Raw genomic sequence first — 46,313 nt, forward strand, 5'->3', positions numbered from 1 at the left:
TCCCGAAGGGCTTCTTCCCCCAGCAGGACGTCGGCCTGATCACCGCGACCTCGGAGGCCAGCCAGGACATTTCGTTCGCTGAAATGAAAGGGAAGCAGGAGGAGCTCAGCAAGATCGTCATGCAGGATCCCGGCGTGGCGACGGTGGCAATGGCGATCGGCGGCAGCGGCCGGGCCGGCAACAACGGCAACATGTTCATCACGCTCAAGCCGCTGAACGAGCGCGATGCCAACGCGCAGCAGATCATCACCCGCCTGCGGCCGAAGCTGGAGAAGGTGCTCGGCGCCCGGCTGTTCATGCAGGCCGCGCAGGACGTCCGCCTCGGCGGCCGCCCGACCCGCACCCAGTTCGAATTCACGCTGCAGGACGCCAACCTCGCCGAGCTGAACGAATGGGCGCCGAAGATTCTCGGCAAGATGCAGACGCTGCCGCAGCTGCGCGACGTCGCCACCGACCAGCAGACCAACGGCACCACGGTCGAGCTGAAGATCAACCGCGACACCGCCTCGCGCTATGGCATTCAGCCGCAGCTGATCGACGACACGCTCTATGACGCGTTCGGCCAGCGCCAGGTGACGCAGTACTTCACCCAGCTCAACAGCTACCACGTCATCCTCGAGGTGCTGCCGGAGCTGCAGGGTTCGATCGACACGCTGAACAACATCTACATCAAGTCGCCGCTCACCGGCGAACAGGTGCCGCTGTCGACCTTTGCGAAGTGGACCACCGTTCCGGTGCGGCCGCTGTCGATCAGCCACCAGGGCCAGTTCCCGGCGATCACCATCTCGTTCAACCTCGCGCAGGGTGTCGCGCTCGGCCAGGCGACGGAGGCGGTGCAGAAGGCGATGATCGACCTTGGCGCGCCGCCGACCCTGAGCTCAAGCTTCCAGGGCACCGCGCAGGCGTTCCAGCAATCGCTGTCCACCGTGCCGCTGTTGATCCTGGCGGCGCTTGTGGTCGTCTACCTGATCCTCGGCATTCTCTACGAGAGCTACATCCACCCGATCACCATTCTGTCGACGCTGCCCTCGGCCGGCGTCGGCGCGCTGGCGATCCTGATGGCCGCCGGCTTCGACTTCTCGCTGATCGCGCTGATCGGCATCATCCTCCTGATCGGCATCGTGAAGAAGAACGGCATCATGATGGTCGACTTCGCGATCGCCGCCGAGCGCGATCAGCACATGGAGCCGGTGGCGGCGATCCGCCAGGCCGCCCTGCTCCGCTTCCGCCCGATCATGATGACGACGATGGCCGCGATGCTCGGCGGCGTGCCGCTGATGTTAGGGACCGGCACCGGCTCCGAAATCCGCCAGCCGCTCGGCTACGCGATGGTCGGCGGTCTGATCGTCAGCCAGGCGCTGACATTGTTCACGACGCCCGTGGTCTATCTCTATCTCGACAGGCTCTCCAACGCGTTTGCGAATTGGGGCCGCTCGCCGCGCGCCGACCACGATGCCGACGATGGCGAGGATGGGTCGGTCAAGCAGGCCGCCGAGTGACTTGACTTTTGCCCGCATACCGGCACACCCGAAAGATGTTCATTTCGGAGCCGGTATCGTGAAGATTGTCGCAAAGTCGCTCTTCGTCCTGTTCACCGTGTCCGGCATGGCCGGCCTTGGCCACGCCCAGGTCCCCAAGGGCAAGAATGCGCCGGCAGCGGCGCCCGCTCCGCAAGGCGATGCCGCATCCCCCAACAATACCGGCTGGGTCGCGCGCTGCACCAGCGCGAGCCGCGACGCGCCGCTCGAATGCGCGATGGAGCAGACCGCTGTTCTCACCAAGACCGGCCAGCTGATCGTGCTGGTCAATATCCGCGTTCCCGGCGATACCCGCGCGCCGGTTGCGCTGATCCAGCTTCCGCTCGGGCTGAACCTGCCCGTCGGCGCCAAGCTGCAGGTCGACGACGGCAAGGCCGTCGATGTGCCGATCCAGACCTGCGAGGCGCGCGGTTGCTACATCAATGCGCCGATCGCGGCCGACGTCCTGGCCCAGCTGAAATCGGGCAAGCAGCTCAAGGTGTCGTTCCAGAATCTCGGCAAGGAGACCATCAGCATCCCGATGCCGCTCGCAGACTTCGCGACGGTGTACGACAAGATCAAGTAGGCCGGCGCAGGCAGCCCTAGCGCTATCGCTCGCGCTTATAGAGAAACGCGTTGTCCGGCTGTGGCATGCCGATGGTCTTGTAGAACCCGATCGAGTCGGGCGCCGACAGCAACAGGCACATCGATTCAGGTCCGGCGTGGCGCCGCGTTTCCGCGATCAGGCGCTTGCCGATGCCGTGCCCCTGAAACGCCCGATCGACCGCAAGGTCCGACAAATAGCAGCAATAGGCGAAATCGGTCAGCGCGCGCGAGACGCCGACGAGCCGGTGCGCCTTGCGTGCCGTCACGATCAGGTTCGCATTGGCGATCATCCGCGCCATCCGATCGGTATCCGCCAGCGGCCGCCGCTCGCCGAGACCCGACTGGCGCAGCACCTCGATGAACTCGTCGACGCCGATCGACGGCTCGCGGGCATAAAGAATTTCGTCCATCACCTTAAACCTCTGTCGCAACAAGCCGTACTACAGGCGCGAGACCATGATTGATCACGCCGGGCTAATCCACCCTCGATGCTGTGATGGCACGCCATCGTCGGCACCACGATTTTCGCGCTGATCCCGCCATCAATGCTTGCCAAGCCCGGGACCAAGCGGGTAGAAGGTCGCACTCGCGCGGACGCCGATTTGGCAGGCGAACCCGCTGCACCGAGATGTCCAGACATCCAGCTAAGCTGTTGATATCTTGGATGGTTCTTGGGGAATGGTGTAACGGTAGCACAACAGACTCTGACTCTGTTTGTCTTGGTTCGAATCCAGGTTCCCCAGCCAATTCGCTCTTGTGGCGCGTCCACCCCATGAATCCCGGCGAGATCATCCCGGCCGGTGCCCCTCAGGCAGCATCGGCTGCACTTAGGCCGGATGGAGGTGTGCCCACAAACGCAAACCGCCGCGTTGCCACGGCGGTACCAGAGGCTGAACGACTTCAGTTCGCGGATACCTTGGCGGCGGGCGTCAGTACAACCCACCCGTCCCTGACCGCATGACGGCACGATCCGCGTCCGGCGGGATTGCCTGCTGGGTCCCGTCGATCACATCGGTGCCGGCGACCAGCGTCGGATCGTAGAATGGCGGCGCCTGGCCCGGCTTGAAGGCCTCGAGCACCACGCCCCGGTTCTGACCGGACGAGGCGCGCAGGCCGGTCTTGGCATCGACCAGCACCAGCCGGATGCCGACCGGCTGCTTGAACGGGGTGGCGGGCTTGTCGGCCAACGCGAGCTTGAGGAAGTCGCGCGCGATCGGCGCCGCGGTGTGGCCGGCCTGCGCGTTGCGGCCGAGCGAGCGCGGCTTGTCGTAGCCGACATAGAGACCGACCACGAGGTCGGGCGAGAAGCCGACGAACCAGAGGTCCTTGGCCTCGTTCGAGGTGCCGGTCTTGCCGGCGAGCGGCTTGCCGACGTCCTTCAGCGCGGTGCCGGTACCGGCCTGAATCACGCCCTCCATCAGCGAGGTGATCTGGTAGGCCGTCATCGCGTCGAGCACCCGCTCGCGGCGGTCGACGAGCTGCGGCTCGGGCTGGTTCTTCCAGCCCTCCGGCGCGTCGCAGCCGCGGCATTCGCGCTGGTCGTGCCTGAAGATGGTGTGGCCGTAGCGGTCCTGGATGCGGTCGATCAGGGTCGGCTTCACGCGGACGCCGCCATTGGCGATCATCGAATAGGCCGTGGCCATCCGCATCACCGTGGTCTCGCCGGCGCCGAGCGCATAGGCGAGATAGTTCGGCAATTCGTCATAGACGCCGAAGCGCTTGGCATACTCGCCGATCACAGGCATGCCGATTTCCTGCGCCAGCCGCACGGTTACGGTGTTGAGCGACAGGCGGAGCGCGTTGCGCAGCGTAACCTGGCCCTGATACTTGCCGGTGGAGAAGTTTTCCGGCCGCCAGATGTTGCCCTGCCCCTGGTCGATTTCGATCGGGCCGTCGATCATCACCGTCGATCCGGTGTAGCCATTGTCGAGCGCCGTCGAATAGACGATCGGCTTGAAGGTCGAACCAGGCTGCCGATAGGCCTGCGTCGCGCGATTGAACTGGCTCTGGTCGAACGAGAAGCCGCCGACCATCGCGAGCACGCGGCCGGTGTGCGGATCCATCGCCACCATCGCGCCCGACAATTCGGGAATCTGGCGCAGCCGGTACTGGCCTTCGACGGCCTTGCCGTCCTTGAACAGCGGATCGGCGTAGATCACGTCGCCAGGCTGCAGCACCTGCGCCACCGATGTCGGCGTCTTGCCCCTGTACGGGCCCGACAACGCCCGCGCCCACCGCACGCCTTCCAGCGTGACGATGCCGGTCTCGCGCTGCTTGCTGATGGCGCCGCCGAGTTCGCGGCCGGGCTGGAAGCCGATCCGCGCCGACTGGTCGTTGCTCTCCAGCACAACCGCCATCCGCCACGGCGAGATGTCCGAGAGCGACTTGATTTCGGCGAGCGGCACGCCCCAGTCGCTGGTGAGGTCGAGCTTCTGGATCGCGCCGCGATAGCCCTGCTGCTCGTCATAGTTCACGAGCCCCGCCACCATGGCCTTGCGCGCCATCACCTGGACCTTGGGGTCGAGCGTGGTGCGCACCGACAGGCCGCCCTCATAGAGCTTCTTCTCGCCGTAGCGCTCGAAGATGTCGCGGCGGACTTCCTCGGAGAAATATTCGCCGGCGAAGGTGTGCGCGCCATTGCTGCGGTTGGTGACGGTCAGCGGATCCTTGCGCGCCTTGTCGGCGTCGGCAGCGGTGATCCAGCCGTTCTCCTGCAGGCGGTCGATCACATAGTTGCGCCGCTCGATGGCGCGCGCACGGTTGCGCACCGGATGCAGGCTGGCCGGCATTTTCGGCAACGCCGCGAGATAGGCCGCTTCCGAGATCGTCAGTTCATTGACGGACTTGTCGAAATAGACCAGCGAGGCCGCCGCGATGCCGTAGGCACCGAGGCCGAGGTAGATTTCGTTGAGATAGAGCTCAAGGATCTTGTCCTTGGAATAGGCCCGCTCGATTCGCATCGCCAGCAGGGCTTCCTTGATCTTGCGGGTGAACGACACCTCGTTGGTCAACAGGAAGTTCTTGGCGACCTGCTGGGTGATCGTGGAAGCACCCTGCGGACGGCGGTTGGAACCGAAGTTCTGGATGTAGGAGACGCCCGCGCGCGCCATGCCGGTATAGTCGATGCCGCCGTGCTCGTAGAAATTCTTGTCCTCGGCTGCGAGGAAGGCGTTGATCACGAGCTTCGGCACCGCCTGGATCGGCAGATAGAGCCGGCGCTCCTTGGCGAATTCGCCCAGCAGCGATCCGTCAGCTGCGTGCACGCGGGTCATCACCGGCGGCTCGTAGTTCTGGAGCTGCGAATAGTCGGGCAGGTCCTTGGAAAAATGCCAGAACAGCCCTGCGACCGCGGCGAGACCAGCCAGGAACAGGATGGTTCCTGCGGTGAACAGGAACCCGAAGAACCGCAACAGAAATTTCATCGACCAGATTTTCCGTGGCGAATACGTCGCTCGTTCTGAGTGCGCTGCGTGCCACTTAGGCCGCCCGGTATATCGGTCGCACCATGGACCTGCAATTCAACACAGGAGAATTAAAGCGCGCCAGGCGTCAAACTTATGCCATAGAGCCCGGCTCGCGCGCGCGGCCAAATCAGCCCTCCCCGACTTTGGGACGCTCTGGAAGATTGCATCGACCTCCAGCCCTCCGCTGGCCGGCGCGCCCGGCAGAGGGCACGCCGGCCTCCAATCGCCGCGCTTGCGCGGCGAGCCGGTTGCGAAACAAAAGCGCAGGCCGGACCGAGCGCTTTCACTACCCGGCTGCCGTTCCAAGCGCCGTGCCGTCAGAAACCGGTGGACAGTGCCGCCGGGCCGACGGGATTAATGGTCTATCATAACTACCGCAAGTTGTTGTCATACTCGCGACTCGCGAGGGCTGGTTTGCATGGCACTGCGCGGATTCAGACGGCCTTTTGCGGCCGACCCGAATGTCCTCGGATTTCCGAGACCTCCCACATCGGCGATGGGCACCGAAGCCTTGGACCTCGTCTATCAGGCGGCGGACCTGTTCCGCAGCATGGAGGACCGAGCCCGCGCTGGCGAGGCGCGCGCCGAGGCCGCCGAACAGGCGCAGCTCGAAATCATCGCCGCCACCGAGCGCAAGCTGAGGGACGCGTCCCGGGCACTCGAAGAAGCCCGACGGCGCATCGAGTCCCAGCAGGAGCAGCTCGATGCCGCCGAATTCCGGGCCCAGGCCGCCGAAGCCGAGGCGCGTGAAGCCAGGCAATCGCTGGCCCTGGTCGAGGATGCGATCCGCCGGCGCCTGCTGCTGACGAGCGGGCACGACGACGGCAGGTCGACGGCCGTCGCCTGACGCGAGATCGATCGCGCAGGCGCTAGGCCCGCGCACGGCGCTACCACGCCATCGCACAACGCCGATCAATAGCCGCCAGCGAGCCCCGAATTGCGGCGCGGATCGTTCGCCCCATAGAAGCGGTTGTTGCCGACCGGCTTGCCGTCCAACGACGGCGCCCCGATGATGATGACCGCGAGGTGATTGGCCGGCTGCGGCGGCCCGAACTTTTGGCCCATGCCCTCCAAAATCTTCCGCGTGTCCGGCGATAGCGTGAAGTCCTCGAGGTTAGTCGCCTCTGGAAGCCATTGCTGGTGGAAGCGCGGCATGTCCACGGCCTCCTGTGCGTCCATGCCGTAATCGATGGCGTTGATCATCGTCAGCAGCACGGCCGTGATGATGCGGCTGCCGCCCGGTGTCCCCACCACCATGACCGGCTTGCCGTCCCTGGTCACGATGGTCGGGCTCATCGAGGACAGGGGACGCTTGCCGGGGACGATGGAATTGGCCTCCCCCTGCACCAGGCCGTAGAGGTTCGGCACGCCGACCTTGGCGGTGAAGTCGTCCATCTCGTCGTTCAGCAGCACGCCGGTCTTGGCCGCTGTCACCTTGGCGCCGAACCAGTCGTTGAGCGTGTAGGTGACCGACACCGCGTTGCCGTCCTTGTCGGCGATCGAATAGTGCGTGGTGTTACTGCCCTCGTGCGGCGGAACGCCCGGCTTGATGTCCTTGGACACGCCGGCCTTGGCCGGGTCGATCACGGCGCGGATTTTCGCGGCGTAATTCTTGTCGAGCAACCGCTCGAGCGGATTCTTCACGAAGTCGGGGTCGCCGAGATAGCTGTTGCGATCGACATAGGCGTGGCGCATCGCCTCGATCTGGTAGTGCACCGCCTGCGCGGAATGGTAGCCGAGCTCCTTCAGCGGATAACCCTCGAGGATGTTGAGGATCTCGCAGACCAACACGCCACCCGAGCTTGGCGGCGGCGCCGAAACCACGTGGTAGCCGCGATAGTCGCATTCGACCGGTGCGAGCTCGCGAACCCGGTAGTTGTCGAGATCCTCCTGCGTGAGCAGGCCCCTGCCGGCCTGGCTCGAGGCGACGATCGCCGCCCCCACCCAGCCCTTGTAGAAGCCGTCGGTGCCGCGCTTGCTGATCTCGCGCAGTGTTTCGGCGAGCTCGTGCTGGGTCAGCCGCTCGCCGACCTGGAACGGCTTGCCGTTGTTGAGGAAGATCGCGCCCGAGGCCGGATCGTCCTGAAAATCCTTGGTCGAGGTCTCCAGCATGCTGACGTCGCCCTGGTCCAGCACGAAGCCGTCCTCGGCGAGTTGCAGCGCCGGCGCGATGACGTCGGCGCGTTTCATCGTGCCGTATTTCTCGCGCGCATATTCCATGCCGGCCACCGAGCCCGGCACGCCGACGGCGAGATGCCCCTTGGTCGACAGGCCGGCGATGACGTTGCCGTCCTTGTCGAGATACATGTTGGCGGTGGCGCCCTTCGGCGCGGTCTCGCGGAAATCCAGGAAGGTCTTGCGGCCGTCGGCAAGCTGAATGGTCATGAACCCACCGCCACCGAGATTGCCGGCGGCGGGATAGGCGACCGCGAGCGCGTAACCGACCGCAACCGCCGCGTCGATCGCGTTGCCGCCCCGCTTCAACACCTCGATGCCGACCTGCGTCGCAAGATGCTGCGCGGATACCACCATGCCGTTCTCGGCGGCGACCGGCGCAACCGACGCGGCGTGGCCAGGAGCTGACGCCGCGACGCCGATCGCGACAATAGCCGCGACCATCCATCGCGCGCCCGTTCGTGGATTTCGCATTGGAGTTCCCCCCGATTTACGCCGTCTGGGTGCGGCGTATGTTGCTTCTATCGGAGCGAGCAAGTGTAGCAGGCCGCGTGCCCGCGCACTATAGGGTCGGCACGGTTGCCGCGCGCGGCATCACCCCCGCCCTGCTTCCCGTCAGCCCGACGCGCGCGCGACGGCGCGGCCGGCGTGCGCGGTCCCGAATGCGCTAGGCGATGCCACGACGATGACGGCATCCTGATCCGCGCCGCCGCCGATACATTGATGATCTCACCGCCCCTGATCATCACCGAAGACCAGATCGAGGCGATCTTCGCAGCGATCCGCCGCGCGTTGCTCGCGATCGAGTGACGGCCGCGGACGTCTGACCTTCAATGTCACAACAAATTCGGTGTCGTCCCTGCGAAAGCAGGAACCCATAACCACAAACGTTGATTGGTTTGCTGCGCTGGAATGACGAATCCCATCGACAACGCCCGCCGCGGAGTATGGGTCCCTGCTTTCGCAGGGACGACGGTCTCTTGGCGGAGACGGGCTCGCAACATAGCGAACAAGAAGCATCCTCGCCGCGCTTGATCTACACCGCATCCCTCGCCCGCAGCCGGCTGTGGCGTCGGCCATAGGCGACATAGATCACGAGCCCGATCACGAGCCACACCGCGAGCCTGATCCAGGTGTCGAGCGGCAGGCCGAACATCAGGAACAGCGAGGTTCCTGCGGCAGCCGGCGCCACCAGCCAGATCGCCGGCGCCCTGAACGGGCGCGGCAGATCCGGATCGCGCAGACGCAGCACCAGCGTTCCGATCGAGACCACCGTGAATGCGAACAGCGTGCCGATCGAGACGAGTTCTCCGACCAGCCCGATCGGCAGCAGCCCGCCGAGAATTGCAGCGACGCTGCCGGCGAAGATGGTCGAGACATAGGGCGTCTGGAACCGCGGATGGATCTTGGCGGCGATACCCGGCAGCAGCCCGTCATGCGCCATGGCGCGGAAGATCCGCGGCTGCGCGAGCAGCATGATGAGGATCACCGACGTCAGCCCGAACAGGATGCCAAGCTTGATGAAGGGGCCGAGCCAGCCGATGCCGACGGCATCGATGCCGACGGCGATCGGATCAGGCACGCTGAGCTTGTCGTACGGCACGATGCCGGTCAGCACGAAGCCGACCGCAACATAGAGCGCGGCGCAGATCACCAGCGAGCCGAGAATGCCAATCGGCATGTCGCGCTCCGGCGTCTTCGCCTCCTGCGCCGCGGTCGAGATCGCGTCGAAGCCGATATAGGCAAAGAACACCACGGCCGCGCCGCGGACCACGCCGGACCAGCCGAATATGCCGGGACCGGCATTCGGCGGGATCAGCGCGCCCTCCGGATTGCTCGCCGTCACCCAGTTCGCCAGCGATACCGACGAAGCCGCGGTGGCGAGAAACAATGCGATGACGACGAGCTTCACCACGACGACGAAGCCGGTGAAGCGCGCAGACTCGCGAATGCCGACCACGAGCAGCGCGGTGACGAAAGCGATGATCGCCATCGCCGGAATGTTGATCACCGCGCCGGTCGACGACCACGCACCGATGTTGGCGTCGTAGGCGAGCGGCGCCGAGGTGAATTGCTGCGGCAGGTTGACGCCGAAATCGCGCATCAGGCTGACGAAATACCCGGACCATCCGACCGAGACCGCGATCGCGCCGACCGCGTATTCGAGGATCAGGTCCCAGCCGATGATCCAGGCGATCAGTTCGCCAAGCGTGGCATAGGCGTACGTGTAGGCGCTGCCGCAGATCGGCACGGTCGACGCCATCTCGGCGTAGCACAGGCCGGCGAAGGCGCAGGCGACGGCGCCAAGCATGAAGGAGAGCGTGACGGCGGGTCCGGCATTGGCGGCGGCTGCATGGCCCGTCAGCACGAAGATGCCGGCGCCGATGATGCCGCCGATGCCGAGCGTGACGAGTTGCAACGCCGAAAGCGAGCGCTTGAAGATCGGCGTCTCCGCGTCGCCGTCGGCGCGCGCCGCTTCCCGCAACAGCTCCGCGGTCGACTTTCGGTCCCAGAAACCGGCCAAGGTGTCTGTCACGCCAGCTGCCCTCCGCCGCTCGGGCCCGGCGGGACCCGACACGATCAGCGGACTATAACGCGCCGGGCGTCCAGGCGTTCGGGCACCGGGCGACAGCCCGCGCGCTTATCCACCGCCAAGAACGACGGCCAAGCGCGGATACGGGGCCCTATTGGCAGGGATGGCGGCGGCCGTCGCGGCCAAGGAAGGTGCCGGACGCAGGATCGAACGAACGATAGCGCGCGCAAGAGGACGATGGCGCCGCCGGCATGGCGCCAAAGGCATTCGCCGGGTTGCCGCCGCGTTGCGCCGCCTGCTGGGCCTCACCCCATGGCGTCAGGGCGCCGCCGTTGATCGCGCTCCGCCCCGGATTCTGCGCGTCGAAAAGTGCCGGCTCCGACATCTGGGCCGCGACTGGCGTGAACGTCATTCCCACGAGCAGCACAGCGGCTGCGACGGCCTTGAGTCCGGCCATAGGACCTCTCCGATGCATCAATTGAAATTCGCCCAAGAATTCGCCGAAGAAACTGCGCACGGGCGGCAGCGCCGTCCCTGTGCGTGGATCCGATGTGGTGACGGCCGAACTCCCGATGCAGGGGCCATCAGGTCACAATGCCGCGAGGCAGCCGCAGTCGCCGCACGACGACCGCGACGCGCGACGGCCGCCCCGCCCGCGCTTCACCGATTATGCACGTCGGGCCGCGGGTCGGAGACGAACCCGTCGCGGTTCGGCATCTTGACGGCGGCGAGCGACTTCGCGTCGAGCACCGCGTTGGCGGGGACGACGCCGTTGAGGCTGAGGATGTAGGCGGACACCGCGTAGACGTCCTCATTGCTCAGCGACTGCGGCGCGTTCTGCGGCATCGCGCGGCGGATGTAGTCGAACAAGGTCGGAGCATAGGGCCAATAGCTGCCGACGGTACGGATCGGCTTAGGGCTCGCCAGCGTGCCCTGCCCGCCGACCAAGCGGTCGCCGACGCCGCCCTGCCCGCTGTCGCCATGGCACGCCACGCATTGCTCGCTGAACACGATGCGGCCGCGTTCGACGTTGCCGCTGCCCGGCGGCAGGTTGGAGCCGTCACGGCCGATATCGATGTTCCAGCCGGCGATCTCCGCAGGCGTCGCGACGCGGCCGATGCCGTAGCGCTCCTCGGCATGAACAGCTGCGCCGAGCATCGCGATCGCGCCGGCCAGCAGTGCGGGTTTGAGCTTACGCCTGGGCATTGGTCACCTCGCCATTCGCATCGATGCGCCAGGGCCAGATCGCGTTGTTATGGTAGAAGGAGTTGAGACCGCGCACCGCCACCAATTCCGCCAACGTCGGCTGCACGTAGCCAGTTTCGTCGATGGCGCGGCTCTGGATCACGGCGGGAGTGCCGTCCCAGTGCCAGGGCAAGCGGAAGCGCGTGAGCGCGCGCGTCAGCACCGGCTCCTGAAGCTCCGCCTGCTGCCAGCTCTTGCCCTCGTCGAGCGAGATCTCGACGCTCTTGATCTTGCCGTGGCCGCTCCAGGCTATCCCGGTGATCTCGTGAAAGCCGTGCGTGGTCAGCTTCTGCCCGCCGGACGGCCGCGTGATGATCGACTTGGCCTCCATGTAGAAGGTGAATTCGCGCGACGTACCGTCCGGCATCGGGTCGGTGTATTTCGAGGTCTCCTCGCGCGAATAGGCCGGCTCGGCGACCACCTTGAGCCGGCGCAGCCATTTCACGTTCATGTTGCCCTCGAAGCCCGGCAGCAACAGGCGCAGCGGATAGCCCTGCTGCGGACGCAGCCGCTCGCCGTTCTGGCTGTAGACCAGCATGGCGTCGTCGAGGCACTTCTCGATCGGGATCGAGCGCGTCAACGCGGCGGCATCGGCGCCTTCGGCGACGATCCATTTGGCGCCCGCCTGCAGGCCGGCTTCGTCCAGCACAGTCTTCAGCGGCACGCCGGTCCATTCCGCGCAGCTCAGCAGGCCGACGAGGTCAGAAGCCGTCTTGCCGTAGGGCTTGGTGTAGACTGGATTGCCGGAGCACTCGAGGAAGTGAATGCGCGACTGCGACGGAAAGCGGCGGATGTCCTCCATCGTGAACACCAGCGGGCGATCGACCATGCCGTGCAACATCAGCCGATGCTCGGCCGGATCGATGGTCGGCACGCCGCCATGGTGCCGTTCGTAGAACAGGCCGTTCGGCGTGATGATGCCGTCGAGCTCCTGCAACGGCGTGCGGCCCGACGCGGAGATGTATTGCGGCAGCGTCTTCGAGATGTTCTTGACGACGCCCTTCTCGTGAACCGATGGCGTGCCATAGGGCTGGCTTCCCATCGGGTCGCCGGGCGCTTTCATCCATTCCGGCACGTTGGGCGGAAGATTATTCCCCTGTTCGGCAAGCGCGGTAGAACCGGCAACTCCAGATATCGCGGAGCCACCGGCCAGTGCTGCGCCCGCCTGAAGGAATCGCCTGCGAGACGCCTCTCGCACGCGCTTGTCCGTCGTGTGTTCGCTCATCGACGTTTTCCTCTGACGTTGCGAGGTGCAGCCTAGCACCAAACGGCCGAGGCGAGGCAATGATCCAGCGCGCAGAGCTGCGTCGCCTGTTGCGCGCGACTCGCGCGCGGGCAGCAAGCGCTGCGCGAGGCCCCTCTCGCATCTTCGACAGCCGAGCCCATCGCCCTGGCGGAGATCGACGCCGATCACCGCCCGCGCGCGCTTCCATGGTTGTTTACATCTGCTCGCCGGGTAATGCGCTGGCCTGCTTCACCCAGCCGACGAACTGGATTTCGTCGAGCTGATCGTTCTCACGAATGTTGAGGTAACGTGTATGCTGCTGCTTGGACTCCCCCGGCGGGACAGGGCGCAGCGATGCACCGCGAAAGAAGGCAACCTTGACGTAGTTTGTGAACGTATGGATGCCGAGAAACCAGCCTTGGCCTTCAATGCCATAAAGCGGTGAGTTCCACTTCACCGCCTTTTGCACTTCGGGGATGGTGCGCACGATCAGCGCGTCGAGGTTGCGCCCGAGGTCGCGTTTCCAGCCCGGCATCGCCGCGATATAGGCCTGCACCGGGGCATCCCCATAACCCTTCGCAATCTGTGGATTGCCGCCCGCGAGGAGACGCGGCTGGGCGGCGCCCCGCTTGGCCGTGACCTTCTTTGCGATCTTCGTCGGCGTCTTGGATGTGTTGCCGGCCATTGTGCCTACTCTCCATACGTTCGCGGATGATCCGCTCCGCAGCGCGAGCGGTGCAGGCAAGGAGCGGTCTGTGCAGGACAGCAAGATCAGCGCCCGCAAATGTTCGCAGCCCTTGCGGCCGCAACGCACGCCAGGCAAACGATATCATATCGATCACGCTCCGACGCTGTGGTTGTCGGCTGCGCTTGGTCACGGCGGCGGATCGACGCGCGTGATCTTGCGCCCTACAACCCGGCGCCTAGCCGGTCACCGGCGGGGTGCCATGGGTGTGGAACGATTCGATCGTCTTCAACCCCCAGGCCTGGCCCTTCTTGCGCTCCTCCTCGGTCCACACGATCGGCTTCCAGTCCGGCGCGAGGATCAGGCGGGCTCCGGCGTTGGCGACCTCGACGCGATTGCCGCCGGGTTCATAGACATACAGGAAGAAGGTCTGCTGGATCGCGTGCTTGTGCGGCCCGGTCTCGATATGCACGCCGTTTTCGAGGAAGATATCCGCGGCGCGCAAGATCTCCTCGCGGCTGTCCAGCGCGTAGGTCACGTGATGGAAACGTCCCATCTTGCCGTAATGATCGCGCGTATAGGCGAAGTCGTAGCTCTTGTTCGACATCGTCATCCACATCGCCGCTTCCGTGCCGTCGTTGAGCACGATCTGCTCGGTGGTGCGGCATCCCAGGTAATTCTCGAAGAACAGGCGATTGGCCTTGATGTCGACCGCAAGGCAATTGAGATGGTCGAGCCGGCGGACGTTGACGCCGCGCGCCGGAAAGCGCTGCGCCTGGTTCTTCAACGCGGGCTTCAGCTCGGCCGGCGCCTCGTACCATTCGGTCTCGTAATAGAGCTCGATGACATGGCCATCGGGATCGCGGCAGCGGAATGCCGGTCCCTGCCCCATGTCACCTTCGATCCAGCCGATGTCGAAGCCCGAGCCTTTCAGCGCGGCGACGCGGCGTTCGAGCGCCTGTGGACTGCGCGCCCGCAGCGCCATGTGCTCCATGCCTGATGTCTTCGACGCGGTGAGCTTCAGCGAGTAACGCTCGTAATCGTCCCAGCCGCGCAGATAGACCGACTCGCCCTGGCGGCCACTGACGGTCATGCCCATGACATCGACGAAGAACTTCAGGCTCTCGTCCGGCTTCGGCGTCAGCAGCTCCATGTGCCCGAGATGAGCGAGATCGAAGATCGGTTCCGGCTGCATGGACGGTCTCCTTCCGCGACGCCGCCCGATCGACGGCTTTCCGCCCTGGCGAGCGAGCTTCGGTGCGCCGATTTGTACTAGTGTACAAAGGATTAGGTCTCGTCAACAAAATGTTGCCCCCGGAAACTGCGGCACCCGTTGAGGCCAACGTCCGTGCCTAGCCCTTCGACACCATCACCGGTGCCGGTCCGTGCGGCCGGGACAGGGTCGCCGACACGGTCAGCGCAACGGCAAGCGCGCATACCATGCAGAGCTTCATCCGCGCGGTGCGGCGATCGGTCATCGGCAGGAAGAAGAAGAACGCGATTGCCAGAACGAGAAGCGCATTCACGAGAATGTACATGGCGGAGCCCTCCTGTTGCGTATCAACAAGATGGCCGGCGCTCGCGCGCCATTCCGTGGCTGAAATCACATATTGAAAGCGGCAGAGGCCGGCGGTCAGGCGACCGAGACGGCCTTCTCGCGATGCGACGACAAAAGCTTGCGGATTTCGACATCCGGCACGGGCCGGCTGAACAGATAGCCCTGCATCTCGGTACAGCCGAGAATACGAAGCAGACTACGCTGCTGCTCCGTCTCGACGCCCTCCGCGGTCGTCGTCATGTCGCTCGCGGCGGCAATGTTCACGACGGCCTGAACGATCGTGGACGACGCGCCGGTCCCGGTGAGATCCTTGATGAAGGCGCGATCGATCTTGATCTTGTCAAAGGGGAAGCGCTGCAGATAGCTCAGCGAGGAATAGCCGGTGCCGAAATCGTCGAGCGCGATCCGGACACCGAGCTCGCGCAGCTGATGCAGGATATCGAGCGCAGCATCGTCGTCGCGGATCAACACCGCCTCAGTGATCTCGAGCTCGAGCCGCGAAGGCGCGAGCCCCGACGCTGCGAGCGCGGCGGCGATGTTGAGCGCCAGCGTCTGGCTCTTGAACTGAATCGGCGACACGTTGACCGCGACGTTGATGTGATCCGGCCAGTTCACCGCTTCCCGGCACGCGGTGTTGAGCACCCAGTGCCCGAGATCGTTGATCAGGCCGGTATCCTCGGCGACCGGGATAAAATCTGCCGGCGAGATGGTGCCGCGTTCGGGATGCCGCCAGCGCACCAGTGCCTCGCAGCAGCTCACCCTGCCGTCCTCGAGATGGAGCAGCGGCTGATAATGCAGCTCGAAGCTGCTGTCGGCGATGGCCTGGCGCAATTCCAGTTCGAGGCTGCGCCGCGCCTTGGCCCGCGCATCCATGCCGGTTTCGAAGAACCGGTAGGTCCGGCGGCCATCGCTCTTCGCACCATAGAGCGCGAGGTCGGCGTTGCGCAGCAATTGATCGAGGTCGAGGCCATCGGTGGGCGCGACCGCGATGCCGATGCTGGCGTCGGTCGTGATCAGGTGGCCGCTGCAATCGATCGGCTGGCGGATGGTCTGATAGATCGCAGCCAGCAGCTGCATGGTCTCGGTCTGGTCGCGGACCGCAGTCTGGATCACGGCAAACTCGTCGCCGCCGAGCCGCGCCGCGACATCGGTCTCCCCGACGCAGGAGCGCAGGCGTCCGGCGATTGCCCTCAGCAGTTCGTCGCCGATCTGATGGCCGAGCGCGTCGTTGACGCTCTTGAACTCATCGATGTCGATATACATGACCGCGAGCTGCTCGTCCGGCCGGATCGCGTTCAACGCCTGCTCGAGGCGCTGGCGGAACAGCAGGCGGTTGGGCAGATCGGTCAGCGCATCATAGTGCGCCATATGCGCGATCTTGTTCTCGGTGCGCGTCCGCTCGGTGACGTCCTCGATGGTCGCCACCCATCCGCCCTCCGGCAGCGGCTTGTTGACGATCTCGATCGCCCGCCCGCCCGGCGCGTCGGTCAGCTGACGCGTCGCCTTGCCGAGCTTCACATTGCGGATGATGGCATCGCAGAACGCGTCGACGTCGCCATCGAACGAGCCGGTCTCCTGTCGGTGCGCGATCAGCCGCTGCATGGTGCAGCCGGGCTTCGCGACATCGGGCGAGAGCCCGAACATCTCGATGTAGGGACGGTTGCAGATGATGATGCGCGCCGACGCATCGTAAAGCACGAGCCCCTGCGGAATGTTGTCCACTGCGGTCATGAGATTGCAACGTTCCGTGGCGAGCCGCGCGTCGGAGATTTCATGCCGCTTCAGCAACAGGAAGACGATCACGGCCATGATCGCAAAGGCCGCCATCAGCAGGCCTTCGCGCTCGCTCCACTGCGCGGTCACACTTCCGAACAGGCTGCCGACCAGCAGGCCGGCACAGAACGCCAGCCCCTTGGTCGAGCCGGCGTCGGCATTTCCTGACGATGAATTGCGGTGTTCGATGCGCACGCTGATCTCTCCCGGGCGCGGCATCGTTACGCAGCACTGATGGAAAGGTCGTTACAACTCGCAGTTAGCAATCGGTTACACGATACCTGGAGACAGAACGTAACACATCGCGCCGAGACTCCCGTAAACCTACGGAGCCGCCGATGCCTCCGCGGAAATGGTGAATCCCGCCTTAACGGAAAGACCACGAAACAAGCCCGGCTGTGCCGGAAAGCGACGATTTCGCCGCCGATGCACGCGACGATGCGCAATCTCGCGGCACGATAGAAACAAATCGTCACCGGGAAGGTGTAGATTTAGCCGATGTGCAACCCCGGCGATTTAACGGTTTTTCCAAACCCGGGCGCGCATATTGGTCCGGACATTTAGATTTTGCCAACGAGCCAGGCTGGAACTGTGACATCCTTCGGACGTGTGATCTCTGTACGCGGCTCGCAGGCCCGGGTTGGGCTGCTGGTTGGCGGCCAGATGCAGCTTTCAGAAATGCGCGCGACGGTCGGCCGGTTCGTCAGTATCCGCTGCGCGAGCTCGGTCATCGTCGCCATGATCACCGAAGTGACGTGCGAGAACCTGCCGCCGTCCGACGAATACATGGCGACCGCCTCGGTCGACCTGCTCGGCGAAATCCTCGGCGGCGACCGCCCGAAATTCCAGCGCGGTGTCACGCACTATCCGACCATCGGCGACAGCACCGATCTGATCACGAACCAGGAGCTGCGCACGGTCTATGCGCCGAGCGGCTCGGACCAGATCAATGTCGGCACGCTGCAGCAGGATCGTTCGGTGATCGCCTATGTCGACGTCGAGGAAATGCTGTCCAAGCACTTCGCGGTGCTCGGCTCGACCGGCGTCGGCAAATCCACCGGCGTGTCGCTGCTGCTGAACGAGATCCTGAAGTCGCGGCCGAACTTGCGCATCTTCCTGCTCGACGTGCACAACGAATACGGCCGCTGCTTCGGCGAGCGCGCACAGGTGCTCAACCCGAGAAACCTGAAGCTGCCGTTCTGGCTGTTCAACTTTGAAGAGGTCGTTGACGTGCTGTTCGGCGGCCGGCCCGGCGTGCCCGAAGAGCTCGACATCCTCGCCGAAGTGATTCCGATGGCGAAGGGCATCTACACCCAGTACCAGAACTCGGACCGGGTCGGCCTCGGACTGAAGCGCGTCGACCCCAAGCAGGTCGGCTACACCGTCGATACGCCGGTGCCCTATCGCCTGGTCGACCTGATCTCGCTGATCGACGAGCGCATGGGCAAGCTGGAGAACCGCTCCTCACGCATCATCTATCACAAGCTGATCTCGCGCATCGACGCGGTGCGCAACGATCCGCGCTACGCCTTCATGTTCGACAACGCCAATGTCGGCGGCGACACCATGGCCGAGGTGATCAGCCATCTGTTCCGCCTGCCCGCCAACGGCAAGCCGATGACCATCATGCAGCTCGCGGGTTTCCCCGTCGAGGTGGTGGATTCCGTGGTGTCGGTGCTGTGCCGCATGGCGTTCGATTTCGGGCTGTGGAGCGACGGCGTCTCGCCGATGCTGTTCGTCTGCGAGGAAGCGCACCGCTACGCCTCCGCCGACCGCAATATCGGCTTCGGACCGACCCGCAAGGCGGTGTCGCGCATCGCCAAGGAAGGCCGCAAATACGGTGTCTATCTCGGCCTGATCACTCAGCGTCCGGCCGAGCTCGACGCGACCATCATCTCCCAGTGCAACACGCTGTTCACGATGCGGCTTGCCAACGACCGCGACCAGGCGCTGCTGCGCTCCGCGGTGTCGGATGCCGCTGCCAACCTGCTGTCGTTCGTGCCCTCGCTCGGCACCCGCGAAGTGCTGGCGTTCGGCGAAGGCGTGGCGCTGCCGACCCGGCTGCGCTTCAAGGAGGTGCCGCCGCACCAGTTGCCGCGCGGCGAGGCCACCATCGCAACGGTGCCGTCGGTCACCGCCGGCCATGACATGCATTTCGTCAGCGCCGTGCTGGAGCGCTGGCGCGGCGCCACCTCGCATCGCGATTCGCCGAGCGGTGACGCCAACTTCAACGCTCCGACGCAGGCGCCGCGTACCATGGCGCCCGCCGAAGCGCCGATGCTGCAGCCGTCAATGGGCCTCGATCCGGACCGCTTCTCGCTCCTGAAGAAGCCACTGCGCTGACGTCATTATGGCAGGGCGCCGATGCGCCTTGCGCCCAAGCCGTCATCCACTATGGTTTCGCGTGACGCCGCGTCCCCGCGGCACGCCGGAACCATCTCATGACGCAGCCGACCGCAAAACGCTTCCCGACGCCCGCTCTCGACAAGCTCCCCGAGGACATCCGCACCCGCATCCTGGCGGTGCAAGAGAAGTCCGGCTTCGTGCCGAACGTATTCCTTACGCTGGCCTACCGCCCCGACGAGTTTCGCGCGTTCTTTGCCTATCACGACGCACTGATGGAAAAGGACTCCGGTCTCTCCAAGGCCGAGCGCGAGATGATCGTGGTGGCGACCAGCGCCGCCAACCAGTGCCAGTATTGCGTGATCGCCCATGGCGCGATTCTGCGCATCCGCGCCAAGAGCCCTGAGATCGCCGACCAGATCGCGATCAACTACCGCAAGGCCGACATCACGCCGCGGCAGCGCGCGATGCTCGATTTCGCCATGAAGGTCAGCCGCGCGGCCGAGGAGGTCTCGGAGGCGGACTTTACGGCGCTCGCGACCCACGGCTTCAGCGACGACGACGCCTGGGATATCGCCGCGGTCGCGGCCTTCTTCGCGCTTTCGAACCGGCTTGCGAACGTCACCGGCATGCGGCCGAACCCTGAGTTCTACATGCTCGGCCGCCAGCCGAAATAGAGGACGCCTTGGTAGACTGGAGCGAGATCATCCTGCGTCTCGGCGCGGCCACCCTTGCCGGCAGCGCGATCGGGCTCGACCGCGACCTGCGCGGCAAGCCGATCGGGTTGAAGACGCTGGGCCTCGTCAGCCTCTCGACGGCCACGGTCGTGCTGCTGGCATTGCAGGCGGTCGATCCCGGGAAATTCACCGATGCGGTCAGCCGCGTAATCCAGGGTGTGCTGACCGGCATCGGCTTTCTTGGCGCCGGCGTGATCGTCCGACGGGGCGACCGCTATCACGTCCACGGCCTGACCAGCGCCGCATGCGCGTTCTTCGCCGCATGCGTCGGCATTGTCTGCGGCGCCGGACACTGGCCGATCGTCCTCACCGCGCTGGCGCTGGCATTCCTGCTGCTCACCTTCGGCAAGCGGACTGAGCGGTGGCTGCACCACGCGCTCGGCGGCAAGGAAGAACCGCACAGACCGGAGGCCGCGCCAGGTCAGTCGTCAGATGCCGGCCCACACCAGCCGGGCAAATAGACCGCGTCCTTGCCGCGGCCGAGCGCCAAGCCCTTCTCCAGCGCCTTGTCGAAATTGTTCTCCACCGTCTTGCGCGGGATGTGGCGGCGCAGGAAATCGGCCCACAGGAATTCGCTGAATGGCGTCGTGTCCTTGGCGAAACCGCCGGCCCGGCGCATTTCGCCAGCGAGGCTGCGGAAGGGATCGTCCTTGAGATCCTTGATCGACTTCGGAATGTCCCTGAAGTGCCGGCGGTCGCCCTTGGAATCGTAGGGATAGACCCAGCGCTTGTTATCCATCACGCCCCAGAACACATCACGCTCGACCATCGTGAGATCGCCGATCACCGTGACCAGGATGTCCTTGACGCCCTCCTCGTGCAGCGCCCGCGCCATATGATGGTGATCGACCACGTAGTAGCGATCGTCGGGACCATGGACGACCGGGATCATGTGCTTGCCCAGCAGTTCGGCGCGCTTCTTGCTTGAAGCATGCTCGCGCCAGCGCTTCCGCTTCTCCTTCACCTCGTGCATGCCGACCGTCATCTGGGTTGGTCGCAGCGACAGGATCGGGACCGGTTTGACGTAAGGCTCGCGCGTATGGGCCATGATTTGTACTCCCGTTTGACCGGCACTCCGGAATGAGTTCCATTATGACATGATGTCACAGGCAGGCGGAAGAGCCGGTTCGTCGGAATGGCTTTGAGAGCAAGCGAACGCGCGAAGGCGCGCACGATCCGTCTCGGCAACCGCGAGGTCGTGACCGAGGGATTGGAGCTCAGTTTCTGGGCAGACATCAGCCATCGCTGCATGACGGCATCCTGGCCCGCCTTTATTGGCGGTGCAGCATTGGTGTTCATCACCTTCAACGCCGTGTTCGCCTTGTTCTACTGGCTCGGCGATCATCCGATCGCCAACGTGCCTGGCGGCCAATACATCGACTACCTCTATTTCAGCATCGAGACGCTTTCGACCGCGGGCTATGGCGACATGCACCCGCAGACGCATTACGGGCACTTCATCGCCACCATCGAACTCTTCACCGGCATCTTCTCGATGTCGCTGATGACAGGGCTGATCTTCGCCCGCTTCTCGCGGCCGAGCGCGCGCTTGCTGTTCGCCGACAATCCCGTGATCTCGGACCATGAGGGCCAGCTCACGTTGATGATCCGCCTGGCCAACGAGCGGCACAACATCATCGCCAATGCCACCGCGCGGCTCTGGCTGTTCAAGAACGGCGTCAGCAAGGAAGGCATGCCATACCGCCGGTTCTACGAACTGCCGCTCCTGCGCAGCGAGAGCCCGGCGCTGGCGCTGAGCTGGACCCTGTTTCATGTGATCGACCAGGACAGCCCACTCTACGGCCTCGACGCCGCGGAGCTGCAAGCCGTCAATGCCGGGCTCGGCCTCTTCGTGTCAGGCCTTGACGACGTTGCAGCGCAAACGGTGCATGCGCGAAAATCGTACGAACATTCCGACATCCGCTTCGGCCATCGCTATGCCGAAATCCTGCAGGCGACCGACGACGGCCGTCTGCGGATCGACTACAGTCGGTTCCACGAGACCCTCGAAGGATAAATACCACCTCTGCGCGCATCAAGATTTTAGGTGTGAAGCGCAGCGAACATGCTAAACATGAGTGGCGACGCGACCGGACCGACAACAGTGAAGACGCAGCGGCCAATTTCCTCGGATGACGAGCACGTGGTGCTCAAATTCCGGCCGCGCACCTCGGCGCAGCCGCCCGGCAAGCGCGAGGACCCGATCCGACCGGCCCGCCCGGCTTCCATCGCTCCTGTTTCCGTCGCCAACGACCTCTCCCGCTATGAGAAGCCGCGCGAGGAGCCGGACGATTTCCGCCAGCGCATGCTCGCCAACATCGCCGCCTTCGCCTTCACCGTGGCACTCACCGCGATCGGTATCTGGCTCGCCATGAGCATCGCCGATTTGCGCAAGACCCAGGATTGCGTGCTGATGGGACGCCGGGATTGCGCGAAGATTACGGTGATGCCGCGCAGCTAGGCAGACCGGAACCCTACCCAAAAACCGTCCTTGCCGGGCCGGCCAAGCTCCATTGAACTAACGGCCCTGCTCCGATATACGGGCACACGACTCCGGCAGCAGCAATAGGGCAATCCGGGGCACGGCGCCCGCCTCCTCCGAGCCGACCCGGAATTACCTTCAATATATCAAAGGCTTAATGATGTCCTCCACATTCGAGCAGATCGCCAACATTATCGCGGAGACCTGCGACATCCCGCGCGATACGATCAAGCCGGAGAGCCACGCGATCGACGATCTGGGGATCGACAGCCTCGACTTCCTCGACATCGCCTTTGCCATCGACAAGGCCTTCGGGATCAAGATGCCGCTCGAGAAGTGGACCCAGGAGGTCAACGACGGCAAGGCCACGACGGAGCAATACTTCGTGCTGCAGAATCTCGCCGACCGCATCGACGAGCTGGTTGCGGCCAAGAACGCGGGCACGGGCTCAGCCTCGTAATCGCCCATCATGCAGCTTGAAACTTTTCAGCTGATCGATCGGATTGTCGACCTCAACCTCGACGCAAGGACCATTGTCGTCGAGGCGGACGTCCCGCCGGACAGCCATTCGGTGTTCTCGGGGCACTTCCCGGGCTACCCGATCATGCCCGGCGTGCTGCTCACCGAAGCAATGGCCCAGAGCTCGGGCTGGCTGATCCTCGGTCTGACCAAGTTCGAGCGCATGCCTTTCCTCGCCATGGTCAAGGAAGCCAAGATGCGTGGCTTCGTCAGCCCCGGCTCGACACTGACGATCGAAGCCAAGATCGAACACGAAGGTTCAGGCTTCACCGTGACCTCGGCGAAGGTCCGCGTCGGCAAGGAGCTCAAGTGCAACGCCGAGCTGACCTTCCGTCATATCCCTTTCCCCAGCCCGGACTTGCGTGTGCATATGGATGCGCTCGCCAACAAGATCGGGTTTCCGCTGCAGGCAATGAGTAATGGCTGAGAAGGAAGTCTGGATCACCGGCGTCGGCCTGCTCTCCTCGCTCGGCGAGGGGCTGGATGCGCATTGGGAGGCGCTCGGCGCCAAGCGCGTCAATGCCGACGAGAAGCGTCTCGCGCCCTACGTGATCCATCCGATCGCCCCCGTCAGCTTCGACGCCCAGATCCCGAAGAAGGGCGATCAGCGTCAGATGGAGACATGGCAGCGTATCGGCACCTACGCCGCCGGGCTGGCGCTTGATTCCGCCGGGGTCAAAGGCAATCAGGAAATCCTGTCGCGGATGGATATGATCATCGCAGCCGGCGGCGGCGAGCGTGACCTCAATGTCGACCTGGCGATCATGAACGCCGATGCGCAGGGCAAGCTGCCGCCTGCCGTCCTCAACGAAAAGCTGATGAACGAGCTGCGCCCGACGCTATTCCTGGCGCAGCTCTCCAACCTGCTCGCCGGCAACATCGCGATCGTTCACGGCGTGTGCGGGACGTCGCGCACCTTCATGGGCGAGGAAGCCTCGAGCATCGACGCCGCGCGGATCGCCGTCGCACGCATCGGGGCCGGACAGAGCGACATCGCGCTGGTCGGCGCGGCCCATAATGGCGATCGCGGCGACCTCTTGATGCTCTATTCGTTCGGCGACTTCGCCCTCAAGGATCAATACGCGTCGGTGTGGGCCCGACGAAACAATCCGGGCTTCGCCATCGGCTCCGCCGGCGCCTTCCTGGTGATGGAGTCGCGCGAGCACGCCGAGGCACGCGGCGCCAAGCCGTACGCCAAGCTGACCAAGGTGGTCGCCGATCTTGCCAGGCGCAAGCAGCCCGGCGCAGTGACGAAGTCGCTGCAGGCGATGTGGCCGCAACTCGGGGTCAGCAACGACAACGCCATGCTGATCACGGGCGCGACCGGCGCCGAGCCCGCGACCGCCGAGGAGCGCGAATTCCTCGGGCAGCATCCCGGCCTTGCCGTGCGCGCCACCGGAACGACCTTTGGGCACACCATGGAGGCGCAGTTCCCGCTCGGGCTGGCGCTCGCCGCGTTGTCGATTTCCCGTGGTGCGCTCTATCCCGCCAACGACCCGACCGGGCTGGAGGTTGAAAAGACCGAGGCGCCAACCCAGATTGTCGTGTTGGGGGTCGGCCACTGGCAGGGCGAAGGCATGGCACTGGTCGAGGCCGTCAAGTAATTCGGCGCAAGCACCGACGGGGACACCATGACAGCACCACGCGATAAATTCGGCCGACCGATCGTCGTCGTGACCGGCATGGGAATCGTGACGTCGCTCGGCGGCGGCAAGACTGACAATTGGAAGCGCCTCAGCGCGGGCGAGTCCGGCATCAAGACCGTGACGCGCTTCCCGCTCGACAGCATGAAGACGACGATGGCCGGCGCCGTCGATTTCGTCACCGTCGACCCGTTCTCCTCGACCAGCCTGTCGCAGCGTCTGGCGGAGATCGCGACCGAAGAGGCCCTGGAGCAGTCCGGCATCGGCAGCAAGGGCGACTTCCCCGGCCCGCTGTTTCTCGCGGTCGCGCCGATCGAGACCGAATGGCCGCAGCGGCTCGAAGTCGCGCGCGAGGTTCCGACCAAGGACTTTGGCATCATCGACTATCTGGCGACCTGTAGCGGCGGCAAGTTTACGCACTTCCACCGGCGCTTCACCTTCGGCTCGGTCGCGCTCAACCTCGCCGAGACCTTCGGCACCAAGGGATCGCCGATTTCGCTCTCGACGGCTTGTGCGTCCGGTGCGACTGCGATCCAGCTCGGCGTCGAGGCGATCCGCCGTGGCGAAACCGATGCAACGCTGTGCGTCGCGACCGACGGCTCGGTCAATCCCGAAGCCATGGTGCGTTTCTCGCTGCTCTCGGCTCTCTCCACCCAGAACGATCCGCCCCAGGGCGCCTCGAAGCCGTTCTCGAAGAACCGCGACGGCTTCGTGATGGCCGAAGGCGCCGGCGCGCTGGTGCTGGAGAGCTACGACGCCGCGATGGCGCGTGGCGCGCGCATCCTGGGCGTCGTCGCCGGCTGCGGCGAGCTCACCGACTCCTTCCATCGCACCCGCTCCGCCCCGGACGGCAAGCCGGCGATCGGCTGCGTGCGCAAGACGCTTGCAGACGCGGGCATGGAGCCGCACCAGATCGACCACATCAACGCGCACGGCACCTCGACGCCGGAAAACGACAAGATGGAATATCTTGCGACCGCGGCGGTATTCGGCGAGCACACGCCGAACATCCCGGTGTCGTCGAACAAATCGATGGTCGGTCACACCATCTCGGCCGCCGGCGCGGTCGAGGCGATCTTCTCGCTGCTCACGCTCGAGCATCAACGGATTCCGCCGACAATCAATTACGAGGTGCCCGATCCCGCGATTCCGTTCGACGTGGTCGGCAACAAGGCGCGCGACGCCAAGGTGACCGCCGTGATGTCGAACTCGTTCGGGTTCGGCGGGCAGAACGCTTCGCTGATCCTGACGCGCGAGCCGGCCTAGCGCCCTCGCCTCATCAGATGAAACGCCTGCTCCTTCGCGCCCGCGCGCATCTGCGTGATGCCGCAAAGCCTGTGACCGATGCGGCGATCGGCGGGCTGACGATCGGCCTGCTGCGCACCACGCGCTATTTCGATCCGGAGAAGACCGCGCGGTTCTTCGGCCGCGCCGCGCATTTCATCGGCCGCCGGCTGCGTGAGGATCGCATCGGCCGCGAGAATCTCGCGGCCGCCTTCCCGGAAAAGTCACCGCAGGAGATCGAAGAGATCCTGACCGGCGTCTGGCACAACCTCGGACGCATCGGCGCTGAATTCGCGCACATCGACCGCATCTGGGACCACGATCCCCAGAATCCCGACAAGCCGGGTCGCGTCGAATTCTCGGAGCGCAGCAAGCAGCTGTTCGACCAGTTGCGTGACGACGGCAAGCCGGCCTTGTTCTTTGCCGCACATCTCGGCAACTGGGAGCTCTCTCCGATTGCCGCGGCGGCACATGGGCTCGATGCTACGATTCTGTTCCGGCGACCGAACATCGAAGCCGCCGACCGTGCCATCGAACGCATCCGCGCCGTCAACCTGGGCACGCTGGTGCCTGCCGGCCGCGACGCGCCGCTCAAGCTGGCGCAGGCGCTGAAGAACGGCCAGCACGTCGCGATGCTGGTCGACCAGTATTTGACCAACGGCGTTCCCGTCACCTTCTTCGGCCGCAAGACCACTGCGAATCCGCTGCTGGCGCGCCTGCGCCGGCAGATCGACTGCCCGATCCACGGTACCCGGATCATCCGCCTGCCCGACGGCCGTTTCCGCGGCGAAGTCACCGAGGAAGTGAAGCCGGTGTTCGACGCATCCGGCCAGATCGATATCCAGGGCACGATGCAGGCGATCACTGACGTCGTCGAGGGCTGGATCCGCGAGTATCCAGATCAATGGCTCTGGCTGCATCGGCGCTGGCGGTAACGGTCCGTCACGACGCCACTGGCATCACAGATCTTCGCGCTCGAGCGGCGGTACGTTCCCTCCGCAAGCGATGACCCATACACGCGACCGCTCGCTGTCGACGACACCTCCCAAGACTGCCGCCATCGCCAAGGCGCCGCTGGGTTCGACCCGGATGCCGCAGGTCGCAAGAAGCAACCGGGCAGCGTATTGCACAAGTTCATCGCTAACGGCGCACACCTGAACATTCGACCGTTGCAGAATTTCGAAGGCTCGCACTCCGATCTGGCGGGAGCGCAAGGCATCGCATACCGTATCTCCAGGAGGATCAATCCGGATCGGAATGCCAATCTCGCGGGCACGCGCGTAGCGCTGGTGGGTCTCCGGTTCTGCAACATAGATTGCAGCCGGAATGGACCAGGAGCGCAAAGCAAGGGCAACGCCAGCGGCCAGCCCGCCGCCGCCACAGGCAACAATCACGGCATCGGAGGCCGGGCCACTTGCCTGAATGGCGGCTGCGATCTCTGAACCGATCGTGTAGCTTCCAGCAATCATCTCGACGTCTTCGAAAGCGTGCAGGTTACGCCAACCGCGTCGACTGGCCTCCATTCGAGCGCAATCGACCAACTCCGACCGCTCCACGATCTTTATCTCAGCTCCGGTCTCTCGGGCCTGCTCCCGTTTGAAGGCCGCTACGTCCGTAGGCATGACCAAACAGGCGGGCTTGTCCAGCGCCTGAGCGGCCAGGCCAACCGCAATCGGAAAGTTTCCTGATCCTGCGGCGACAACTCCTCGCTCGGCGTTTCTCGTCCCAAGGATTGCTCCTCGAAACTTGAACGAGCCGCCATATTGAACGGTCTCGTCTTTGATGAGGATCGTTCGCCCAGTCAATGCGTCCAACGCGGCACAAGATCGTATGGGTGTCTCCAGCGCCCGGCCTGCAATAAACGCGAAATCATCACGGACCAAATGAATCGGCTGACGGGGCATCTTGGCCTCTGCGGCAATCGCAAATGAGTACCGAGGGCTATCGGACACACTTCCACAGGTGTCCAATCAGCTGTTGTGACTGCTCGATTTATCTTGTGAACGCCTGAAATATCTTAGCTCGTCATAGGCAATAGCCGAATGTCCGCCGTGCCCACACGCAGCCCTAGCGCCCGGTCTTCACCCGCGTCCACAAGCGATTGATGATCCGCTGCGTCGCCGGGTCGCGGGCCGTGATCACGAACAGCTTCTTCTGCATCGCCTCGTCCGGATAGATGTTCTTGTCGTTGAAGATCTTCGGATCGATCAGCTTCTGGCTCGCCAGATTGCCGTTGGCGTAGGACAGGAAATTCGAATTCTTCGCGGCGACCTCGGGACGGTAGAGGTAGTTGATCAGCTCGTAGGCTTCCGCGACGTTCTTCGCGTCCGCCGGAATCGCGAGATTGTCAAAGAACATCTGCGCGCCCTCCTTCGGGATCGTGTAGCCGATCTCGACGCCGGACTTGGCTTCCGCCGCCCGACTACGCGCCTGCATGATATCGCCCGACCATCCGACCACGAAGCAGATCTCACCCGAGGCCAGCGCGCTGAGATATTCGGACGAGTGGAATTTGCGCACATAGGGCCGGATCTTGATGACGAGATCGGCAGCCTTCTCGAGGTCAGGCTGCTTGGTCGAGTTCGGATCCAGGCCGAGATAGCTCAGCGCCGCCGGCAGAATGTCGTCGGCGGAATCCAGCATGTGGATGCCGCAATCCTTGAACTTGGCGAGGTTCTCCGGCTTGAACACCATGTCCCAGCTGTCGATCTTGGCGTTAGGCCCGAGAATCTTCTCCACCATCTTGACGTTGTAGCCGATGCCGGTGGTGCCCCACATGTAGTTGGCGCCGTAATTGTTGCCGGGATCGTAGGTGGCGAGCTGACCAGTCACCACGGGCCACGCATTGGCGAGGTTCGGCAGCTTCGACTTGTCGAGCTTCAGGAACACCTTCGCGGTGATCTGGCGTTGCAGGAAATAGCCGGTCGGCACCACGACATCATAGCCCGACTTGCCGGCGAGCAGCCGTGTCTCCAGCGTCTCGTTGGCGTCGAACGTGTCGTAGATGACCTTGATGCCGGTTTCCTTGGTGAAGTCCTCGAGGACTCCCGGCGCCATGTAGTTCGACCAGTTGTAGAAGTTGACCGTGCGCTCCTCCGCATGTGCGGAGACAGCGAACAACAGAGCCGTGGCGATCGTTCCGACGAGGCTGACGAGACGACGGCTCTGCTTTTGCATTCTGGTCTACCTCTTGCGACGATGCACTGCGTCGGACAACCGCTCCAGCGCGGTGTCGAGCGTCGAGTCCTTCTTGGCGAAGCAGAAACGCACCACCGACGTCACCGCATCCTGCTCGTAAAACGCCGACACCGGAATAGCCGCGACCTTGTAATCCTGCACAATTCGCCAGCAGAACTCCGCGTCGGTCTCATTGAGTCCGAGCGGCGACAGATCGACGGTGAGGAAATAAGTGCCCTGCGACTTCAGCACCGGAAAGCCGATGCTCTCCAATCCCTTGGTCAGGCGGTCGCGGCTCCGCGCCATGTCCTTGCGCATGTCGAGGAAGTAGTCGTCCGGCTTGTTGAGGCCGTAGGCGACAGCCGCCTGCAGATTGGGCGCGGTCGTGAAGGTGAGGAACTGGTGCACCTTGGCGGCGACGCGCAGCAGCGGCGGCGCGGCGCAGACGAAGCCGATCTTCCATCCGGTCAGCGAAAAGATCTTGCCGGCGCTGCCGACCTTGATGGTGCGGTCGCGCATGCCCGGGATCGTGATCAGCGGGATGTGCTCGCGGCCGTCGAACACGACGTGCTCCCAGACCTCGTCGCAGATCGCGACCACGTCGAACTCCTGGCAGTACCGCGCCAGCAGTTCGAGGTCCTCGCGCGGATAGACCACCGCCGCGGGGTTGAGCGGATTGTTGAACAGCACCGCCTTGGTCTTGTGGTTGAAGACGCTGCGCAGCATCTCCTCGTTCAGCCGCCACTCCGGCGGCTCGAGCCGCAACAGCCGCGGAATGCCGCCGGCCTGGCGGATGATCGGCAGATAGGAATCATAGACCGGCTGGAAGCACACCACCTCGTCGCCCGGCTCGACCACGGACAGGATCGACGACGTCAGCGCCTCGGTGCCGCCGGAGGTGACCATCACCTCGGTCATCGGATCGAGCTCGAGCCCGTGCCAGTGGCCGTAATGCGATGCGATCGCCTGACGGAGTTCCGGAATGCCCATCATCGACGGATACTGGTTGTAGCCGTTGATGGACGCGTCCGCGGCGGCGCGGCGGATGTCCTCCGGGCCGGGATCGTCGGGAAAGCCTTGGCCGAGATTGATGGCGTTGTTGTCGCGCGCAGCCTGCGACATCGCCTCGAAGATGGTGACGGGAAGGTCCGCGAAGACCTTGTTCATGGAGGTCATGTCAGGGATCAGCCGCCCGTCTTGGTGGGCAGTCCTGCCGCCTTCCAGCCGATGATGCCGCCCGCCAAATGCTTGTCGTACGGCAGGCCCGCGGCCTGGGCGGCCAGCGAGGCCGTCACCGAGCGCTTGCCGGAGCGGCAGGCGAACACCACCTGCATGCCCTGCGGATCGGGAATCGCGGCCGGGTCAAACGTCGACAGCGGCACCACGACGCCATCGGGATAGGCCTCGACGGCGACCTCGTTGGGCTCGCGGACATCGACCAGGAGATAGCGGCCTTCCGCTATGCCCTTCGACACCTCGTCCGGAAACAAATCTTCCACCTTGTGGTCCGCCACGGAAATATCCTCCCGACTATCCGATTGGCGAGCCTCGCGCGGCTCGCCGGTCCGGGCCGCAAAGTCGCCTCTTGCGCGGAGAAAATCAAGCGCCCGAAACGGGTTAGATGCCGCGCAGAAACGCTGGATCGTGGACCCTAGATCGTGACTTGTGTGCCGACCTCGACCACCCGACCGGTCGGGATCTGGAAATAGTCGGTGGCATCGTTCGAGGAACGGCTCAGCGCGATGAACAGATGGTCCTGCCAACTCGGCATGCCCGAATGCGCCGCCGGCTTCAGCGCACGGCGGGACAGGAAGAACGAGGTCGACATGATGTCGAACTGCCAGCCGAGCTTGCGGGCGATTGCGAGCGTCTTCGGCACGTTCGGCTGCTCCATGAAACCGAACTTCAGCGTCACCTTGGAGAAGGTCTCGGTCAGCTGCTCCATCCGCACCCGCTCGGACGGATCGATGCGCGGCGTCGGCGCGGTCTCGATGGTGAGGATGACGTTCTTCTCGTGCAGCACCTTGTAGTGCTTGAGGCTATGCATCAGCGCGGTCGGCGCGCTGACGGGATCGCTGGTCAGGAACACCGCTGTCCCGGAGACGCGCTGCGGCGGCCGCTTCTCGAGCATCGCGACGAGATCGGCGAGCGGGAATTCCAGCTTGCGCGACTTCTCGAACAACAGCCGGCTGCCGCGCCGCCAGGTGTACATCACCACGATCATCGCCCCGCCGAGCGCGAGCGGCACCCAGCCGCCCTCGAACACCTTGAGCAGGTTGGCGGCCAGGAACGTGATATCCAGGAACAGGAACGGCGCAACCAGCGCCGCGGCGGCGATCGGCGACCAGCGCCAGACCTTCCAGATCACCACGAAGCCCATCATCGCCGTCACCACCATGGTGCCGGTCACGGAGATGCCGTAGGCCGACGCCAGCGCGCTCGACGAGCGGAACATCAGCACCAGCACGATCACCGCGATGAACAGGAACCGGTTGATGCGCGGCATGTAGATCTGGCCGGAATGCGCTTCCGACGTGTGGCGGATCTCGAAGCGCGGCATCAGGCCGAGCTGGATCGCTTGCCGGGTCAGCGAATAGGCGCCGGTGATGACGGCCTGGCTCGCGATCACGGTCGCCATGGTCGCAAGCGCGACCATCGGGATCAACGCCCAGTCCGGGAACATCAGGAAGAACGGGTTCTCGATCCCCTTGGGATCGCCGATCAACAGCGCGCCCTGCCCGAGATAGTTCAGCGCCAGCGACGGCAGCACGATGAACAGCCACGCGGTCTGGATCGGGCGTTTGCCGAAGTGGCCGAGGTCGGCATAGAGCGCCTCCGCGCCGGTTACCGCGAGGAAGACCGCACCGAGCGTGATGAAGCCGATCACGCCGTGATGCAGCATGAACGACACCGCAAGGATCGGGTTGAACGCGTACAGCACCTCGGGATGCCGCGCGATCTGCGGCAGCGCCGCGATCGCGATCACGGCGAACCAGACGCACATCACCGGGCCGAAGAACGCCGCGACGCGCGCGGTGCCGCGCGACTGCACCGCGAACAGGGCGACCAGGATCACCACTGTGAGCGGGACGACATAGGGATCGAATGTCGAGGTGACGAGCTTGATGCCCTCGATCGCCGACAGCACCGACAGCGCCGGCGTGATGACGGCATCGCCATAGAACAGCGCGCCGCTGATGATGCCGAGCAGCACGATCGCAGCGGCGCCCTTGGTGGCCGCGCGCTGCGCCAGCGCCATGAGCGCCAGCGTCCCGCCCTCGCCATTGTTGTCGGCACGCAACAGGATCACGACATATTTCAATGTGACGACGACGATCAGCGCCCACAGGATCAGGCTGAGCACGCCGAGCACCGCATGCGCCGTCACGGCGCCTTCGCCGCCGGCAGCCGCGACGACGGCTTCGCGCAGCGCGTACAGCGGGCTGGTGCCGATGTCGCCATAGACGACGCCGATGCTGCCGAGCATCAGCGCCTTGAAGGTGGCGGTTGAATGCGCCTCGCCATGGCCGTTTGCCGCGGGCGTTTCCGCCGCGGTGATCGCACTCTCGGATGACATGGGAAGCTGCGCCTCTGTCTTCTGCCGCACTGCACAATGCCGGGTTGCAGGCCTATACTCCCGGCAGGAATGCATAGGTTAGCACGGATTTAGGCCTCCACCATGCGTACCACGCATAGATCAAGGCTTTCCTACGCCGGAATTCGCTGTCAGCTCAAATAGTTACCTGGGTACCCACTTCAACGACTCTGCCGGTCGGAATCTGGAAATAGTCGGTGGCATCGTTGGCGGACCGGCTCATCGCGATGAACAGGTGGTCCTGCCACTGCGGCATCCCGGACTGGGCGGACGGCTTCAGCGACCGGCGCGACACGAAGAACGAGGTCGACATGATGTCGAACTGCCAGCCGAGCTTGCGCGCGACCGCGAGCGCCTTCGGCACGTTCGGCGATTCCATGTAGCCGAAGCGCAGCCGCACCGCGGTGAACTTGTCGCTGACCTTCTCCATGGTGACGCGCTCCGACAGGTCGACGCGCGGTGTCGGTGCGGTCTCGATGGTCAGGATCACATTGTGCTCGTGCAGTACCTTGTTGTGCTTGAGATTGTGTAAGAGCGCGGTCGGCACGAAGCTGGGATCGCTGGTCAGGAACACCGCGGTGCCGTTGACGATATGCGGCGGCCGCTTCTCCAGGCTGTGGATCAGGTCGCGCAGCGGCACTTCGATGCGGCGGGTCTTTGCGATCAGGATCGCGGCACCGCGACGCCAGGTCCAGATCATCGTTGCCATCACGACGCCGAACAGCAGCGGCACCCACGCGCCCTCGAACAGCTTCAGGAGATTGGCGCTGAAGAAGGTCATGTCGACGATCACGAACGGCAGGATCAACGCAGCGGCCGACGCCACGCGCCAGTTCCACAGCTTCCAGATCACGATGAAGCCCATGATGCCGTCGGCGACCATGGTGGTGGAGACGGCGATGCCGTAGGCCGAGGCGAGCCCGCTCGAGGTGCGGAACAGCAGCACCAGCAGCAGCACGCCAATCAGCAGCAGCCGGTTGACCCGCGGCAGATAGATCTGCCCGGCATGGGTCTCCGAGGTGTAGCGGACCTCGAAGCGCGGCAAGAGCCCGAGCTGCACCGCCTGGCTGATCAGCGAGTAGGCGCCGGTGATCACCGCCTGGCTCGCGATCACGGTCGCAGCAGTGGCGAGCCCGACCAGCGGCAGCAGCAGCACGTCCGGCACCATGCGGTAGAACGAGTTCTCGATCGCCGCGGGATCGGACAGCACCAGCGCGCCCTGTCCGAAATAATTCAGCAGCAGCGAGGGCAGCACGAAGAACAGCCAGCCGGACTGGATCGGCTTGCGGCCGAAATGTCCGAGATCGGCATACAGCGCCTCGCCGCCGGTCACCGCGAGGAACACGGCGCCCAAGGTCACGAGGCCGACAGTGCCGTGGGTCAGCAGGAACTGAATCGCGTAATAGGGATTGATCGCCGCCAGCACCGACGGATCGTCCATGATGTGGACCAGCCCCATCACCGCGAGCGAGGCGAACCACACCACCATCACCGGCCCGAAGGCGGAAGCAACGCGCGCAGTGCCGGTGCGCTGCACCGAGAACAGCAGCACGAGGATCAGGATCGTCAGCGGCACCACATAATGCTCGAGATGCGGCGTGGCTAGCTTGAGGCCTTCGACCGCCGACAGCACCGAGATCGCCGGCGTGATCATGGAATCGCCAATGAACATCGAGGCGCCGACCACGCCGAGCGCGAGCAGCGGCCAGCTGCGCCGTCCGATCGCGCGCTGGCCGAGCGCCATCAGCGACAGCGTGCCGCCCTCGCCATTGTTGTCGGCGCGCAGCAGCAGCAGGACGTATTTGGCCGTGACGACGGTGAACAGCGCCCACAGGATCAGGCTGAGCACGCCCAGCACCATGATGCGGGTGACCGGCTGGCCGTGCGCGGCGCCGCCGACCGCCTCACGGAATGCGTAGAGCGGCGAGGTTCCGATATCGCCGAACACCACTCCGATGCTGCCCAGTGTCAGGGCCCAGAAGCTGGAGGCGCCTTGGCCTTTGCCGTGACCTGTTCCTTGGCCCTCCTGGGCTTCGGTGGATGAGACGCTGACAGCCATGGCGAGGTTGGAACGCTCGATCGGTTGATTTTGATCCGCGCGGCTATCGACGCTTCCACCCCGCCTGTCAACCAAGCAACACGGTCAGCGGCGGTAGCATGGTAACCCGAAGCTACGGCTTCAGATCCGGCGGCAGTGGCGGATTTTCCCGCATCAACGTGATGGTCACGCGTCGGTTCGCCGGCAGCGTCGGATCGTCGGGAAACAGCGGCTGGCCGTCGGCCTTGCCGGAAACCGCGAAGATGTGCGACGGCGGCAGCCCCTCCCGCTCCAGGATTTGCCGCACCGCATTGGCGCGGTCCGCGGACAGGTCGAAAGCGTCGTAATCGCTGCGCGCCGGCACGAAGCCTGCGGCTGTATGCCCCACGATCGCGACCCGCAGCGGCGTCGCCTTCAGCGGCGCGGCGAGCTTCTGGATCAGCCGGCGGGTGCGCTCATACGGCTCCCTGGAACCGTCGGCGAACATCGAGCGGCCGTCCTGGTCGACGATCTCGAGGTTGAGCCCCTCCTTGGTCTCCTCGAACATGATGTTCTTGGAAATCTCGGTCAGCTCCGGCATGTCCTGCAGCGCCTGCCGGAGCGAGGCGGAGGCGAGCGCGAATTCGCGGTCGATCTTCAGCCGCGCGCCGTTGATCTGGCTGCGCTCCCTTTCGTCCGGCGTCGGATTGGCGGAGGATTCTTCCGGCGAGATGTGCTCGACATTCTTGAGCTTCGGCCGGGTCGGCAGGCCATCGGACTCGACGATGCCGGAATAGCGCACATTGGTCTGCACGCCGAAGGCGTCGCGCATCGAGCCCGCGACGATCTTCAGCTTGTTGTTGTCCATGGTGGAGAACGCGACGAGCATCACGAAGAAGCTCATCATCAGGCCCATCAGGTCGGCGAAGGTCACGAACCAGCCGTGACCTCCGGTATGGGCGTCGCCGCGCTTCTTCTTGGCCATCGCTGCGTTTCCCGAAAGCGCCGACCGGTCAAGCCGGAACCGGCTCGCCTTCCTCGTGGCGATGCTTCTCCGGCAGATAGGCCAGCAGCATCTCGCGCACCAGCGCCGGGCTCTTGGAATCGCGGATCATCAGGATGCCGTCGATGATCAGCGTGCGGTTGGTCTCCTCGTCGAGCAGCTTGCCGTGCAGCTTGTCGGCGATCGGCAGGCAGAACAGGTTGGCCACCAACGCGCCGTACAGCGTTGCGAGCAGCGCGGTCGCCATGAACGGGCCGAGCTTGGACGGGTCGGTCATGTTGGCGAACATCTGCACCATGCCGATCAGCGTGCCGATCATGCCGAAGGCCGGCGCGCAGTCGCCGATCGCGCGATAGATCTTGCTGCCCTCGTCGAGGTGCATCAGGAAATTGTCGCGGTCGCGCTCCATGTTGTCGCGGATGAATTCGAGGTCGTAACCGTCGGCGACGTAGCGGATGCCCTTGGCAAGGAACGGCTCGTCGGTTTCGACCTTCTCCAGGCCGACCGGGCCCTGCTTGCGGGCGATCTCGGCGATGCGGGCGAGCTCGTCGACGAGGTCGCGGGCCGACAGCCGGCTCATGGTGAAAGCAAATTTCGCGCCGAGCGGCAGCCCGTGCAGCATTACGCCGAGCGGAAAGCGGATCATCGTCGCCGCGATCGAGCCGCCGAAGATGATGATCATGGCATGTTCGGAGATGAACATGTGCAGGTCGCCGCCCATGAACATCATCACCGCGATGACGATGATGCCGGCCAACAGCCCGGCGCCTGTCATGATATCCATGAAAAACTCCAACGCGAACGCAACCCGCCTGTCCTGGACGGCGCGCAGCCCAAGGCGGGCCGCGTGAAAAACCCTAACGTTAATGCCATTAAGGACGCGTTACCGAATTTGGTAGGGATAACAACGGGTAAACGGCTGCCTTTTCGTGATGTCGTTGAAGATGTTGGCTTTCCGCATGGGACGCCGTCGCTGCATGCGCAAAAGGTCTCCCCGTAGAACAACGGAGATGAGATAGGTTCGACTAGAGGAAACGAACAAGCGAGCAGGACAGGATGAAGGCGGTCGTCGTCGAGCAATACGCACCCATCGATCAGATCGAACTGAGGGAGATCGCCACGCCCGAACCCGGCCCGGGACAGATCCGCGTCCGGGTCCACGCCGCGAGCATCGGCTTCGTCGATGGGCTGAAGGTCGAAGGCCGCTACCAGACCAAGGATGCCCTGCCCTTTACGCCGGGTGCGGAATTCGCCGGCGTGGTCGACGAGGTCGCGAGCGACGTCGCCGGCATCACGCCGGGCATGCGGGTGATGGGCGCGGCGCGCTCGGGCGCGCTGGCCGAGTACATCGTGGTGCCGCCTGCCGCCGTCGAGGTCTTGCCCGACGGTCTGTCGATGGAGGCCGCCGCGGCCTTCCGCACCAACTACCTCACCGCGCTCTATGCGCTCGGCGAACGCGGCTCGCTCAAGGCCGGCGAGCAGTTGCTCGTGCTCGGCGCCGCCGGCGGCACCGGCATCGCCGCGATCCAGGTCGGCAAGCTGCTCGGCGCGCGCGTCATTGCCGCCGCCTCGACCGACGAGAAGCGCAGCTTCGCCGCAAACTTCGGCGCCGATGCCGTCGTCGACTACACCAAGCCCGATTGGCGCGACGCGCTGAAGGACGCAACCGGCGGCAATGGTCCCGACGTGATCTTCGATCCGGTCGGCGGCGAGGTCTCCCTGCAGGCGTTCCGCTCGATCGCCTGGAACGGCCGCCATGTCGTGGTCGGCTTTGCGGCAGGCCAGATCCCCGCTCTGCCGTTCAATCTGCCGCTTCTGAAGGGCGGCCTCCTGATCGGCGTCGACGCCGCGCAGATCGCGCGCCGCGAGCCCGAGGCGCAGGCGCGCGTGATGACGCGATTGTCGGCATGGCTGAACGACGGCCGACTGACGCCGGTGGTCGGCAAGGTGTTCGAGCTTGAAGATTTCCGCGCGGCGTTCACGACGATGCAGACCCGCGCGGCGCTGGGCAAGATGGTGGTCCGGATCGGATAGTGAGAGGGGCTCCGCTATCGCCCCATCTTCGCTGTCGTCCCTGCGAAAGCAGGGACCCATAACCACAGGGTTGTGTTGTTGAGATGAACTGTGGCCACAGCTCTGCAATCCAATTCGCATTCGTGGTTATGGGTCCCGGCTCAGGGCCGGGACAACATCTGAGTTTGGTGCGGCGTTAAGTCAAATTCTGAAACGCCGAACAAAATATCGGTAGTTCGTAGGATGGGTAGAGCGCAGCGAAACCCATCATGTCTCCGCGCGGATCAAAGGTGATGGGTTTCGCTGCGCTCTACCCATCCTACAGTTTCTACAATCCGAGCCGGCGCTCGGCCCGAGGCCCGGCGACAAATTATCATACGTTATTGTCGCCGGAATCCGCGCCACCTACCGTTTGCCGAAAGCGGCGGTGGGCAAAAAAATGCAGGACATGCTGACGCATCTGGAGAAGCTTCGCACCGACGCTGCGGAGTGCGCCCTGATCCGCGACCTGGCCACGGACATCCAGAAGCGCGAATTGTTCACCAAGCTCGCCGAGCATCTTGCGGCCCTCGCGGCGGAAGTCGAGAAGGCCATCGCCGCGTCCGGCAGGGAAGGCGAAGCCGTCTAGTGCGGCACGGACCGGTTTGGGTCACCCGCGCAGTCCCGACGCTGCCGTTGGATCGCAGGAACCAACGCTGCAGCGGCACATTATTATTGCACCCCTTGGTTGAAAGGTAGTATCTCGCCAGTATCGGCAGACGCGCCGATCCTGGCGCGTTACCTGTCCACCGAGAGGAATTTAGCCGTCATCTGTTGAATTTCAGGATCGTTCATCTTGGCACTTTTTGCATATCGAGCGTCGAGCACGACGTCCCGATCACGCGAGCTGGCCACCGCCGCCAGAGCCGCGCGATGAAGACGGACAAGGCCATCTGGTACGTCTCGTTCGCCGTGAGAAACCCTGACGCCGGACACCACCGCTTCGCGCGTCAGACCCGGACCTTCACCACCGAGCAGGATGCCAAGGCGTTTGCGCGCAGCCTGCTCGATCAGACCCAGGACGTCAGCGCCGGAACGATCAATCCGCACACGCCGAGACGCGTGATCGCACCGGCTGCGATTGCGGCCTGGGCCGGCGAGAGCTGAAGTCCACTTCTACAAAAAGCGTGACGGCGCGAACGGCTGTAGCGGAATTTCTGGCGCCTTGCCGCTGAGCAATTGCGCGACCAGCCGGCCGGTGCGGGCCGAGCCGACCAGGCCAACATGACCGTGGCCGAACGCATAGACCACGTCGCGCGAGGCGCGGCTATGGCCGATGCAGGGCCGCCCGTCGGGCATGCTCGGACGATGGCCGAACCAGGTCTTGATGCGCGAGGGTGGAATGTCCTTCGGCAGTTTCGGGAACATGCTGAAGAGATGCTCGCGCAGGATCTCGGCGCGCTTCCAGTTCGGCTCGGCATCGAGCCCCGCGATCTCCACCGTGCCGGCGGCACGCAAGCCCTTGTCGGTCCAGTTGACCACCATCTTGGTGTCCGAAGCCATCATCGAATTGCGCGGCCCGGATTCCGGATCCTCGATCATGACGTGATAGCCGCGCTCGGTCTCGAGCGGCAGCGGATCGCCGATCGATGCGGTCAGTTGCTTCGAGCGCGCGCCGGCGGCGACGACCGCGGCGTCGCAGGCGATCTCGCCGCGCTCGGTGACCACGGCGACGAGCTTGTCGCCCGCAAGCTTGAGCCCTATCGCCTTGGCGGCGACGCGTTCGGCGCCGCTCGCGATCGCGTGCGCGGCGAGCGCTGCGACATAGGCGCCGGGATCACGGCAGCGGCCGGCCTCCTCCACCACGACGCCGAACTTGTAGCGCGGATGCAGATCGGGTTCGCGCTGGCGCATCTCGTCTTCATCGAGCTCCAGCCATTCGATGCCGACGCGCTTGCGGATGCGCCAGCCGAGGTCGCGGTCGAACGGTGCCCGCGAGGGAAACACATGCATCACCCCGCGCCGCTCGATCAGTTCGGGCACGCCTGCTTCCTCGGCGAGCTCCCGGTGCAGCAGCGGCGCGTCCTTGAGCAGATCGCGCATCGCCCGCGCGGTGGCCTCGACCTGCGCCTCGGTCCGGCTCGACAGCAGATACTTGATTAGCCACGGCAAGGCCTTCGGCAGATACGACCAGCGGATCGAAAGCGGCCCGAGCGGGTCCATCAGATAGCCCGGCACCTTCTTCCAGGTACCAGGCTCGGCCGGCGGGATCACCGAATGCGACGACAGCCAGCCGGCATTGCCATAGCTCGCAGCCTGGGTGCCGCCGGGCTCGCCCGGATCGATCAGCGTGACTCTGTGGCCCGCGCGCAGCGCCTCGATGGCGCTGATCACGCCGACCGCGCCGGCGCCGATGATCGCGACGTGACGGCCAGCGGACTCGGGCATCAGCGCGCGGCCTGCGACGGCGCGAAATCCTTGCCGACCGACAGCGCGCGCTGATCGACCAGGCAGTGCAGGATCGCCGGCTTGCCGGACGCCAGCGCCCGCTCGAACGCCGGCGCGAAGTCTTCAGTGCGCTCGACCCGCTCGCCATGGCCGCCGAACGCCTTGGCGTAGAGCGCGAAGTCCGGGTTCTTGAGCTGGGTACCGACAACGCGGCCGGGATAGTCGCGCTCCTGATGCATGCGGATGGTGCCGTATTGCGCATTATCGATGACGACGACGATCAGCGGCGCGTCATACTGCACGGCGGTGGCGAACTCCTGCCCGTTCATCAGGAAGCAGCCGTCGCCGGCGAACGCGACGACCACGCGATCCGGATGATGCCGCTTGGCCATCACGGCCGCCGGCACGCCATAGCCCATCGAGCCGGAGGTCGGCGCAAGCTGCGCGTCGAAAGCGTGGAAGCGATGGTGGCGATGGATCCAGCCGGCGTAGTTGCCGGCGCCGTTGCAGACGATCGCATCCTTCGGCAGCCGGTCGCGCAGCCAGGTCACGACCTCGCCATACTGGAAATGGCCCGGCAGCTCGCGCGGCTTGTCAGTCCAGGCAAGATAATCCGCGTGCGCCTTGGCCGCCTCGCCCTTCCAGGCGGGCGCCGCTGCGGGCTTCATGCTCTCGACCGCGGCCGCGAAGGCCGCAGGCGTCGCCTGGATCGCCAGCGCCGGCTGGTAGACGCGGCCGAGCTCTTCGGAGCCCGGATGGACGTGAATGAGCTTCTGGCTCGGCACCGGAATGTCGAGCAGCGTGTAGGACGACGACGGCATCTCCGACATGCGGCCGCCGATCAGGAGAATGACGTCGGCGCCGGTGAAGCGATCCCTGAGCTTCGGGCTCGGGCCGATGCCGAGATCGCCCGCATAATGCGAGTGGTCGGCGTCGAACAGCGAGGCGCGGCGGAACGAGGTTGCGACCGGCAGGTCGAAGCGCTCGGCAAAGCATGCGATGCCCTTGGCCGCCTCTGCGGTCCAGGCCGAACCGCCGAGCACCACGATCGGCGCCTTGGCGCCGGCGAGCATGGCGCCGAGGCGTTCGAGATCCGACGGCGCCGGCCAGGTCTGCGCAGGCTCGACCTTCGGCGCGTCGGCGACCGCTGCGGTCTCGGTCAGCATGTTCTCCGGCAGCGAGATCACGACCGGACCGGGGCGGCCCTGCAGCGCGACGCGGAAGGCGCGCGCGACCAGTTCCGGAATGCGATCCGGACGATCGATCTCGACGGCCCACTTCGCCATGGTGCCGAACACCGCCTTGTAGTCGAGCTCCTGGAACGCCTCGCGCTCGCGCATGCCGGTGTCGACCTGGCCGACGAACAGGATCATCGGGGTGGAATCCTGCATCGCGATGTGCACGCCGTGCGCGGCGTTGGTCGAACCCGGGCCGCGGGTGACGAAGCAGATGCCGGGACGCCCTGTGAGCTTGCCATAGGCCTCCGCCATCATCGCCGCACCACCCTCGGCGCGGCAGATCACGACATCGATCGAGCTGTCATGCAGGGCATCGAGCGCCGCCAGATAGCTCTCGCCCGGCACGCAGGTGACGCGCTCCACCCCTTGCGCGACCAGCTGGTCGATCAGGATCTGGCCTCCGGTGCGGGCGTTGCTTTTGGTCATGAGGGCTCCCTGCGGCATTGGCGCGCGCGTGCGGCTCGCGCGGAACGTGGTCCGACGGGGGTATGATAGACGGGAATATGGCGCAAGGCCGAAGCCGCGTCGTGCGGGCGAAGCGAGGTCAAGCCATGCGATAGGCAATGGGCATCGCCCTTTCGTCATCGATTTCCGCAGAGCGGACGACCGCCGGCGGGATCGTCGCGGCCCAGCCGGAGAGCAGGCAGGCAATCCTCCGCCGATTTCAGACCGCCCTCGCCGTCAGCTTGCGGATGAAATGTTCCGTCGCCGGTGGGCAACTTCGATCCGGTATCGCGCCCACTAAAATCAACCTGTGCGTGTTTCTTTCAACAACAAACCTCATTGACGATGCGGCAGCCTCGCGATCATCACCAGGCACCAACCGCCGCAGCCGCGCACATGCGGGAGGGATGATCCGCAAGCACCGCCAACACCGACGGCGCGCGGGCGCCGCGCGAGACGAGTGAAGTCCGACGCGTTGCGGCGCGCGTGACGACAGCGTGGCACAAACTGCATACGCCGCCGCGTCATATGCACGATAACAATCATTCGAAGTGCGCGCGTGCGCTTCCGTAAGACTACGGTGCAGCGATCAGTCGCTCGCACCATTCGTCGCAAGATCGCGCAGATATCGCAGCAAATCGCGGCTTTGCACGTCGTTTTCCACTGCGCTCATCGCATGCATTGCGCGTTGTGTCTTGCGCGATCGCGCGCGGCGCACTGCACGCACTTTGGAATGGAACTCGAATCGCCTACGGTTTCGTGCAGTCAGAAGTTGTAAATCGTTTATCGCACCTGCCCGCCGTCCCGCGGCAGAAGGCGTTCTGCTGCCGAGCAGGTGCATTCTTTTCAGTTCACCAATTGATACCAATGCTGGAGGCAATGCATGTTGGGGATGAAGAGTGTCGCAAGCGTGATCGGCTCGGATAGTTCTTATCGGCTGTTCGACGATATGCCGATCAGTGTCATGCTCTGCGAGCTGGACAATTTCAGGATCACCTACATCAACGAGTCGACGCGGCAGAATCTGAAGAAGATCGAGCATGTGCTGCCGGTGAAGGTCGACGCGCTGATCGGGCAATCGATCGACATCTTTCACAAGAACCCGCAGCATCAGCGCCGGCTCTTGTCCGATCCGAAGAACCTGCCGCACAAGGCGCGCATCACCATCGGCGGAGAAACCCTCGATCTCACCGTGACGGCGATGACCAACTCACGCGGCCGCTACACCGGGCCGATGCTGACCTGGGAGCTCGCGACCGAGAAGGCGCGGCTTGAAACCCAGACCGAGCGGCTGTTGCAAATGCTCGACAACATGCCGATCAACATCATGATGTGCGATACCGATTTCAACATCACCTATATCAACCAGACCAGCCTCAAGACGCTCGACACCGTGAAGCATCTGCTCCCGGTGGCGCCGGAGAAGATCCTGGGCAACTCGTTCGACATCTTCCACAAGAACCCGGCGCATCAGCGCCGCATCGTCGGCGATCCCAAGAACCTGCCGCACGCAGCCAAGATCAAGCTCGGCCCGGAAACGCTCGACCTTCGGGTCTCCGGCCTGACCGACAAGCGCGGCAACTATACCGGCGCGATGCTGAGCTGGTCGGTTGTGACAGGCAATGTGAAGCTCGCCGACGATTTCGAGAAGGATGTGAAGGGCCTTGCCGGCATGCTGGCGTCGGCCTCGACACAAATGCAGGGCACCGCACGATCGCTGACGACGACCGCCGAATTCGTCAATCAGCGCTCGGCGAGTGCTGCGTCCGCGTCCGAAGAGCTATCGTCCTCGGTCACCGAGATCAGCCGCCAGGTGGCCGAGGCGAGCCGCATCGCCCGCATGGCGGTCGAAGAAGCGGAAAAATCCGACAGGCTGGTCTCGGGCCTCGTGACCATGGCGCAGAAGATCGGCGACGTCGTCGCGCTGATCAGCCAGATCGCCGGCCAGACCAATTTGCTTGCGCTCAACGCCACAATCGAGTCCGCTCGCGCCGGCGAGGCCGGCCGGGGCTTCGCCGTCGTCGCGTCAGAGGTGAAGGCGCTGGCCAACCAGACCGCCAAGGCCACGGAAGACATCTCGGCGCAGATCAACGAGATGCAGACCGCGACCGGCAACACCGCCACGGCGCTGAAGGCGATCTCGCAGGTCATCGTCCAGATCAGCGAGATCTCGACCGTGATCGCCAGCGCCGTCGAGGAGCAGGCCGCGGCCACCAAGGAGGTCACCGCCAACATCAACGGAACGACCAAGGCGATCGACGATGCCAGCAAGGCCGCCGAGAACGTTCTGGCGGCCTCCGGCGAGCTCGCCAGCAACGCGTCCGAGCTGGAAGTCCAGGTCGACAAGTTCCTCAAGAACGTGCGGGCGATGTAACGCCGCCAAGGTCGCGCGCTTGCCCTACAGCGAGCGCGCGATCAGCACCTTCATGATCTCGTTGGTGCCGCCATAGATCTTCTGGATGCGGGAATCGATGAACATGCGCGAGATCGGGTATTCCTGCATGTAGCCGTAACCGCCATGCAGCTGCAGGCATTCGTCGGCGGTCTCGACCTGCTTCTGCGAGCACCACCATTTCGCCATCGACGCCGTCACGGTGTCGAGATCGCCGGCGACCAGGCGTTCGACGCACCAGTCGACGAACACGCGGGCGATCATCGCCTCGGTCTTGCGCTCGGCGAGCGTGAACGCGGTGTTCTGGAATTCGATCAGCGGCTTGCCGAAGGCTGTGCGCTGCTTGGTGTATTCGGCGGTGATGCTGACCGCGCGTTCCATCGAGGCGACCGCGCCGATCGCGAGCGACAGCCGCTCCTGCGGCAATTGCTGCATCAACTGGACGAAGCCGTTGCCCTCCTCATTGCCGAGCAGGTTTTCCGGCGGCACCGTGACATTGTCGAAGAACAGTTCGGACGTGTCTGAAGCGTGCAGGCCGATCTTGTCGAGGTTGCGGCCGCGCCGGTAGCCCTCGGCGCCCGCGGTTTCGACGACGATCAGCGAGATGCCTTTCGCGCCCGCGGCACCGGTACGCGCGACGACGATCACAAGGTCCGCGGCCTGGCCGTTAGTAATGAAAGTCTTCTGGCCGTTGATGACGTAGGAATTGCCCTGCTTCTTCGCGGTGGTCTTGACGGCCTGCAGGTCAGAGCCGGTGCCGGGCTCGGTCATCGCGATGGCGCCGACCATCTCGCCCGACGCCATCTTCGGCAGCCAGCGCTTTTTCTGCTCCTCCGAGCCGTAGTTGACGATGTAGTGCGCGACGATCGCGCTGTGCACGGAAACGCCGGTGGTCAGCTCCGGGACCGTGCTCTCGATGTCATCAAGCACCGCGGCGTCATAGGCGAAGGTGGCGCCGAGGCCGCCATAGGCCTCCGGCACGCTCGGCAGCAATGCGCCCATCTCGCCGAGCGCACGCCAGGCGGAACGGTCGACCAGCTTCTGCTCGCGCCATTTCTCGGCGTGCGGCGCCAGATCCTTGGCGAGGAATTTGCGGAACTGGTCACGGAAGGTGTCCAGCTCCTCGGTCATCCAGGACGATCGGTAGTGCATCATTCCCTCGTGCTAAATCAAGAGACCGCCGCCGGCGACGATCACCTGACCACTGATGTAGTTCGATTCCGGAGCGCAGAACAGATAGACCGCGTCCGCCGCCTCTTCCGGCGTGCCGCCGCGGCCGAGCGGGATCATCCGGCCCATCGCCTCCAGCATCTGCGGCTGAACGCCGACCTTGATGTCGCGGCCGGCGACGTCGATGGTCTTCTGCTGGGTCTCGATCGGCTGGGTCAGGCGGGTGTTGATCAGGCCGAACGCCACACAATTGACGTTGACCTTGTAGCGGCCCCACTCCTTGCACATCGTACGCGTCAGCCCGATCAACGAGGCTTTTGCTGAGGAATAGCTCGCCTGCCCGGCATTGCCGTAGAGGCCCGCAATCGAGGAGATGTTGACGACCTTGCGGAACACCTCGCGCCCCGCCTCCGCCTCCTTTTTCGCCATCACCCGGATCGGCTCCGATGCCGCGCGCAGGATGCGGAACGGGGCGACGAGATGGACGTCGAGCATGGCCTGGAACTGCTCGTCCGACATCTTCTGGATCGTCGAGTCCCAAGTGTAGCCGGCATTGTTGACGATGATGTCGAGGCCGCCGAACTGCTCGATGGCCGCACCCACGAAGCGATCGGCAAAGCCGGTCTCGACCACGCTGCCATTGACCGCGATCGCCTCGCCGCCCATGGCCTTGATCTCGGCGACGACGGCATTGCCCGGCTCGGCGTCGAGGTCGTTGACCAAGACCTTCGCACCCTCGTTCGCGAGCTTCAGCGCAATCGCGCGCCCGATGCCGCGGCCCGATCCGGAGACGAGCGCGACTTTGCCTTGCAGTTTCGACATGGTTTCCCCCTCAAGCAAGATGATCTTCTTTCTTCACCTCTCCCGCTTGCGGGGGAGGTCGCATCGTATCGAAGATACGATGCGGGTGGGGGCTCTCTCCACGATGTGACTCGTGGAGAGTGGCCCCCCCCCCCCCCAACCCCCCCCGCGGGCGCGGGGGCACACCCCCATAGCAACACGCACACAGCCGGACATTAACGCGATGTAAGCCCGCCCCCCGCCGGGG

Annotated in this window: 42 protein-coding genes, 1 tRNA gene and 1 pseudogene (1 of these 44 only partly in view); 20 read left to right on the forward strand and 24 right to left on the reverse strand. The window is 64.6% G+C overall.

Going from position 1 to position 46,313, the window contains the following annotated elements; all coding sequences use genetic code 11:
* Together Q0030_RS06870 and Q0030_RS06875 are read left to right on the forward strand one after the other, a co-directional pair.
* Nucleotides 1-1,499, forward strand: the final stretch of a protein-coding gene (locus Q0030_RS06870) for an efflux RND transporter permease subunit (RefSeq protein ID WP_298364444.1). 1,648 nt of this gene lie to the left of the window's left edge; only the last 1,499 of its 3,147 coding nucleotides appear in the window; its start codon lies beyond the left edge, outside the window; the stop codon is at nt 1,497-1,499.
* Between the two features lie 58 nt (nt 1,500-1,557).
* Nucleotides 1,558-2,103: an invasion associated locus B family protein gene (locus Q0030_RS06875; RefSeq protein ID WP_298364446.1), complete on the forward strand. Its 546-nt coding sequence runs from the start codon at nt 1,558-1,560 to the stop codon at nt 2,101-2,103.
* Between the two features lie 22 nt (nt 2,104-2,125).
* Here the strand turns inward: Q0030_RS06875 and Q0030_RS06880 are convergent, their stop codons facing one another.
* Nucleotides 2,126-2,533, reverse strand: coding sequence for a GNAT family N-acetyltransferase (locus Q0030_RS06880; RefSeq protein ID WP_298364449.1), 408 nt, complete (start codon nt 2,531-2,533; stop codon nt 2,126-2,128).
* Between the two features lie 262 nt (nt 2,534-2,795).
* On the opposite strand from Q0030_RS06880, the gene Q0030_RS06885 reads away from it, so the two are divergent.
* A tRNA-Gln gene (locus Q0030_RS06885) sits at nt 2,796-2,869 on the forward strand.
* Nucleotides 2,870-3,052: 183 nt separating this feature from the next.
* On the opposite strand, the gene Q0030_RS06890 is transcribed toward Q0030_RS06885, so the two are convergent.
* Nucleotides 3,053-5,545 (reverse strand): penicillin-binding protein 1A, encoded by a 2,493-nt coding sequence (locus Q0030_RS06890; protein ID WP_298364452.1) that lies wholly within the window; start codon nt 5,543-5,545, stop codon nt 3,053-3,055.
* Nucleotides 5,546-6,005: 460 nt separating this feature from the next.
* Here Q0030_RS06890 and Q0030_RS06895 point away from each other — a divergent pair, with 460 nt between their 5' ends.
* Entirely contained in the window at nt 6,006-6,434 is a 429-nt protein-coding gene (locus tag Q0030_RS06895) for a hypothetical protein (protein ID WP_298364454.1), read from the forward strand.
* Nucleotides 6,435-6,499: 65 nt separating this feature from the next.
* Here the strand turns inward: Q0030_RS06895 and ggt are convergent, their stop codons facing one another.
* Nucleotides 6,500-8,236: a gamma-glutamyltransferase gene (gene ggt / locus Q0030_RS06900; protein ID WP_298364455.1), complete on the reverse strand. Its 1,737-nt coding sequence runs from the start codon at nt 8,234-8,236 to the stop codon at nt 6,500-6,502.
* Nucleotides 8,237-8,410: 174 nt separating this feature from the next.
* Between ggt and Q0030_RS06905 the strand changes: the two genes are divergently transcribed.
* Nucleotides 8,411-8,572 carry a hypothetical protein gene (locus tag Q0030_RS06905; protein WP_298364457.1) on the forward strand — a complete coding sequence of 54 codons (162 nt, stop codon included), beginning with the start codon at nt 8,411-8,413 and terminating at the stop codon, nt 8,570-8,572.
* Nucleotides 8,573-8,798: 226 nt separating this feature from the next.
* Here Q0030_RS06905 and Q0030_RS06910 read toward each other — a convergent pair whose 3' ends face one another.
* The 8 genes and pseudogenes from Q0030_RS06910 to Q0030_RS06945 all read right to left on the reverse strand — a co-directional run.
* Nucleotides 8,799-10,298, reverse strand: coding sequence for an amino acid permease (locus Q0030_RS06910; protein ID WP_298364458.1), 1,500 nt, complete (start codon nt 10,296-10,298; stop codon nt 8,799-8,801).
* Between the two features lie 148 nt (nt 10,299-10,446).
* Nucleotides 10,447-10,752 (reverse strand): BA14K family protein, encoded by a 306-nt coding sequence (locus Q0030_RS06915; RefSeq protein WP_298364460.1) that lies wholly within the window; start codon nt 10,750-10,752, stop codon nt 10,447-10,449.
* A gap of 203 nt (nt 10,753-10,955) precedes the next feature.
* Nucleotides 10,956-11,453: a cytochrome c gene (locus tag Q0030_RS06920; protein ID WP_298364613.1), complete on the reverse strand. Its 498-nt coding sequence runs from the start codon at nt 11,451-11,453 to the stop codon at nt 10,956-10,958.
* 34 nt (nt 11,454-11,487) lie between these two features.
* Nucleotides 11,488-12,765, reverse strand: a complete 1,278-nt coding sequence (gene soxC, locus Q0030_RS06925; RefSeq protein ID WP_298364462.1) for a sulfite dehydrogenase — start codon at nt 12,763-12,765, stop codon at nt 11,488-11,490.
* Between the two features lie 214 nt (nt 12,766-12,979).
* Entirely contained in the window at nt 12,980-13,450 is a 471-nt protein-coding gene (locus tag Q0030_RS06930) for a DUF1801 domain-containing protein (protein ID WP_298364465.1), read from the reverse strand.
* Between the two features lie 238 nt (nt 13,451-13,688).
* A complete protein-coding gene (locus Q0030_RS06935; protein ID WP_298364467.1) occupies nt 13,689-14,645 on the reverse strand; it encodes a catechol 2,3-dioxygenase in 957 nt (318 codons plus the stop codon).
* Nucleotides 14,646-14,802: 157 nt separating this feature from the next.
* Entirely contained in the window at nt 14,803-14,988 is a 186-nt protein-coding gene (locus tag Q0030_RS06940) for a hypothetical protein (RefSeq protein ID WP_212315109.1), read from the reverse strand.
* 95 nt (nt 14,989-15,083) lie between these two features.
* Nucleotides 15,084-16,859: pseudogene (locus Q0030_RS06945) on the reverse strand (EAL domain-containing protein); the annotation flags it as partial.
* A 513-nt stretch (nt 16,860-17,372) separates the two neighbouring features.
* On the opposite strand from Q0030_RS06945, the gene Q0030_RS06950 reads away from it, so the two are divergent.
* The 3 genes from Q0030_RS06950 to Q0030_RS06960 all read left to right on the forward strand — a co-directional run bounded on the left by Q0030_RS06950 (nt 17,373) and on the right by Q0030_RS06960 (nt 20,322).
* A complete protein-coding gene (locus Q0030_RS06950; protein WP_298364473.1) occupies nt 17,373-19,124 on the forward strand; it encodes a DUF87 domain-containing protein in 1,752 nt (583 codons plus the stop codon).
* Between the two features lie 98 nt (nt 19,125-19,222).
* Nucleotides 19,223-19,801: a peroxidase-related enzyme gene (locus Q0030_RS06955; protein ID WP_298364476.1), complete on the forward strand. Its 579-nt coding sequence runs from the start codon at nt 19,223-19,225 to the stop codon at nt 19,799-19,801.
* An 8-nt stretch (nt 19,802-19,809) separates the two neighbouring features.
* Nucleotides 19,810-20,322: an MgtC/SapB family protein gene (locus Q0030_RS06960; RefSeq protein WP_298364479.1), complete on the forward strand. Its 513-nt coding sequence runs from the start codon at nt 19,810-19,812 to the stop codon at nt 20,320-20,322.
* Here Q0030_RS06960 and Q0030_RS06965 read toward each other — a convergent pair.
* Nucleotides 20,283-20,909 carry a ParB-like protein gene (locus tag Q0030_RS06965; RefSeq protein WP_298364482.1) on the reverse strand — a complete coding sequence of 209 codons (627 nt, stop codon included), beginning with the start codon at nt 20,907-20,909 and terminating at the stop codon, nt 20,283-20,285. The genes Q0030_RS06960 and Q0030_RS06965 overlap by 40 nt on opposite strands.
* A gap of 87 nt (nt 20,910-20,996) precedes the next feature.
* Here Q0030_RS06965 and Q0030_RS06970 point away from each other — a divergent pair, with 87 nt between their 5' ends.
* From Q0030_RS06970 to Q0030_RS07000, 7 genes are all read left to right on the forward strand, one after another.
* Complete coding sequence (locus tag Q0030_RS06970) at nt 20,997-21,878, forward strand: ion channel (RefSeq protein WP_298364485.1); 882 nt, start codon at nt 20,997-20,999, stop codon at nt 21,876-21,878.
* Between the two features lie 87 nt (nt 21,879-21,965).
* The gene (locus tag Q0030_RS06975; protein ID WP_298364616.1) at nt 21,966-22,322 is read left to right on the forward strand and encodes a hypothetical protein; all 357 of its coding nucleotides are present in this window, start codon (nt 21,966-21,968) and stop codon (nt 22,320-22,322) included.
* Nucleotides 22,323-22,503: 181 nt separating this feature from the next.
* Nucleotides 22,504-22,803, forward strand: coding sequence for an acyl carrier protein (locus Q0030_RS06980; RefSeq protein ID WP_021081038.1), 300 nt, complete (start codon nt 22,504-22,506; stop codon nt 22,801-22,803).
* Nucleotides 22,804-22,812: 9 nt separating this feature from the next.
* Nucleotides 22,813-23,289 (forward strand): 3-hydroxyacyl-ACP dehydratase FabZ family protein, encoded by a 477-nt coding sequence (locus Q0030_RS06985; RefSeq protein ID WP_298364490.1) that lies wholly within the window; start codon nt 22,813-22,815, stop codon nt 23,287-23,289.
* Nucleotides 23,282-24,466, forward strand: a complete 1,185-nt coding sequence (locus Q0030_RS06990) for a beta-ketoacyl-ACP synthase (protein WP_298364492.1) — start codon at nt 23,282-23,284, stop codon at nt 24,464-24,466. Before Q0030_RS06985 ends, Q0030_RS06990 begins: the two co-directional genes overlap by 8 nt.
* Nucleotides 24,467-24,493: 27 nt before the next feature.
* Nucleotides 24,494-25,771 (forward strand): beta-ketoacyl-ACP synthase, encoded by a 1,278-nt coding sequence (locus Q0030_RS06995; protein ID WP_298364495.1) that lies wholly within the window; start codon nt 24,494-24,496, stop codon nt 25,769-25,771.
* A gap of 17 nt (nt 25,772-25,788) precedes the next feature.
* Nucleotides 25,789-26,724 carry a lipid A biosynthesis lauroyl acyltransferase gene (locus tag Q0030_RS07000; RefSeq protein WP_298364498.1) on the forward strand — a complete coding sequence of 312 codons (936 nt, stop codon included), beginning with the start codon at nt 25,789-25,791 and terminating at the stop codon, nt 26,722-26,724.
* A gap of 24 nt (nt 26,725-26,748) precedes the next feature.
* Here Q0030_RS07000 and Q0030_RS07005 read toward each other — a convergent pair whose 3' ends face one another.
* From Q0030_RS07005 to Q0030_RS07040, 8 genes are all read right to left on the reverse strand, one after another.
* Nucleotides 26,749-27,693 carry a pyridoxal-phosphate dependent enzyme gene (locus Q0030_RS07005; protein WP_298364500.1) on the reverse strand — a complete coding sequence of 315 codons (945 nt, stop codon included), beginning with the start codon at nt 27,691-27,693 and terminating at the stop codon, nt 26,749-26,751.
* Between the two features lie 163 nt (nt 27,694-27,856).
* A complete protein-coding gene (locus Q0030_RS07010) occupies nt 27,857-28,966 on the reverse strand; it encodes a polyamine ABC transporter substrate-binding protein (protein ID WP_298364503.1) in 1,110 nt (369 codons plus the stop codon).
* A gap of 6 nt (nt 28,967-28,972) precedes the next feature.
* Nucleotides 28,973-30,142: an aminotransferase gene (locus Q0030_RS07015; protein WP_298364506.1), complete on the reverse strand. Its 1,170-nt coding sequence runs from the start codon at nt 30,140-30,142 to the stop codon at nt 28,973-28,975.
* An 8-nt stretch (nt 30,143-30,150) separates the two neighbouring features.
* The gene (locus Q0030_RS07020) at nt 30,151-30,480 is read right to left on the reverse strand and encodes a rhodanese-like domain-containing protein (protein WP_298364509.1); all 330 of its coding nucleotides are present in this window, start codon (nt 30,478-30,480) and stop codon (nt 30,151-30,153) included.
* A 137-nt stretch (nt 30,481-30,617) separates the two neighbouring features.
* Nucleotides 30,618-32,543: a potassium transporter Kup gene (locus Q0030_RS07025; RefSeq protein ID WP_298364512.1), complete on the reverse strand. Its 1,926-nt coding sequence runs from the start codon at nt 32,541-32,543 to the stop codon at nt 30,618-30,620.
* Between the two features lie 154 nt (nt 32,544-32,697).
* Nucleotides 32,698-34,620, reverse strand: coding sequence for a potassium transporter Kup (locus tag Q0030_RS07030; protein ID WP_298364516.1), 1,923 nt, complete (start codon nt 34,618-34,620; stop codon nt 32,698-32,700).
* Between the two features lie 112 nt (nt 34,621-34,732).
* Nucleotides 34,733-35,563, reverse strand: coding sequence for a flagellar motor protein MotB (locus Q0030_RS07035; RefSeq protein ID WP_298364518.1), 831 nt, complete (start codon nt 35,561-35,563; stop codon nt 34,733-34,735).
* A 28-nt stretch (nt 35,564-35,591) separates the two neighbouring features.
* Entirely contained in the window at nt 35,592-36,365 is a 774-nt protein-coding gene (locus Q0030_RS07040; protein WP_076860523.1) for a MotA/TolQ/ExbB proton channel family protein, read from the reverse strand.
* Nucleotides 36,366-36,637: 272 nt separating this feature from the next.
* Here Q0030_RS07040 and Q0030_RS07045 point away from each other — a divergent pair, with 272 nt between their 5' ends.
* The 3 genes from Q0030_RS07045 (at nt 36,638) to Q0030_RS07055 (ending at nt 38,740) form a co-directional block, all read left to right on the forward strand.
* Nucleotides 36,638-37,615 (forward strand): NADPH:quinone oxidoreductase family protein, encoded by a 978-nt coding sequence (locus Q0030_RS07045; protein WP_298364521.1) that lies wholly within the window; start codon nt 36,638-36,640, stop codon nt 37,613-37,615.
* Nucleotides 37,616-38,033: 418 nt separating this feature from the next.
* Nucleotides 38,034-38,222 carry a hypothetical protein gene (locus Q0030_RS07050; RefSeq protein WP_298364524.1) on the forward strand — a complete coding sequence of 63 codons (189 nt, stop codon included), beginning with the start codon at nt 38,034-38,036 and terminating at the stop codon, nt 38,220-38,222.
* 284 nt (nt 38,223-38,506) lie between these two features.
* Nucleotides 38,507-38,740: a hypothetical protein gene (locus Q0030_RS07055; protein WP_298364530.1), complete on the forward strand. Its 234-nt coding sequence runs from the start codon at nt 38,507-38,509 to the stop codon at nt 38,738-38,740.
* A gap of 9 nt (nt 38,741-38,749) precedes the next feature.
* Here Q0030_RS07055 and Q0030_RS07060 read toward each other — a convergent pair whose 3' ends face one another.
* Nucleotides 38,750-40,021: an FAD-dependent oxidoreductase gene (locus Q0030_RS07060; RefSeq protein WP_298364532.1), complete on the reverse strand. Its 1,272-nt coding sequence runs from the start codon at nt 40,019-40,021 to the stop codon at nt 38,750-38,752.
* Nucleotides 40,021-41,685, reverse strand: coding sequence for a thiamine pyrophosphate-binding protein (locus tag Q0030_RS07065; protein ID WP_298364534.1), 1,665 nt, complete (start codon nt 41,683-41,685; stop codon nt 40,021-40,023). Before Q0030_RS07065 ends, Q0030_RS07060 begins: the two co-directional genes overlap by 1 nt.
* Before the next feature lie 137 nt (nt 41,686-41,822).
* Here Q0030_RS07065 and Q0030_RS07070 point away from each other — a divergent pair, with 137 nt between their 5' ends.
* Entirely contained in the window at nt 41,823-42,167 is a 345-nt protein-coding gene (locus Q0030_RS07070; protein WP_298364537.1) for a hypothetical protein, read from the forward strand.
* A gap of 419 nt (nt 42,168-42,586) precedes the next feature.
* Complete coding sequence (locus tag Q0030_RS07075) at nt 42,587-44,077, forward strand: methyl-accepting chemotaxis protein (RefSeq protein WP_298364539.1); 1,491 nt, start codon at nt 42,587-42,589, stop codon at nt 44,075-44,077.
* A gap of 24 nt (nt 44,078-44,101) precedes the next feature.
* On the opposite strand, the gene Q0030_RS07080 is transcribed toward Q0030_RS07075, so the two are convergent.
* Nucleotides 44,102-45,247, reverse strand: a complete 1,146-nt coding sequence (locus tag Q0030_RS07080; protein WP_298364540.1) for an acyl-CoA dehydrogenase family protein — start codon at nt 45,245-45,247, stop codon at nt 44,102-44,104.
* Between the two features lie 12 nt (nt 45,248-45,259).
* Nucleotides 45,260-46,087 (reverse strand): SDR family oxidoreductase, encoded by an 828-nt coding sequence (locus Q0030_RS07085; protein ID WP_298364542.1) that lies wholly within the window; start codon nt 46,085-46,087, stop codon nt 45,260-45,262.
* Nucleotides 46,088-46,313: the final 226 nt, after the last annotated feature.

This window comes from uncultured Bradyrhizobium sp., assembly GCF_947648125.1.
In the GTDB taxonomy this organism is placed as follows: domain Bacteria; phylum Pseudomonadota; class Alphaproteobacteria; order Rhizobiales; family Xanthobacteraceae; genus Bradyrhizobium.

Bases quoted from the DNA above. Each gene is read 5' to 3' on its own strand.
- Q0030_RS06880 (WP_298364449.1), bottom strand. From the start codon at position 2,533: ATGGACGAAATTCTTTATGCCCGCGAGCCGTCGATCGGCGTCGACGAG.
- Q0030_RS06890 (WP_298364452.1), bottom strand. From the start codon at position 5,545: ATGAAATTTCTGTTGCGGTTCTTCGGGTTCCTGTTCACCGCAGGAACC.
- Q0030_RS06895 (WP_298364454.1), top strand. From the start codon at position 6,006: ATGGCACTGCGCGGATTCAGACGGCCTTTTGCGGCCGACCCGAATGTC.
- ggt (WP_298364455.1), bottom strand. From the start codon at position 8,236: ATGCGAAATCCACGAACGGGCGCGCGATGGATGGTCGCGGCTATTGTC.
- Q0030_RS06915 (WP_298364460.1), bottom strand. From the start codon at position 10,752: ATGGCCGGACTCAAGGCCGTCGCAGCCGCTGTGCTGCTCGTGGGAATG.
- Q0030_RS06920 (WP_298364613.1), bottom strand. From the start codon at position 11,453: ATGCTCGGCGCAGCTGTTCATGCCGAGGAGCGCTACGGCATCGGCCGC.
- soxC (WP_298364462.1), bottom strand. From the start codon at position 12,765: ATGAGCGAACACACGACGGACAAGCGCGTGCGAGAGGCGTCTCGCAGG.
- Q0030_RS06930 (WP_298364465.1), bottom strand. From the start codon at position 13,450: ATGGCCGGCAACACATCCAAGACGCCGACGAAGATCGCAAAGAAGGTC.
- Q0030_RS06935 (WP_298364467.1), bottom strand. From the start codon at position 14,645: ATGCAGCCGGAACCGATCTTCGATCTCGCTCATCTCGGGCACATGGAG.
- Q0030_RS06940 (WP_212315109.1), bottom strand. From the start codon at position 14,988: ATGTACATTCTCGTGAATGCGCTTCTCGTTCTGGCAATCGCGTTCTTC.
- Q0030_RS06955 (WP_298364476.1), top strand. From the start codon at position 19,223: ATGACGCAGCCGACCGCAAAACGCTTCCCGACGCCCGCTCTCGACAAG.
- Q0030_RS06965 (WP_298364482.1), bottom strand. From the start codon at position 20,909: ATGGCCCATACGCGCGAGCCTTACGTCAAACCGGTCCCGATCCTGTCG.
- Q0030_RS06970 (WP_298364485.1), top strand. From the start codon at position 20,997: ATGGCTTTGAGAGCAAGCGAACGCGCGAAGGCGCGCACGATCCGTCTC.
- Q0030_RS06980 (WP_021081038.1), top strand. From the start codon at position 22,504: ATGTCCTCCACATTCGAGCAGATCGCCAACATTATCGCGGAGACCTGC.
- Q0030_RS06985 (WP_298364490.1), top strand. From the start codon at position 22,813: ATGCAGCTTGAAACTTTTCAGCTGATCGATCGGATTGTCGACCTCAAC.
- Q0030_RS06990 (WP_298364492.1), top strand. From the start codon at position 23,282: ATGGCTGAGAAGGAAGTCTGGATCACCGGCGTCGGCCTGCTCTCCTCG.
- Q0030_RS06995 (WP_298364495.1), top strand. From the start codon at position 24,494: ATGACAGCACCACGCGATAAATTCGGCCGACCGATCGTCGTCGTGACC.
- Q0030_RS07000 (WP_298364498.1), top strand. From the start codon at position 25,789: ATGAAACGCCTGCTCCTTCGCGCCCGCGCGCATCTGCGTGATGCCGCA.
- Q0030_RS07005 (WP_298364500.1), bottom strand. From the start codon at position 27,693: ATGCCCCGTCAGCCGATTCATTTGGTCCGTGATGATTTCGCGTTTATT.
- Q0030_RS07010 (WP_298364503.1), bottom strand. From the start codon at position 28,966: ATGCAAAAGCAGAGCCGTCGTCTCGTCAGCCTCGTCGGAACGATCGCC.
- Q0030_RS07015 (WP_298364506.1), bottom strand. From the start codon at position 30,142: ATGACCTCCATGAACAAGGTCTTCGCGGACCTTCCCGTCACCATCTTC.
- Q0030_RS07025 (WP_298364512.1), bottom strand. From the start codon at position 32,543: ATGTCATCCGAGAGTGCGATCACCGCGGCGGAAACGCCCGCGGCAAAC.
- Q0030_RS07030 (WP_298364516.1), bottom strand. From the start codon at position 34,620: ATGGCTGTCAGCGTCTCATCCACCGAAGCCCAGGAGGGCCAAGGAACA.
- Q0030_RS07035 (WP_298364518.1), bottom strand. From the start codon at position 35,563: ATGGCCAAGAAGAAGCGCGGCGACGCCCATACCGGAGGTCACGGCTGG.
- Q0030_RS07040 (WP_076860523.1), bottom strand. From the start codon at position 36,365: ATGGATATCATGACAGGCGCCGGGCTGTTGGCCGGCATCATCGTCATC.
- Q0030_RS07045 (WP_298364521.1), top strand. From the start codon at position 36,638: ATGAAGGCGGTCGTCGTCGAGCAATACGCACCCATCGATCAGATCGAA.
- Q0030_RS07050 (WP_298364524.1), top strand. From the start codon at position 38,034: ATGCAGGACATGCTGACGCATCTGGAGAAGCTTCGCACCGACGCTGCG.
- Q0030_RS07055 (WP_298364530.1), top strand. From the start codon at position 38,507: ATGAAGACGGACAAGGCCATCTGGTACGTCTCGTTCGCCGTGAGAAAC.
- Q0030_RS07060 (WP_298364532.1), bottom strand. From the start codon at position 40,021: ATGCCCGAGTCCGCTGGCCGTCACGTCGCGATCATCGGCGCCGGCGCG.
- Q0030_RS07065 (WP_298364534.1), bottom strand. From the start codon at position 41,685: ATGACCAAAAGCAACGCCCGCACCGGAGGCCAGATCCTGATCGACCAG.
- Q0030_RS07070 (WP_298364537.1), top strand. From the start codon at position 41,823: ATGGGCATCGCCCTTTCGTCATCGATTTCCGCAGAGCGGACGACCGCC.
- Q0030_RS07075 (WP_298364539.1), top strand. From the start codon at position 42,587: ATGTTGGGGATGAAGAGTGTCGCAAGCGTGATCGGCTCGGATAGTTCT.
- Q0030_RS07080 (WP_298364540.1), bottom strand. From the start codon at position 45,247: ATGCACTACCGATCGTCCTGGATGACCGAGGAGCTGGACACCTTCCGT.
- Q0030_RS07085 (WP_298364542.1), bottom strand. From the start codon at position 46,087: ATGTCGAAACTGCAAGGCAAAGTCGCGCTCGTCTCCGGATCGGGCCGC.